This window comes from Glutamicibacter sp. St.4D3, from assembly GCF_059728615.1.
In genome coordinates, this window is sequence record NZ_AP039380.1 from 511,292 (window position 1) to 568,826 (window position 57,535).

Consider the following 57,535-nt stretch of genomic DNA (forward strand, 5'->3'; position numbering starts at 1 on the left):
TAGGAATGGTGCAGGTAGCGCACCGTGGTGTGGCTGAGCGTGTCGTGCTGGCCGGTAATCTGGCCGACCATCAGCTCGACCTGGTTGCGCAGCTGGATGTAGCGGTCCACGTTCTCGCGGCTGGGGCTGGCGACCTGAATGAGGCAGACCTCGCCGGCCTTGAGCTGCTTGTCGGCCAGGATCTCCCCGTAGGCCTTCAAGCGGTGGCGGATCCCCTTGGTGTAGTCCAGGCGGTCCACACCCAGCATCACGGTCTTCGGGTTGCCCAGGCCCTCACGGATCTGGCGGGCGCGTTCCTGGATCTGCGGATCCTTGGACAGCTCGGCCACATCAGCGGTGTCGATGGAGATCGGGTGGGCGGCGGCGCGGCACACGTTCTGAACGCTGTGCGAGGCATCCGGGGTCGCCTCATGGCCCTTGACCGAGTAGTTGGTGTAGCGGCGCAGCCCGCGCACGAAGTTTGCCGCGTCGGTTTCGCGCTGGAAGCCCACCAGGTCGGCTCCGGCCAGGCCCTCCAGGATCTGGCGGCGCCAGGGCAGCTGGGAGAACAAGCTGGCCGGCGGGAACGGGATGTGGTTGAAGAACCCGATGCGCAGATCCGGGCGGGCCTCACGCAGCATCTTGGGCACCAGCTGCAGCTGGTAGTCGTGCACCCACACAGTCGCGCCGCGGGCCGCCACCCGCAGCACCGCGTCGGCAAAGCGGCGATTGACCTTGCGGTAGTTCTCCCACCAGGTGCGGTGGTATTCCGGGGGCACAATCACATCGTGGTACAGCGGCCACAGGGTCGAGTTGGAGAAGCCTTCGTAGTACAGCTGCAGGTCCTCTTCGGAGAGCGGAACCGGCACCATGTGGATTTCGTCCTTGTCGAAATCCTCCAGCACCTCGTCGGTGGCGCCATGCCACCCGACCCAGGCGCCGGTGGAGGCCGCCATGATGGGAGCCAATGCCGTCACCAGCCCACCGGGGGAGCGGCGCCATCCTGGCGAACCGTCCTCATTGGTGATGCGGTCAACCGGCAGACGGTTGGCGACCACCACGAAATCATAGTCCGTATCCGGGATCTGGATCTCAGCGTCCTGGCTCACGATTGACCTCCTGAATGTCGTGATTCGCGCATTCGGTGATTCATCTGCGCACGATGGTTCCACGACGAATTCTACTAACGTCGGGGACCCCATTACCTCATGAGCCTAGTGAATCAATGTGACGAAGGAAACTTGGATGGATATTTGTGTCTCCAGTTGGCGACGGATCCGCGCTGCCGGCTGAGCGGCATATTTGGGAAGCATAAGTGAGTGCTGTGAAGCGCTCTCAAGGGCGCCATTGGCGCGACTTTGCGCCAATGGATTGGCTAGGATTGTCTCGAATTCAGTCTGTCGCAGAGCAAGGACTCAGAGAATATGTCTTCAACAAACCCCCGGCCGTCCAAGTCTGAACGGCAGGCCGGCGCGCGCGAAAAGGCCGCGCAGATCCGAGCTGCCCAGGAAGCGGCGGAGAAGCGCAAGTCGCTGTTCGTCAAGCTGGGCGTCGTCGCCGCAGTGGTCGTGGTGATCGCGCTGGTGGTCGTACTGATCCTGCAGAACCAAAGCGGCAAGGTCGCCGATTCGGGGACGGCTCCGAAGGGCGGCAACGCCGCCGGCGGCATCACCCTGGTTTCGGACACCGAGTTCGCCTCAACTTCCGAAGTCAACGTGGATGTCAACAACGCTGGCGAAGCACAGCAGGGTGCGGAACCCAAGCCACGCGACCTGAAGGTGGGGGCCAAGGGCGAACCGGTGAACATCACCATTTACGCCGATGCGAACTGTATTCACTGCGCGGACTTTGAAAAGACCTACGGCCAGCAGCTGCACCAGTGGCTGGCTGATGGCAAGGTCACCGTGGAATACCGCATGGTCGGTTACCTGGATCGTGGTTCGGCCACGAACTACTCCTCACGTGCGGCCAACGCCATGGCCTGCGTTGCCGATGCCGACCCTTCGGCCTACCTCGGTTTTGTCGAGGGCGTCTTTGACCACTACGAGCAGGGCGAGATGAAGAATGCCCAGCTGGCAGAGTTGGCCAAGTCCAAGGGCGTGGACGTCTCCAAGTGCATCGATGACGGCAACTTCCGCCCGTTCGTGCAGTACACCACCGCAGCCGCCCAGGCTGACGGCATCGCCGGTACCCCGACGATCTTTGTCCAGGACAAGGAATTCGTGCTGGGCCAGGATGACTTCGTGGCCCAGGTCGAAGCGGCCATGAAGGCCAACGCCTAACCTCTTGGGGGTTCGCGGGAGGATCGGGTAGGATCCCGTATTGATCTCGCACCCAAGAAGCCGTGGGGAGTCCGCTATGACGCGGGCTCCCTTCGGCCGTTAAGAGAGCAGCTTTCGGCTGGCGCTGTGAGGGGCGAATTCGCCCGCCGGTGGCAGTTCCGATATTCTTATTCGGTACGCCTCCTTAGCTCAGCTGGCCAGAGCGTCTGTCTTGTAAACTGAAGGTCACCGGTTCGAATCCGGTAGGGGGCTCTCTTCGCCCCGGCGAGCATGCGCGTTCGAGCATGTTCCCGGGGGTTTTGCTTTTCCCTTTCCCAACGCTCAACCTTCCCGCCATTAGGGCTGACTTGAGCGTGCAGGGCTGGCCCTCTGTCGTCCGGTAACCATCGCGTTCGCCGCCCGAGGGACATCGGTACCCTGAGAGAATCCTCAAAAATCTGGAAGATCTGAATCTACGCGGCTATCTTCTCCCTACACCTGCCGTTGTTGTGGCAACCGTTCTTGCGTTGCTGCTCGTAGTCGGTTCCACTCACACGCAGCGTGACTGATGGGGACATTCTGGAAGTTGCGAGTTGTGGAGGTTAGGACAAATGCCAGATCGAGTCGCCCGGTCACGTACCGCACAGCTGGTCTCGGAACTGATCGGAACCCGCCATGGTCGCCAATACCTGCAGCAACACGGTTGGATGCCGGGCATGCCGGTCATTATGACCGGGCCCCGGGAACCACTGGATGATGTGATGGGGTTGGTCTCCGTCCACGAAGGACCGAGCCTGGTCGCAATGATTGACCCAATCAGCGACCAGTTGCGGTTTCTGCATGTTTCATTGCCTACCCCAGTCCTGCAGGTAGTAGGACTGGAAGCCCCTGGAACCATAATCAGTTCCTTCTTTGACCGGGCCAGGCGAAGCGGTTCGGTTACATTTCGGGTGAAGTACTGGCCTTACAGTGCGGTCGCCCACGCCCTGCCGCCCAGGTTCGCCCAGCCACTGGTCGCACCAACCGCCGCAACCACTGGGGCACAGATGGTGGAACCACAACCGTTCGGCGCGAGCTTGTCGGCCCGTTCCTAAGCGTTCGGGAGCCGATGTGAGGAGCTGAGAAACCGACTTTCTGCGGAACCCGGTGCCCCACTTCGACCAAAGACAGCGCTCGTGTACGTCCGGGGCGCTCGCCGGAAGCTGGTTCGAAGACAAAAGTGTGCTGAGAACAACCCGCATGCGGTGGTGCCGCAGGCTCAGCGGGGGAGTTGACTCGGTATTCTGGAAGCCGGCGTAAGCCCGAAACCTTCTTCGAGCAAAGGACGAACGATGGCCGGTGGACTGGTAGCACTCCTCGACGACATCGCGGCTCTGGTCAAGCTGGCCTCCACCTCATTGGACGATGTGGCCTTGGGCGCCGGAAAGGCCAGCAGCAAGGCGCTGGGTGTCGTGGTGGATGATGCCGCGGTCACCCCGCAATATGTGGCCGGAATTTCGCCCAAGCGCGAGCTGCCAATCGTGTGGAAGATTGCGCTGGGCTCAATCCGCAACAAGCTGCTGATCATCCTGCCGCTGGCGCTGCTGCTCTCACAGTTTGCCCCCTGGGCGCTAACCCCCTTGCTGATGCTGGGCGGCACCTACCTTGTCTTCGAAGGGGCGGAGAAGGTGCTGGAATTGTTGCACATCATCCGCCACCACGACCCGGTGTCCGGCGAACAGGTGCGCGATGAAAAGTCGATCATCGGTGCCGCGGTGCGCACGGACTTGATCCTGTCTGCGGAGATCATGGTGATCTCCCTGAACGAGGTCGCCGCCGAGGGCTTTTGGATGCGCACCATGATCCTGATCGCGGTGGCCCTGGGCATGACCATTGTGGTGTACGGGGTGGTCGGGCTGATCGTGAAGATGGATGATGTCGGTCTGCACCTGGCCCAGCGCACCTCCCACTTCCTGCAGTTGATCGGCCGGGCCCTGGTCAAGGCGATGCCGGTGATCATGTCCGTGCTGGGCAAGGTCGGTGTGGTGGCCATGCTCTGGGTTGGCGGACACATCATACTGGTCGGTCTGGACGAGCTGGGCTGGCATGCCCCCTACGCGCTGGTGCACCACCTGGAACTGGCGGCCGCCGGAGCCACCGGCTCCGCTGGTCCGGTTATCGGGTGGCTGGTGAACACCGGGCTCTCCTGCGTCGCCGGCTTGCTGGTGGGCAGTGTCGTGACTGGCATCGTGCTGGGGATCCGCCGGATCCGCCAGGGCCGCAGCGCCCAGCAAGCCTGATCCCGGGCCCCGTGCGGTGACATCCGCAGGGGCGCGGTGAACCTGGTTGTGGATAGGATTGGTCGGATACGGCCGTTGCCGCACTCGCCTTGCGGTCGGGAACGGAACCGGGCCGCCGGATGGGGCAGAACCGGGCTAAAGTGTCGGCGAGCCATGGAAAGATCAAAGCGTGTTGAGCAGTGAACAAGTAAAGGCAGCAGCCGCGGCCCGGCATGGGCGCGGCGCCTACTTCACCCCGGAACCCATAGCACGCTTCATGACCGGCTGGGCACTGGACCAGGGCGCTCGCCGGGTCCTGGAACCTTCCTGCGGAGAAGCACAGTTCCTGACCGTCGCGCATGAACTGCTTGATGACGGGCGCGGGGCCGCCAGCCTGCACGGCATTGAACTGCATGAGCCGTCGGTGCTCGCCGCCGAACGGATCCTGGCCGAGCACGGGGCCAGCGCGCAAATCCGCTGCGCTAACTTCTTTGAGGTCACCGGCCGCCAGGACATGGACGCGGTGATCGGCAACCCGCCCTACGTGCGCTACCAGCTGCACCGCGGGGCCGACCGTGAGCTCTCCCGCCGCGCGGCCCGGGCGGCCGGAGTGGAGCTGAACGAACTGGCCTCGGTGTGGGCCGCATTCGTGGCCCACGCAACCACTTTCCTGCGGCCAGGCGGACGCCTGGCGCTGGTGCTGCCCGCCGAGCTGATGTTTGTGAACTATGCGGCCCCGGTGCGCGCCATGCTGCTCGAACGCTTCAGCACCGTCAGCCTGGTGCTGTTCCAGGAGCGGGTGTTCGCCGACGCCCAGGAGGAAGTGGTGCTGCTGCTGGCCGACGGGTACGGGCAGCCGGGCAGCGGGGCGTTCCGGCTGCACCAGGTGCACAACGCCCTGGGCCTGCAAAGCCTGGAGCCCGGGGTGCTGCATCCGGTGAGTGACCCGGCCGAACGCTGGACCAGTTCGCTGGCCTCCCTGGAAGCGCGCGGCATCTACGACACCGCACTGGCCAACGCCGAATTCGTTCCGCTGCAGACCTGGGGTGAAACCTCCCTGGGGGCCGTGACCGGGAACAACAAGTGGTTTACGCTCAGCGAACCGGACGTGGCCGAGCTGGGGCTGGCCGAGCAGGACCTGATCCGCATTTCCCCACCGGGTTCCCGCCACCTTCGCGGACTGGAACTGGGGCAGGAGGACTGGGAGCGGTTGCGTGAGCACGGTGCAGCCACCTACTTGTTCCGCCCGCAGGGCTCTGCCTCCCCAGCGGGTCAGGAGCTGATTTCCGCCGGGCAGCAGCTGGGCGTCGACTCGGCGTACAAGTGCCGGGTGCGCTCCCCCTGGTGGCGGGTTCCGATCCTGGCGGTGCCGGATTTGTTCATGACCTACATGAACGCCGATACCCCCAGACTGACCACGAACCATGCCCAGGTGCATCACATCAACTCCATCCACGGGGTCTACCTGGGGGCGGATGTGCGTGAGGTGGGCCGGGAACTTTTGCCGCTGGCGTCCCTGAACACGCTGACCATGCTGGGCGCCGAGATTGTGGGCCGCTCCTATGGCGGAGGGATCCTGAAGCTGGAACCCTCGGAGGCCGACCGGCTGCCGGTGCCCAGCCCACACCTGGTCCAGGAACACGCCCCGGCGCTGCGTGCCATTCGGCCGGAGGTTGCCAGGCTGCTGCGGGCCGGACAGAAGCTGCAGGCCAGCGCGCTGGTGGACGAGATCGTGCTGGGCCGGATGCTCGGCCTGGACGCGGCGGCCCGCTGCTGCCTGGAGGACTCCCGCACCCATCTGCTGCAGCGGCGCAAGCTGCGCGGCAAGGCGGTGCGGAAGGCGCAGGCCAACATCGGGCACGCGGTGCAGGCAGGGAAGAGTGCCGAGACCGGAATGAACAACTCCAACGGCAGGGAAACGGGGAACTAGGAACCAGATGGGGCACGAGAAGACGCTGGCCTTTGCCGAATTCGATACGGTGCTCTCCAGCGCCGCCAAAGACTCTCCCTGGTTGCTGAAAGGGGCAGCGCAACAGCAGTTCCAGCCGTCCTACTCGCTGCTTGAACAGTTGCTGAGCATCCCGGTGCGATCCAAGGCCGTCACCCGTTCCGGCCGCTTTGCCCAGGCAGTGGATGCGTGGCTGGCCCACGAGCTGCGGCGTGCCGGGTTCGATCAGGATCTGGTGTGGCCGCGCACCGAGGCGCCGCGGGTGCTTTCCTCCGACATCCTGGACCTGCTGCGCCGGCTGCCCGAACGACTGGCCGAGGAAGTTCACGAGGCGATCCTTGCCGGCAAGGCCGGCAGCACCGATGCCCGGATCCTGGGCCGGGCCTACATGAAGCAGACCGATGTGGTGATGACCCACTGGTCGCGGGGCCCGGAACTGCTGCTGAGCACCAAGGCAATGACTTCATCGTTCGGGAAGAACCTGGCCAACCGCTACGAGGAAGCGTATGGGGACGCCGCCAACCTGCGCGCCCGCTACCCGTTGGCTGCCGTGGGCTTCTACTTCGTGCAGCGCGCCACGATCCTGCGCACCGAACCGGCCGCGTTCCGCCGCACCGTGGATATGATCCGCAAGCTGCGTGATTTCGGGGACGGCTACGGCTATACGGCCACCGGTCTGCTGCTGGTGGACTGGGATGAAGCCGACCCGAACCCTACCGTGCAGGTGGAGCACGACACGGTGCCCGAAGACGTGGCCACCGAACAGTTCATGGCCACCATGATCGACACCGTGCTGCAGGTGACTCCCATCGACCTGCACGAGGTGGCACGGGCCCGGCGGGACGGGATCCCGGAGCCCGTGTCCAGCAAGGACCCGGCTGCGGACCTGCAGGACCCGCTCTTCTAGCCCCGCTGCTAGTAACCAGCCGGGTGCAGGTCGTGGTCGGTCTGTTGGCTACCGCAACGACACGGCGCGCATCCCAGCGCGTGCGGCACGGTAATGGTCGGCAGGACCGGGTGGACCCTGTCTTGTGCCTGGACCGGCACCGGATCCAGTGAAGGTTGACCGGTTCCAAGGGGCAGGGGGAGGGTGTTCGCCCAGTCGCGGGCTGCGGCGGTGGCCTGGTAGATGAACATGCCCTGCCCGTCGAACTCGTACTCGCGCTCCAAGGCCCACAGCTCGGAGCGCTCGTAGAAGGCCCACGACGCCGGATTAGCGGCGTGAATGACGGTGATCGCAGTGCGTCCTGCGTCCAGGGCATGGGCCAGCCGCATCTCGGCGACCCGCTGTCGAATGCCCATCCGCCGGTAGCGCGGATCAACCACCATGCAGCCCAGCTCCACCGCATCCATCAGTTCGGTGGGAGCCACCACGCTGTCGTGGACAATCCCCGCCGCAACCAGTGCGCCTGCATCGCGCACTGTGACCACCAACAGGGCGCGGTCCATTTTCTGATGCCAGCGGGCGTCAACACGTGGGTAGAGGCGGGCCAGCTCCTCGCGCTCGGCGGCGGTTGGAGGCATGGCAGACAGGGCATAGTCCAAGAAGGGGAGCACTGGGATCGGTCCTAAGAAGTCAAGAACGAACGAAAGGAAAAGATTTCCGTCACCCCTGGTGACGGAGGGTTTCGTTGGCCTTTAGGGGACCGTTGCCGGCGGCTTCCGGCAGCTTCCTTGTAGGGCCCAGTTTGGCGGCTCAATGAGCCACAGAAAAATTATGCGGTTCCCAAGCGTCGGGAACAAGCGGGAAAGGGGTCCGGAATGTTAAATCTGTGTTAACCGCTGGCAAGGCGGGCTATCGGCCCTCGAACGCCGCGCCGTGAAGCACGGAAAGGCGCCGAAAGGGACGCCTGTCGGCAGGAGGATCGACCCCGATTTGGTGGCGGCGGAAAATGCCAGTAATATCGTTTAGGTGCCGCGGTGAGAAACTGCGGAAAGCACTTCTGGATCTTTAGCTCAGTTGGTTAGAGCGTTCGCCTCACACGCGAAAGGTCGCTGGTTCGAGTCCAGTAAGATCCACCAAAAACCCCCACAAGAATCTTGTGGGGGTTTTCTCGTATCCAAGCGGGTAAGCGGTTCCTGGCGGCCAGGTCCGCCAAGCAAGCTCCTGCTCGGCAGGCCCGGCCGGGAACGGTTCGCCGCGCTACTGGGCCAGCAGTTCGTGAACCCGCGGCTTGACCACGGTGCCCAACAGCTCAATGCTGTGCATCATCACTTCGTGGGGCAGCGTGCCGTTGGAATACTTCATATCCACCCGGCTCAGACCCAGCATCTGGGCAAAGCGCGCGATTTTTTGGGCCACGGTGTCGGGGCTGCCGGCGAGCATTGCCCCGTCCGGCCCCATGGCTGCCTGCAGACGCATCTTCGAAACCGGCGGCCAACCGCGCTCGGCTCCCAGCCGGTTCATCGCCCGCTGGTAGTGCGGCCACAGCAGTTCCAGGGCTTCCTCGTCGCTGTCGGCCACCAGACCATGGAAGTGCGCGGCGACCGGCTGGTCCGGTTTGCCGAAGGAGTCCAGGGCCTTGTGGTAGAGGCTCACCAAAGGCTCGAAGGCCGCGGGCTGCCCGCCAATGATCGCCAGGAACAGCGGAAGACCGTGTCGGGCGGCGCGGATCACCGATTCGGGGCTGCCTCCGACCCCGACCCAGGTGCGCAGTTCGCTGGACTCCAGCAGCGGATAGACCTGCTGTTCCTCCAACGCGGTACGGGTCTGTCCGCTCCAACTGACCGGTTCGCCGTGGCGCAACCGGGCCAGCAGCTCCAGCTTTTCCTCGAACAGGGTCTCGTAGTCGGTGAGGTTGTAGCCGAACAGCGGGAACGACTCGACGAAGGACCCGCGACCGGCGATGATCTCCGCCCGGCCGCCAGAGAGCCCGTCCAGAGTGGCGAAGCGTTCGTAGACGCGCACCGGGTCATCGCTGGAGAGCACGGTCACCGCACTGCCCAGCCGGATCCGTTCAGTCACCTGCGACAGGGCGCCGAGCACCACTTCCGGGGCGCTGATAGCAAAGTCGTCCCGGTGGTGTTCGCCCACCCCGAAGAAGTCCAGGCCCGAGGCCTCGGCCAGGCGTCCCTCGGCGACTACGTTGCGCAGCACCTGGCCGTGTGGCAGCAATTTGTCCTTCGCATCCACGGTGATGTCACCGAAGGTTTCCACGCCGATTTCCAGCTTCGTTGACCCGGTTGACTGGGTGCTCACCGTAACCACCTTTCCTCGAGACTTTCATGCAAAGACATGCATTCTGGTAACCCTTCGGGGTGGCTGATTCATTCCCCCGAGCCGGTGTTTTGGAAATCACAGATCCCGGGCGGTTTCCTCAGCATGGATCCAGCCTAAGCCCATGCCGCGGTTGTATCGTGAAGTCGTAGCAGGCAACTTCGTTTAAGGGGGTAGATCGGTGGCGCAGCAGGAGCGGGAGAACGAGCCCCGGGAGCAGGTGAATCCGGGGGCGGACCCGGATCCGAAGGTCTCGAGTCTGCCACGCATCAGCGCCAACGAAATCAGGCTTGGATCCCCTCTGGAAGCCAGCGAACCAAGCCAGCCCTACACCTCTTCGTGGCCGCTGCATGATGCCCCACCGGTCCGCGAAGACCCCACCGCCACCATCGCCGCCGCGGAGATCGGCGACCTGGAGGCCCGGACCGGCCAGGTGACCACCGAAGACGGGGTGACCGTGGTGCCCACCCGCGCGAACCCGGTCGCCCGGCGCCTATTGGCCAAGATGTGGGTTTCCGACGCCCCGCCCACCCAGGCGCTGAACATCGTCGAACGGCTCAAGGGCACCCCTTACGCCAACCCGCAGATCAAGGACACCGAGGCTTCGGCCCGCCCGGTCCTGGAATTCGCGCTGGATCTGGCCGAAACGCTTTTCCGCTACGGGGCCGGTGCCCTGGAGGTGGAGACCAGCGTCATCGCGGTCACGGCGGCGCTGGGGCTGAAGCACGTGGATGTGGATGTCACCAACCAGTCGATCCACCTGAACTACAACCCGACCGACGCGGACGGGTTCTCGGTGCTGCGCGTAGTGCGCTCCTCGACCGCGAACTTCGCCGGGCTGTGCCTGGTGCACGAGCTGGTCTCCGACGTGATTTCCGGGGGCATTGAAATCACCCAGGCCGCGACGCGGCTGCAGGTGATCATGCGCAAGCCGCGCCCCTTCCCACGCTGGTTCGTGGCCACCGCGCGCGGCGTGTTCGCCGCCGCGTTCGTGCTGTTCATCGGGGGTTCGGCCCTGGGCGCGCTGATCGCCTTCGGTTCCTCCTCTCTGGTTTCGCAGATCATGAAGTTCGGCAACCGCTGGCGGGTGCCCGAATTCTTCACGGTGGCGGCATCCACCTGTGCGGTGACCGCGGTGGCGCTGATCGGCTTCGCGGTCCACGCACCCATTGACCCGGCACTGGTGGTCGCCGGCGGCATCCTGCTGTTGCTGCCCTCGGTGCGCTTTGTCTCGGCCCTGCAGGACGCGATCAACGGCTTCCCGGTGACCGCGGTGGGCCGACTGTTTTCCGCCGGGCTGATCTATACGGCGATCCTCACCGGCATCTCGGTGGCCCTGGTGATCAGTTTTATGCTCGGCGGCACCGAAGTGGACGTGCACCAGATCCAGCAGATCTCCTATCCGCAGTGGTTCATGATCCTGCTGGTGGCGGTGGCCATCGCCGCCGGCGCGATCTCCGAACAGACCGCCAAGAAGCTCGTGCTGCCCACCGTGGTGATCGCGGTCATCGGCTACCTGGTGCTGCTGGTGTGCAATGCGCTGGGGCTGGGGGAGCGGGCCACCCCGGCCGTGGTGGCCACCGTGATCGGCTTTGCCGCCCGGTTCACCTCGGAGAAGCTGCGCACCCCGCAGCTGGTGATTGCCTCGCCCGGGGTGTACTTCCTGCTGCCGGGCCTGATGATCTTCCGTTCCATGTACGGGATCGTGCTGGAAACCGACGCCATGGACCAGGCGCTGGTGGAGATGTTCAACGCCTTTGCCATCATGCTCTCGATCGCCGGCGGCGTCGTGTTCGGCGACACGCTCTGCCGTCCGCTGATCGCCGGGGCCGGACGGGAACGCAAGCGCATTCGGCGCCGGTAACGCCTTGGCTGACCATGCCGCCGGGCCGACTAGGCCGGCGGCAGCTGCCAATCCACCGGCGGCAGGCCCAGCTGCTGCAGTTCACGGTTCACCGCGCTGAAGGGCCGGGAGCCGAAGAAGCCGCGGGAGGCCGATAGAGGCGAGGGGTGGGCGCTGCGCAACTGAACCATTGCCGGCATCGCCGGAGCCAGTTTTTGGGCGTGCGCACCCCACAGGATCGCGACCACCGCCGGGGTACGGCGGTTCAGCGTGGTAATCACCGCGTTGGTCACCGCATCCCACCCGAGTTTCTGGTGCGATCCGGCCTGCCCGGCACCCACCGACAGCGTCTGGTTCAGCAGCATCACCCCCTGCTCCTGCCAGGCGCTCAGGTCCCCGTGGACCGCCGGCGCCACGCCCAGGTCATCTTCCAGTTCCCGGTAAATGTTCTTCAGGCTGCGCGGCAGCGGGCGAACCTGCCGGTCGGTGGAAAAGCTCAGCCCCACCGGATGGGACGGTGTCGGGTAGGGATCCTGGCCCAGGATCAGCACCTTCACCCGCTGAACGGGTAGCTGCAGGGCACGCAACATTAGCCGGGGTGCGGGCAGAATCTGTTCACCGGTCAGCGAACGCTCCGAGAGCCGGCGGGCCAGGGTGCGCAGCGTGTGGTCCAGCGGCAGCAGCGTTGGCACCCAGCTCGGATCGATGACCCCGGTCTCGGCCATCGCCGCCGCGCCGTGGAAGAACGGGAAATCCTCGGGCGTGAAGCTCGCCGCGGCGGGCTCGGCGGATGCGGCGAACAGGGCCGGTTGGTCGAAGCTCATGGCACCATTCTTCCCTGCCGCGGCCCGTCGTGCGAAGCGTCACCGGGAACCGGCGGAGGAAAACGGCTAGAATTGTCTATGGCGTAGCGCCGGGAATACCCAGATGGAAGAGTGTTCCCAAGTGGTTTCCAACGGTTTGGATCGAGGTGGATGAGCATGGCGGATGAAGGCATCTTGGTGGATTTCGTGATGAATCCAGATAGCGAGCTCGATGAGCGCTCGCAGCAGATCCTGAGCATGGAGCGGCTGTGGTGGAAGTATGCCGGGGCCAAGGAACAGGCCATCACCAAGCAGTTCTCCATCTCGCCGGCGAACTACTACCAGCTGCTGAATCAGCTTATTGAAACGGATGCGGCGCTGGCCTACGATCCGATGCTGGTCAAGCGGTTGCGTAGACTACGAACTACCAAGCGTCGTGTCCGCACCGGCAACGCCAAGTACTGACCAGTTACTGAGCCAGGCGTGCCCGGAGACCGGCAAGACATCGAACAAGGACGAGAATGACCAACTACCCACGTGACGAATTCGATCGCGTACCGGAGTTCAACACCCGCGTTGGGTCGCACCATGCCAATGGCTGGGCACAGGCTGCCGCCTCCAAGGACAAGGGTGGAAAGTTCCGTTGGGTGGCCATTGCCGCTGTGCTGGTGCTGCTGGTCGGCGCCGTCTCCTACTTCTTCTTCGGCCCCAATGGGCAAAACCAGCTGATGGGGTCCACCCCCACGCCCAGCCCCACCGCCTCGGCCAGCGCCGAGCCGAGCTCCGAGAGCCCCAGCCCGAGTGAGTCGCCCACGGCCTCCAGCTCCATTGACGAGGATCTGGTGCTGTACCAGGTACGGGTGGGGATCTACAACGGCGCGGGGGTCGCCGGAATTGCCGGTCAGGCCCAGCAGCTGCTGCTCGATGAGGGCTTCACCGGATCCTTCACGGACAACTGGGTGCGCGATGAAACCGAGTCCGCGGTCTACTACACGACCGAGCAGTACCGGATGACCGCCGAAAAGGCGGCCGAGGTGTTGCAGATCGAGGCCGTCTACCAGACGCAGAACATCCCCAACCCGGTCACCGTGGTGCTGGGGGCGGATGACCCGCTGCCCAGCGAGTAAGACGCACCTACGCTCACAGCCGACTAGCTTGCACTCGAGGGGCTGGAGTGCCAATATTTGTATTAGCACTCTAGTGCTTCGACTGCTAACGCAGGCGGGTGGAGCTGACCTTCACCCTTCGCGGCGGCGGATTCGAGGCGCCGGAGCAAGAAACACCTCAGATAGCGAGAGCCAGTACGCGTCGCGGTCCGATGCCGCCCGCGGAACCCTCGTCCGTCGCGGGCGCTGTCTGGCGGTTGCATTTTCGCAAGCTAGTCCCGAAAGGACCACCAGCCACTATGGCCAAGATGATTGCATTTGACGAGGAAGCACGCCGCGGCCTCGAGCGCGGCCTGAACACTCTGGCCGATGCCGTGAAGGTCACCCTGGGCCCGCGCGGTCGCAACGTTGTTCTGGAAAAGAAGTGGGGCGCTCCCACCATCACCAACGACGGTGTCTCGATTGCCAAGGAAATTGAGCTTGAGGACCCGTACGAGAAGATCGGCGCCGAGCTGGTCAAGGAAGTCGCCAAGAAGACTGACGACGTCGCCGGTGACGGCACCACCACCGCCACCGTGCTCGCCCAGGCCCTGGTGAAGGAAGGCCTGCGCAACGTCGCCGCCGGCGCCGATCCGATCGCGCTGCGCCGCGGCATCGACAAGGCTGTTGAGGCCGTCACCTCCGAGCTGTTCACCGCAGCGAAGAAGGTCGAGTCCAAGGAGCAGATCGCGGCCACCGCTTCGATCTCCGCTGGCGACAACGAAATCGGCGGTCTGATCGCCGAGGCGCTGGACAAGGTCGGCGAGCAGGGTGTCATCACCGTCGAGGAATCGAACACCTTCGGCCTGGAGCTTGAACTGGCAGAGGGCATGCGCTTTGACAAGGGCTACATCTCGGCCTACTTCGTCACCGACGCAGAGCGCCAGGAAACCGTCCTGGAAGACCCCTACATCCTGATCGTCAACTCCAAGATCTCCAACGTCAAGGAAATGGTTGGTCTGCTGGAGAAGGTCATGCAGTCCAACAAGTCGCTGCTGATCATCGCCGAAGACGTCGAGGGCGAAGCCCTGGCCACCCTGATCCTGAACAAGATCCGTGGCCTGTTCAAGTCCGTCGCCGTCAAGGCCCCGGGCTTCGGTGACCGCCGCAAGGCCATGCTCACCGACATCGCCATCCTCACCGGCGGCCAGGTCGTTTCCGAGGAAGTTGGCCTGTCCCTGGACAACGTCGGCCTGGAGGTGCTGGGTACCGCCCGCAAGGTCGTCATCACCAAGGACGAGACCACCATCGTTGAAGGCGGCGGCGAAGCCGACGCCATCGAGGGTCGCAAGAACCAGATCGCTGCCGAGATCAAGAACACCGACTCGGACTACGACCGCGAGAAGCTGCAGGAGCGCCACGCCAAGCTCTCCGGCGGTGTCGCCGTGCTGAAGGCCGGCGCCGCCACCGAGGTGGAGCTCAAGGAGCGCAAGCACCGCATCGAGGACGCAGTGCGCAACGCCAAGGCTGCCGTGGAAGAGGGCATCGTCGCCGGCGGTGGCGTGGCCCTGATCCAGGCCGGTGCCGCTGCCTTCGAGAAGCTGACCCTGGAAGGTGACGAGGCCACCGGTGCGAACATCGTGCGCGTTGCCATCGAGGCCCCGCTGAAGCAGATCGCCGCCAACGCCGGCATGGAGCCGGGCGTTGTGGCCGACAAGGTCAAGGGCCTGTCCGCAGGCCACGGCCTGAACGCCGCCACCGGCGAGTACACCGACCTGCTGGAGGCCGGCGTGAACGATCCGGTGAAGGTGACCCGTTCGGCCCTGCAGAACGCTGCATCGATCGCCGGCCTGTTCCTGACCACCGAGGCCGTCGTGGCAGACAAGCCGGCTCCGGCCGGTGCCGCTGCCCCGGGTGCCGACGAGATGGCAGGCATGGGCGGCATGGGCGGCTTCTAGCCTCCCGCGTTCAACCCAACACTGCGCGAAACCCGCTCCACCGCAACCGGTGGGGCGGGTTTCGCCGTTAACCGCCGCCGCAGCTGGCACGCTGCGGTGCCTTGCCGCGGCTGGGGCCGGCGGGCAGTGTTTCAGCTCCAGCGCGAGAGCTGTTCGATTTCCTGGCTGAGGTTCGCCCGGGCGGACGCTTCCCAGCGCTGCAGGCCCAAGGGGGTGGCGAAGATCTGTTCCTTGTCCAACAACGCCTGCAGGATCTGGGAGCGTCCGGCGGCAAAGTCCTTCTGCGGCAGGTGCGAATATTCCTCGGCGATCGCCGCAGTGTAGCGCTGGTAGGCGGCCGGTGGCCTGGCCAGCACCTCAAGGTCGGCATCGGAAAACATCTGCCCCAGATAGTCCGCGGCCTGCGGGCGGTGTGTGGTGGTCAGCAGCACCAGGCGGCGCACCTCGCCCACCGCGCCCGGGGAGATGAGCCCGTAGAGCCGGGCTTCGGCCAGGCGGGCGGAGTCCTGCTCGTCCTGGGCGGTGCCCCGGTAGACGGCATCGTGGAACCAGGCGGTCAGTTCCAGGATCTGTCGTTCGTCCTGCTCCAGGTCTTCGGGCATCAGCTCATCCAGGGCCTCAAGGACCGACAAGAGGTGAACCCGGTCGTGGTATTTGCGGTGCCCCTGGCTCCAGGCTGCCAACAGCTCCCTGCCCAGTCCTGGCACCTCCAGGGTCCGCACCCAGCGGCGCAGCAGAATTTTGTCGAGCTTCTCGGGACGGTGCCGCCCGGGCACCCGAATCCCGGACGCCACCAGCCGGCGCACCAGTTCCCCACCCGAAACCGGCTGGGCCCCACTGTCCACCAGCTGCCGGTACCGGCGTTCCGGCACGTCATAGTGGTCACGGTCGAAGGCCCGCTGCGGCAGGCCGGTACGCCGGGCGAACTCATGCAGTTCCTGCAGCGAATGATCGGAGACCACATGGGAGAACAAGGTCCCATGGGCGGGCCAGAGCGGTGGGTCAATCAGGATGCTCATTGCCCCAGCCTACCGACCCGCTGTCCACGGGGTCAGGCACACGGCTCAGAAGCGAAACATGGACGCGTTGATGTTCTCCACTTCCTCGTATTGGGTGGAGGCGTGGTGCAGGGCCGTGGCGATGGAGGAGAGCGACTCCTCGATGCGCACATGGGTGGCCCGCCATTCGGCGACAATTGCCTGGAACGACGCGGCGGCGGCGCCCTGCCACGTGCCCTGCAACTGGTCAAGGTTCATCTGCATGGCCGCCACTTCACTGCGCAACCGGTCGATGGTTCCCATGACGGCCTGGGACTTGATTTGCATGTCACCGGTGTCGGTGGAAAACGTGCTCACGATGGTCCTGCCTTTCCAAGGGGTTGTGATGCCCCCACGTTAAGGCTGGGCTGGTCCTGAACCGCGGGTGGTGGACTGATTGTGGATCAGACGGTGCATGAAACGGAACTGGTCCGGGCCGGGGCGTGATGCACCGGCCCGGTCTCTAGTCCTCGTCATCGTCGTCGTAGTGCTCCTCCACCGGAATGTAGGGCAAGTGTACTGCGAGGGTGGCCCCGCCGCCTGGGGTGTCCTCCACCTGCACGTGGCCGCCGTGCTGTGCCACGATGGCCGCTACGATCGCCAGTCCCAACCCCGAGCCGCCGGTTTCACGTTGCCGGGAACTGTCGGCGCGGTAGAAGCGTTCAAAGATCTTCTTCGCGTCTTCTTCCGGAATGCCCGGACCGTGATCGCGGATCTGGATCACCGCATCAATCTGGTCACCAACCTGGGACTTCACGCCGACCGCGATCTCCAGGGGCGAATCTTGCGGAGTGTAGCGCAACGCGTTGGTCAGCAGATTTGCCACGACCTGGCGGATGCGGGCCTCATCCCCGCGCGTGCTGGCCGGGGCCGGTACCGAGGAATGCAGACCCACCAGTTTGACCTCGCGCTCCGGGGCCCGCACCCGGGTGTCTTCCACCGCGTCCTGCCCCAGCACCAGCAGGTCCACGGGTGCCATCTCCAGCGCGCGCTGTTCATCGAGCCGGGCCAACATCAACAGGTCTTCGACCAGTTGGGCCATCCGCTTTGATTCGGCCTCGATCCTGCCCATCGCCGAGTCCAGGGCCTCGGAATCCGCCAATCCGCCGTGACGGTAGAACTCGGAGTAGCCCTGGATGGTCACCAGCGGGGTACGCAGCTCATGCGAGGCATCCTGGATGAAGCGACGCATCTTGCGTTCGGAATGCTCCCTGTCCTTGAATGCCCGCTCAATCTGGGCGAGCATCGCGTTCAGGGAGCGCGATAGGCGCCCGACCTCGGTTTCCGGCGGGTAATCGCGCACACGCTGGGTCAAGTCACCATCGGCAATCATCGCCGCGGTGCGTTCAACGCGCACCAACGGCAGGAAAGCGCGTGTGGTGACCCCGTAGGCGATCATGGACATGATCAGGGTAGCCAACAACCCGGTGGACAGCACCAGAACCGTGCTCTTGGAAACCGTGTCCTGCACCGTGTCCAACGGCAATGCAATAAAGAGGTTCGCATCGGAACTGGGCATCGGAACCACCATGGCCCGCCAGCCGATGCTGGCCGGATAGATCCCCGGGACGGTGACCGGATGCCATGGGGTTTCGGCCAGTTTCGCGGTCTGCTCGGGCGCCAGCAACGGCGAATCCATGCCCGTGGGCGTAACCCGGCTGCGCGGCATGATGTACACGATCTTGCCCGAATCATCCCGGATGTCGGCGTACGCGCGGTTCAGCCCCAGCAAGGTGGTGTCCACCCCGGTTTGCTGTTGCGGGTTGCGGTCCCCGTCCAGGGCATAGCGGTAGGCCTGGTTCAGTCCGTAGGAAAGCGTGGGCCCGGCCGCCAGCAACTGGTCATCTATCTGCTTGGTCAGAGAGATGCGCAGCGACTGGGCCGAGCCCACGGCGGTGGCGATGACCCCGAGGATCATCAGGCCGCACATCAGCATGACCAGTTTGGTGCGCAACGAGGTACGGCGCCACGAGAGTCTCAGAGCCTGCATGTAATGACCTTACAAGTCCGCCGTTGCGAACTGGGTCATTAGCGGCGGTCCGGGGTGCGCATCAGGTAACCGACACCGCGCTTGGTCTGGATCAGTGCCGGCCACTCGGGACGGTCGACCTTGCGGCGCAGGTAGGAGATGTAGGACTCCACAATGGAGGCGTCCCCGTTGAAGTCGTACTCCCACACATGATCCAGGATCTGCGACTTGGACAGCACCCGGTTCGGGTTCATCATCAGGTAACGCAGCAGCTTGAACTCGGTGGGGGACAGATCGATGATTTCCCCGGCGCGGCGCACCTCGTGGGCGTCGTCATCCAGTTCCAGATCGGCGACGGCGATGGTCGCGTTTTCTTCCTCGCCGGTGTGGGTGCGACGCAGGACCGCACGGATGCGGGCCACGACCTCGTCCAGGCTGAAGGGCTTGGTGACATAGTCATCGCCGCCCACGGTCAGTCCGGTGACCTTGTCGGTGGTGTCATCCCGAGCGGTGAGGAACAGAACCGGGAAATGGCGTCCGGCGGCACGCAGCTTGCGGGTGATGGTGAAACCGTCCATATCCGGCAGCATGACGTCCAGGACCGCCAGATCCGGCTCGCCGGCTTCCACGGCGGCCAGCGCTTCGCGGCCGTTGGCGGCGGCGATGACCTCAAACCCGGCAAAACGCAGGGAGGTCGAAAGCAGCTCGCGGATGTTCGGTTCGTCGTCGACGACCAGCAGTTTGGCTTCAGGTGTCTTTGCACTCATGGGTTCCAGTCTGCAATCAGTTTCTGGGAGTTAGCTGGACGAGCTCTGGAAGGGCAAGGGTGCTGCGCCTGTTAACTCCTGCGTCGTTGCCGAATGGAATACGCAATAACCACGGCGCCGAGGATGAAGGCCACCGGAAGCCCGTACAATCCGACGCCCATGACCAGTGGAGGGATGGCGATGTGCTGGAAATACAGGACCAGCACCGCGACGAGCGCAAGTGTCGAAACCGCCGCCAGCGCAATGGTGAAACGGGTTATCCAGGTCATGGCAACAGAAGGGGTACTCACATAGACCAACGATACCGCTTTGTCTCGGCTGGGTTCAGGCGTCAAAAGATGAACCGGTGGGGCAGACAATGACATAATCTATTTAATTCGACTTGAATCGCGCCCGTCGATCGAGCACCCGGTAGAACAATAGGCAGTCCGGTTAGATGCTCCGCGCGGCACGAGGGGAAAACACGGCTCCAGGCCCGGATGGCTGGAGACCCGGTGGCTGAGTAAAAAGAACGAGGTAAATGATCGTGCCCAGTGGCAAGGTTAAGTGGTATGAGAAGTCCAAGGGCTTTGGCTTCATCACGGCCGATGACGGCAAGGAGATCTACGTTAACGCGTCGGCGCTGCCCGAAGGCGTGATGGACCTGCGCCCTGGCACCCGGTTGGAATTTGGTATCGCCGACGGGCGGCGGGGGCCGCAGGCGCTGAGCCTGCGGATCCTGGATGAGGCCCCGTCGGTCGCCCGCGCCAAGCGCAAGAAGCCGGAACAGCAGGCGGTGCTGATCGAGGACCTGATCAAGCTGCTCGACCAGGTTTCCAATACCCTGCGCAAGGGCCGCTATCCTGAACACGCATACGGCAAGAAGGTTGCCACCGTGCTGCGCGCGGTGGCCGACGATCTGGACGCATAACTCATGGCTCGTAAACCCAAACTCGACACGGTGCTCGCCGACGCGGTTGATACCGCCCGCGCTGCCCTGACCGAAATCGCCCCCGCCTCGGAAGTGGGGGACTACCAGGGCGTCGCGGTGGAAGGTGAGCGACTTGTCACCCACAGATTTGTCGCCCATCGAGATGGCTATCGCGGGTGGAACTGGTTCGTGACCCTGGCCAGGGTCCCGCGGGCCAAGGCCAAGGACGCGACCGTGTGCGAAATCGGGATTATTCCCGGTGAGGAAGCCCTGCTTGCCCCGGCATGGGTGCCCTGGGCCGATCGCCTGGCCCAGGAGGAAGTGGAGGCCGCCGAGGCTGCGGCGCGCGAAGAAGCCGAAGGCGCTCACGCTGCTGACGGTGAAGCTGCCCCGGAGCCCGAACACGAGGAACGTGCAAAGAACGACACGGGGCAGGACCGGGCCGAGGCCGAGGAAGTCTCCGGCGCTGAAGAGGCATCCGCCGATGACGAGCCCGCAACTGAGGAACCGGAAGCCGCACAGGAACGGGGCAGGCGCCCAGTCCGCCGGCGACGTACCGCACAGCGGACCGCGGCACGTCGCCGCGCTGCCCAGCGCAATCGGTCGCGCCGTTCGTCCTAATCCGGCGTAGGGCCCCAACCGCCGCAGACACGTGGCTGGGTGAGGTGCGGGAGACAAAAAGATGGAGGAGAAGCACACTGTGCTTCTCCTCCATCTTTTTCTCTTATGAAAAGAGCGGAACCCTAGAGCTGGTCAATCACGTAATCAATGCAGTCCAGCAGCGCCTGCACGTCGGAAGGTTCGATGGCAACAAAGGTCGCGATGCGCAGCTGGTTGCGACCCAGCTTGCGGTACGGTTCAACATCCACGACGCCATTGGAACGCAAGGTCTTGGCGATTGCCGCAGCATCAATGGAATCGTCGAAGTCGATCGTGGCGATGACATTCGAACGGTGCCCCGGGTCTTGGACGTACGGGCTGGTCTCTTTGCGGGCCTCGGCCCATGCGTAGACCTTGCCAGCGCTTTCGGCGGTGCGAGCCGCAGCCCACTGCAGTCCACCGTTGCTGTTCAGCCACTTGATCTGCTCGTCGAACATGACCAGAGTCGCCAACGCCGGGGTGTTGTAGGTCTGGTTCTTCAGCGAGTTATCCAGCGCCGTCTTCAAGTTCAGGAAGTCCGGGATCCAACGGTCCGAGGCAGCAATCTCCTCGATTCGGGCAATGGCTGCGGGGGAGACCATGGCCACCCACAGCCCGCCGTCCGAGGCGAAGTTCTTCTGCGGCGCAAAGTAGTAGACATCTACCTCGTTCAGATCCACATCCAAACCGCCGGCTGCGCTGGTCGCGTCGACCACGACCAGGGCATCGTCATTCGCGCCGGGAACGCGCTTGACGGGTGCGGCCACGCCGGTCGAGGTTTCGTTATGCGCCCAGGCATAGACATCAACATCGGCCTCCGCCGAAGGCTGCGGCAGCGAACCAGGCTCGGCGCTAATGATGGACGAGGCGGAAAGGAACGGGGCCTTGTCGGTCGCCTTGGCGAACTTGGAGCTGAACTCGCCGAAGGACAGATGCTGTGCCTTGTCGCGCACCAGCCCAAACGCGGCCGCATCCCAGAAGGCGGTGGAACCGCCCACGCCCAGCAGGACTTCATAGCCTTCCGGGGCCTTGAACAGTTCCTTTAGTCCTGACTGAACCGAGGCCACCAGGTTCTTGACCGGAGCTTGGCGGTGGGAAGTTCCCAGCAGCCGTGGGCCGGCATCCACCAGGGCCTGAACCTGTTCGGGGCGAACCTTGGACGGGCCGGCGCCAAAGCGGCCGTCGACGGGAAGAAGGGACTGGGGAATGGTGATGCCGGTGCTCATCGCGCTCCTCTTATAGCGATTGATTCGAAAGCGCGTTTTAGGACGTCCAAGCCCGGATGGGGGGAATTTAAGGCTCGCCAAACGCGTTCCACTAATATCTTCGCAAACCGGTCTGCGAAGAGGGAAAATTCGCGTCGTCGGTTACGTAGGCCGCGTAGGGGTCAGTGCACTAGTTGTCTGTTGCACACAGTAGAGTGGGTAACTGACGTCTCGTTTTACCGGCAAAACTTATTTGTTACTTTCAGGAGTGGCTACCGTGTCTGACCTAATCGATACAACTGAGATGTACCTGCGTACCATTCTTGAGCTTCAAGAAGAAGAGATTGTCGCTCTGCGTGCGCGGATTGCCGAACGTCTGGGCCACTCGGGTCCGACCGTCTCACAGACCGTCGCCCGCATGGAGCGCGATGGGCTGGTCGTGGTTTCCGCGGACCGTCACCTGGCTCTGACAGAAAAGGGTCACGAACTGGCCACCAGCGTGATGCGCAAGCACCGTCTGGCCGAACGGCTGCTCTCGGACATGATTGGCCTGGACTGGGAGTACGTCCACGAAGAGGCCTGCCGCTGGGAACACGTCATGAGCGACCGTGTGGAGCAGCGACTGTACGACCTGCTGGGTAAGCCGACCATTTCTCCCTACGGCAATCCGATCCCGGGTTTGGAAGTGCTGGGAGGGCCGAAGGTGTCGGAGATCTCCTATGAGGTAGAAAACCTTGACCAGGCGCTGGAAAACGGCAACGCCGGTCCACTGCCGATCGAACGACTGGCCGAGCCGATCCAGACTGACCCCATCCTGCTGGGCCAGCTGAATGAGGGCGGAATCAAGCCCGGAGCAGTAGTAACGCTGGAACGGGCCGAGGATTACGTGGTGGTTCGCGTCGAGGGAATCGAGGGCGCGCTGGAGCTTCCGGTGGAAGTCAGCAGCCACGTTTTTGTCCGCACGGCCCAAAGATAACGAAATTGTAACTTTAGCGTTTGACCTGTAGTGTGTACTGCTGGTGTCACCTACTTTCTGACACCCGCAGGCACCGCAGTGAACACCGAGTATTGCCCTCACCGGAGCTATGCGAGAAACAAATCCAGGGCAGTAGCGGGGGACCCAGACTTTGGCGTTGTCAACGCCTTGGGGTGAAGTCGTGCCTTCCACGGGTGAACGACCGGATATTTCTCAGGATCCGAACCCGACAGCTAACTTCGCAGGTGTGTCAACGTGAGAGGGAAAGTATTGGCAGAATCCAAGCCAAGCGGTCGCCGTCGGGCCGAGGGTGTTGAGCTTGATCCAACATTCGAAATCTTGAACGACGTTGCGAGCCGTCCGGCTGGTCGTCGGGCCCGCAGATCTGCTGCGTCTGACGTAGCACCGGCAGAACAGCGTGACTATGCAGGTCGCCGCTTTGAAAGCATTCAGCGCTACGGTGTTTCACCGCAGCAGGCCGACCTGGCCAGCAAATTCGCCGAGAACATTGTTCCCCTCTCCGCTGCCAAAACAGCCGAGGCGCCTGTTCCGGCCAGTGATGACCTTATTGAAGAGCTGCGCTCGGTCAAGCGTCCGAAGAGCCGGCTCGGCTTCACTCACAAGGTTGCAGCTGTTGCTGCCGTCTCGGGCCTGACCCTGGCCGCAGTGACCCCCTACCTCGACGGCGCCGATCCGCAGAAGGCCGAAGCCTCGGCCCAGCGTACGGCTACCAGCGCCGTGGTGGACGTCCAGGCTCCGGGCAACAGCGGGCTTGAAGTCGAACGCGCAGCATTGACCTCCGACCGTTCGGAAGAGGTCAAGAAGGAAGAGAAGTTCTCCGAGGTCCTGACCGCCGCAGGCGGGGACATCTCCCGGATCGCGACCCCGGGACTGCTGGATCGCCCGGTGGATTCCAATCGAATCACCTCTCCCTTTGGGCATCGCAAGAACCCCACTGGTCCGGGCTTCATGAGCCACAGTGGCCTAGATTACGGTGTGGCATGTGGCACCCCGGTCAAGGCGACAGCCTCGGGCACCGTTACCGTTTCGGGATGGGCGGGGCATTCGGGTAAGCGCGTGACCCTCTCCCATGGAAATGGTCTGGAGACCGGCTACAGCCACAACTCTTCCCTAAAGGTTGAGGTCGGACAGAAGGTTGAGCGCGGACAGGTGATCGCGCTCAGCGGCACCACCGGTAACTCAACTGGGTGCCATGTCCACTATGAAGTGATCGTTGACGGCAAGTTCCAGAACCCTGCTGGCTGGCTATAACGATCTCCGTCACCATTTCGTGACCAAAATGTGACAATCGAAAAAACATCCTGTAGGCTCGACAGCGTGCCTCGGGACAACCCGGGCAAAATTGCGTGAGAACCGAACACTGCCAACACGCAATAACACGTTATGAACAACTCGTACGGCAGTGGCGGGGGACCCAAACACCGGGTGGTTGGCTTAGGCCAAAAACCCTAGGGGTGAAGTGTGAAGAGAAGGAAACTTCGACTCCACCGAGGTAACTCCACTTCGAACCCGACAGCTTACCTCGTAGGTATCAAGGAGAGGCTTTAATTGTGACTAAGCGTCAATCGCAGGGGCGCCACCGCGCCGTGCCGGCACGCACCAACCCGTTGGAAGCTATTTCGCAGGCAGTGTCCTCGAACGCCGGTTCGGTCGGCCGCCAGGCCGCCGTCGTGGCCGCAGCTTCCGGTCTGATCGTTACCCTGGGTGTACCGGGCCAGGCCACCGCACCACGCGACGTTTCGGCAGCACCGGTTGACATCGTCAACCCGGAGCGCGTCGCCGTCAAGGCTGTTTCGGTTCCCGCCAAGAAGGCTGACAAGTTCGAAATCGAGCGCGCCAGCTTCACCGCAGAGCCGAAGCCGGAGCCGGTTGTCGTCGCCGTGGCCAATGAGGTCGCCCCGGTGAGCAACGACAACGCGCCGACCACTCGCGAGAATGCTCCGACCACTCGGAACAGCGTCTCGACCACTCGCAGCAGCGCGTCGACCAATAGCGATAACGCTCCGATGACCCGCGAGAGCCGTTCGCAGACTCAGCGTTCTGCCGCCTCGGCTCCGGAATCGAGCAAGTCCAAGGCTCCTAAGAAGGAGTCGACCAAGAGCGTTCCTGGTCTGTCCGGCATCGCCGCGACGGCCAGCAAGTACGTGGGCGCCCCGTACGTCTGGGGCGGCAACACCCCGTCCGGTTGGGATTGCTCCGGCTTCGTGAAGTACGTCTACGCACAGCACGGCATCAACATTGCCCGTGGCACCTCGGCCATCCTTGGCTCCGGTCAGTTCAAGCGCACCAGCAGCCCGAAGCCGGGCGACCTGGTGTTCCAGCGCGGCGGCAGCCACGTCGGCATCTACCTGGGTGGCGGCAAGATGATCGGTGCTCAGAACCCCACCACCGACACCAACATTCACCCAGTGACCCAGAACCCGCTTTACGGGTACTACACCCTGGCTCGCTAGGAACTTAGCAAACGGTTAGGCCGCGGTGACGCTGTTGCGTCACCGCGGCCTAACCGTTTAATGCGTCTATCTCTACCCGCGACTTGATCCCCGCCAAGCGGCTTCGCATTGTCGCTCACCGCAGGCAACTGTTCGTTTTGGAAAAGCCCAGAAAGGCTTAGGGGCAGCGGTGAACAGTGTGCGTTCATTGGATTAAGAATGTGCTTGGCCGGCAAAATAGTTGCAATTCATGGTGATCTATCGCATAGGCTAGCGCTTGTGAGGACTGTCCAACAGCGCTTCGTGAGGCATGTGGTAGATGCAGCACGCGGCGCTCCGGGGGAAAGTACATAGATGCGCACGCTGGTATTGAATGCAGGTTATGAGCCGCTGGCCGTGGTTTCATTTCGCAGAGCACTGCTGTTGGTGCTCGCCGACAAGGCTACGATTCTTTCAGCCGACGACAGCCGGCCGGTAATCAGTGCCCACACAAGCCTTCCGCGGCCGTCGGTCATTGTCCTGAACCGCTATATCCGTCGTCCGCACCGAGTAATGAATCATGTCACCCGTCGCGGGGTATTGCGTCGCGATTCCTACAAGTGCGCCTATTGCGGACGTCCCGCCACCACTGTGGACCATGTACTTCCGCGGTGCAAAGGCGGCAAGGACACCTGGGAGAATCTGGTCGCCGCGTGCTTCCCCTGCAATAGCCGCAAGGCCGATATGACGCTCTCGCAGCTCGGCTGGAGGCTGAAGGACACCCCGAAATGCCCGCGCTCAAACGTGTTGTTCATCCGTGGTCTGGAACGGGTTGAGCAGGACTGGGGGCAGTACCTGCAGGCCGTTTGAGCAGGAAGCTTCGTCTCTGCGTCACCGGTTTGCTCTCACCCCGTCAGCCGGGGGAAGCACGCTCAGCGGATTCTAGCTCGCCTGGGTAAGTCGCTCGATAGCCTGGGGGAGTACGTGCTCGCGCAATAGGGGAGCGAGGTCCTTGCGCTGCAGGGCTTCGTGGGGATCAACCCAGATGATCTCCTCCAGCTCAGCCTGCGGCCTGGGGGTATGTTCGAGCCGCCCGGCAAATAGATGTGCGCGCAGCCCGGTGTCAGGCTCATTGGCCGCCAAGCCCTCCCAGATGCCAAGCGGTTCCAGATCTGACAAAGCGTAGCTAATTCCCAATTCTTCTTCAATTTCGCGCACCACTGCCTCATGGGCGCTCTCGCCGGGTTCGAGTTTCCCGCCTGGTTGCATGAACTTACTTGTGCCCCGCTTTCTCACCAGGAGCACTTTATTCTCGCTATTCATCAGACAAGCCGCTGCGACGGTCAAAAAGTTCTTCACTAAACGAGGATATCGCGTGTGAAAACGATCTACAGATGGTAACGTGCATTTATGGATCTTCAACTGTTTTATTTGAACTAACCGCATCGTCCTGAACTCGCACTTTATAGACGTGAACGGCATGTTTGAATTGCGGTTTGAATCGGAAGGATCGATCCATCAACTTTATAGATCAATGGAGCGCAGATGCGACGGGGCACCAACTTAGGCCGTTTGGGAGACTTCAACCAAGCAGTCATTCTTGAATCAATCCGCCGGGCACCAGATGGGATCAGCCGGGTGGAACTGGCCGGGTCAACGGGGCTCTCCCCACAGACTATTTCCAACGTGGTGCGGCGACTACTGGACGACGGGATTGTGCGTGAGGATCGCACCATCGTATCCGGTCCCGGTAAACCGCGCACTGTCCTGGAGCTGGAAGGCAACCGTATGGTTGCCATCGGAATCCACCTGGACCCTAGCGTCCTGACCTTCGTGATGATGAACCTGCGCGGAGAGGTCATCCGGGAACGTCGCATCGATGTGCCCAACCTGGAAGTGGCCAGCGAGACCATCGAACTGATGGCGACTACGGTCAAGGAACTGATCGCCGAGGTGCGCATCCCGAAGAAGCACATCGTCGGTGTTGGCATCGCCGTTCCGGGTCCGGTGAACGTCGAGGATGGGGTCGTGCTCAACCCGCCGTTGCTGGACGGGTGGGCCGATGTGGACATCGTCGCACCATTGCGCAAGATGCTGCGCCTGCAGGTCATCATCGAGAAGGACACCATCGCCTCGGCGGTGGGTGAGCTGTGGCAGTCCAAGGAAGAGAAGACCGAGGACTTCGTCTTCGTGTACTGCGGTCACGGTTTCGGCGCTGGCATTGTCTTCGATTCAGATGTCTACCGAGGCTCCAGCAACAACGCCGGAGAAATCGGGCATTACTCCACCGGACACAAGTCGATGTTCTGCGACGAATGCGGCGCCGATGACTGCCTGGCAGCGGGCACCTCATATGAGTATGTGGCCAAGAAGGCCAAGGAACGCGGGTTGGATCTTCCCTACAGCGACGATATGGGCCCGGAACAGCGTTCCGAGGGCTTGAATCACCTGGTTGAGCTCGCCCAGCAGGGCAATGAGATCGCCAAGGACCTGATCAAGGAATCCATGATTCTGGTTGGCGAAGTGGTTGGACAGCTGGCCAACTCGCTGGATATCCGCCAAATCGTTTGCGGCGGACCGCAGTGGGAGCAGGTCAAGGACTTTGCCGAGGAAGGCATGAGCGAGGCCATCCGCCGCCGCTTTGCGCTGCGCCAGGTGCATGACATTGAAACCCGCACCTCGGTACTGGGCTCGAAGATCGGTGCCATCGGTGGAGCCTGCGCGGTGATGGATGCTTCGCTATCGCCGAAGGCCACCGCCCTGCTGCTGCGCTAAGTCCGACGTTCCGCCCCGCGCCGGCCCTCGCCCTGCACGGTACTGGGGCGCAGTGACCAAAAAGAAATCGCATTCGACCACGGTCGAATGCGATTTCTTTCTTAAGGTGTGCCCCTGGCCGGAATCGAACCGACGGCCTACCCTTTAGGAGAGGGTCGCTCTATCCTACTGAGCTACAGAGGCAGGTGTTTAACACGCACGCACAACACTATCTTAACCGGTTACCCGCTCAGAATTCCCCTGTTCGGACCCGGACGCAGGCTGATGATTGCCTAGCGTTGTGTCGCCTCCGCGTACTTTTGGCGGAAGGTGCGAATGAAGCGTCGAAGTCCCACCACCACGATGGTCAGCGCGCTGATAATGAGCAGAGCCCATCGCAGGATGGTTAGTACTGAAGCAAGCTGGACGGCCGCGCCGTCAAGATCTGAGACAAACAGTGCGTCAATTGCCTGATTGCTCCACAAATCGACCACCACGAACAGCATCGGTGCCGCCCACGCCAGCCAGCGTCGAGAACGCGTGCGCACCCACTGGCCCAGGGTCAGCAGGCTAAAGAAGCCAAAGAGCAATGGGAAGAACAGGCCCACGCTGCGGTGCACATAATTCAACTGGGCCACAGCATCCTCGTTCATCACCGAACGCAGGGTCTGAATCTGCTCTTCGGAAAAACCGAAAACGTACTGATCCGGCATGGGCTGACCACCGGACAGGTCGGCGAGCTGCCCCAAGGCCCACACGTGGTAGTAGAAGAACAACAGTACCGAGGTGACCAAGCCTGCCGAAATCAGGATCATCGCATTGGACTGCGCCTTGGCCTCACTGCGCGGAGCGGCTGGATTCATCGGCGCTACGGGCTGCTGCGCGAACTGTGAGGGTTTGCGGTATTCCTTGGATTTCCTGACCTTTTTTGCCATACCCCCATTATGCCGGGTGCATCACGGCAAGTGTCCCGGGTGCGACGTAGACTGGCATCACCATGGATTTTCTCTTTGACGACTTCACTCCCGAACCGGCAGTAAAGCCCCTGCCGAATGCCGATGAACTGTTGGTTGGAATGAATCCGCAGCAGGCCGAGGCGGTGAAGTATCACGGCGGGCCGCTGCTGATTGTCGCCGGTGCCGGCTCTGGCAAGACCCGTGTGCTGACCCACCGAATTGCCTACCTGTTGGCCACCGGCCGGGCCCGCGCTCACGAGATCCTCGCCATTACCTTCACCAACAAGGCCGCCGCAGAAATGCGCGAGCGTGCCTCCGACCTGATCGGTGAAGAACAGTCAAAGAAAATGTGGATCTCAACCTTCCACTCCTCGTGCGTGCGCATTCTTCGCCGCGAGGCTGCCACCATTGGACTGAAGTCGAGTTTCTCCATCTACGACTCTGCCGACAGCCTGCGACTGATCACCATGATCGCCAAGGGCTTGGAGCTGGATCCCAAACGATTCACCCCCAAGGCCATCGCGCACAAGATCTCCTCGCTGAAGAACGAGTTGATCGACGAGGAGGACTACGCTTCGTCAATCAACACCAATGATCCGTTCTCCCGTGCCGTGGCTGAAGTGTACCGCGGTTACGCTCAACGACTGCGCTCCGCAAACGCGCTGGATTTTGATGACTTGATCGCCCAGGTTGTCTACATGTTCCGTGCCTTCCCGGCGGTGGCGGACAACTACCGGCGCCGGTTCCGCCACGTGCTGATCGACGAATACCAGGACACCAACCATGCCCAGTACGCGCTGGTGCGCGAACTGACTGGCCCCCAGGGGCAGACCCCACCGGGGGAACTGACCGTTGTGGGCGACTCGGATCAGTCGATCTATGCTTTCCGCGGCGCTGACATCCGCAACATCGTGGAGTTTGAAAAGGACTACCCCCAGGCAGCCACGATCAAGCTGGAACAGAACTACCGTTCCACCCAGAACATCCTGTCGGCGGCCAACGAGGTGATTAAGCGCAATCCGGAACGCAACGCCAAACGGCTGTGGACCGCCAGCGGGGACGGTGAACAGATTGTTGGGTATGTAGGCGAGTCCGAGTCCGACGAGGCCCGGTGGATAGCGGAGGAAATCCTGCGGCTGAACGACGAGCAGCAGGTGCGTCCCGGAGACGTGGCCATCTTCTACCGCACCAACGCCCAGTCCCGTGCGCTGGAAGAGCAGCTGATGCGCGTCGACCTGAAATACCGGGTGGTTGGCGGCACGCGCTTCTACGACCGCAAGGAAATCAAGGACGCATTGGCCTACCTGCGGATCCTGGTCAACCCGGACGATGACGTAAACGTGCGGCGGATCCTGAACGAACCCAAACGTGGCATCGGCGATCGGGCCGAAGGCGCGGTGGCGGCCCTGGCCGAGCGGGAGCGAATCACTTTCATGCAGGCGTTGCGCCAGGCCGAGCAGGCACCGGGCCTCGGAACGCGCGGGCAGAAGATGATTGCCGCATTCGTCTCCATGATTGACGACCTGCAGACCGTGGCCGAGGGATCCGGGCCCGCAGAGGCGCTGGAAGCGGTACTGGAACAGACCGGATACCTGGAAACGCTGCGCGCCTCCAACGACCCGCAGGATGAATCACGCGTCGAAAACCTGGCCGAACTGGTTGCCGTGGTGCGCGATTACGTCAATGAAGAGCCGGAGGGCGGGTTGGAAGGCTTCCTGGAACGCGTGGCCCTGGTCGCCGACGCCGACCAGATTCCTGAGGCCCCCAGCGACGCGGAGGGTGCAGCCATGGCCGCGCAGGAAGGCATGGTCACCTTGATGACCCTGCACACGGCTAAGGGGCTGGAGTTCCCGGTCGTGTTCCTCACCGGCATGGAACACGGCGTATTCCCGCACCAGCGCTCAATGACGGATGAAAAGGAACTGGCCGAGGAACGCCGACTGGCCTATGTGGGGCTAACCCGAGCCCGGGAACGGCTTTACCTGACGCGCTCGGAACAGCGCAGCCTCTGGGGACAGTCGCAGTACAACCCGGCCAGCCAGTTCCTGGAGGAGATCCCAGCCTCCCTCATCGACTGGAAGCGCGAGGGATCGGTGGGCGGATTTGGGGGCAGCTGGGGCAGCGGCTCCGGGTCACTGAACTTCGCCACCAGCCGGTACGAGCGCGGCAGCCACTGGGGCGCGGGCACCTCGGCGCCCGCTGCCAATCGGGTGGCGGCACCGGTGTCCAAGCAACGTGTCCAACAGAACAAAGACATCGTGATTCCCAAGGTGGGCCAGCAGGTCAAGCATGCCAGCTTTGGGCAGGGAACGGTGTTGGCGCTGGAAGGGGCCGGGGATAAGACCGTGGCCAAGGTGCAATTCCAAGACTCCGAAAAACGTCTGTTGCTGCGGTATGCGCCCCTGGAACTGGTCGATGGCTAGGGCGCATTCACGCCCGTTGGCCACCGGCTGGGACCGAAAACACGCGACTCCGTTTTCTCTACGGCCGGTAAAACTGTGAACTATCGGAAAGTCGCGCTAGTCTGAGAGATGCGCACGGGCCAAGGCGCCGGAAATCACGCCGACGTGTTGCTCTGCGCTCTCCATTGGGTGCGGTGCATTGCATCGTGCCGTGAGTCAGCTTGAACTTCGAACGAAGGACACATACCCGTGGACCTGTATGAATACCAGGCGCGCGATCTTTTCGAGGCACACGGCGTTCCCGTGCTTGCCGGCATCGTCGCCTACACTCCCGAGGAAGCCAAGGCCGCCGCAGAGAAGATTGGCGGCGTCGTTGTTGTCAAGGCTCAGGTCAAGGTCGGCGGCCGTGGCAAGGCCGGTGGCGTAAAGGTCGCCAAGACCGCCGATGAGGCCTTCGAGCACGCACAGAACATCCTCGGTATGGACATCAAGGGCCACACCGTGAACAAGGTCATGATCGCCCAGGGTGCCGACATCGCCGAAGAGTACTACTTCTCGGTGCTGCTGGACCGTGCCAACCGCAACTACCTGGCCATGTGCTCGGTGGAAGGCGGCATGGAGATCGAGCAGCTGGCCGAAGAGCGCCCGGAAGCCCTGGCCCGCATCGCCGTTGACCCGCTGGTTGGTATTGACGCAGCCAAGGCCGCCGAGATCGTCGAGGCTGCCGGCTTCGCCGAGGAACTGCGCGGCAAGGTCGCCGAGACCTTGCAGAAGCTGTGGGTTGTCTTCAAGGAAGAGGATGCCACCCTGGTCGAGGTCAACCCGCTGGTGAAGACCGGCGCCGGGGACATCGTTGCCCTGGACGGCAAGGTTTCGCTGGATGACAACGCCTCCGAGGTCCGTCACCCGCAGCACGAAGAGCTGGAGGACAAGGCCGTAGCCGATCCGCTGGAGGCCAAGGCCAAGGCCAACGGCCTGAACTACGTCAAGCTGGACGGCGAAGTGGGCATCATCGGCAACGGTGCAGGCCTGGTCATGTCCACCCTGGACGTCGTCGCCTACGCGGGCGAGAACCACGGCAACGTGAAGCCGGCCAACTTCCTGGACATTGGTGGTGGCGCCTCGGCAGAGGTCATGGCCAACGGCCTGGACGTCATCCTGAACGACCCGCAGGTCAAGAGCGTCTTCGTGAACGTCTTCGGTGGCATCACCGCCTGTGACGCAGTGGCCAACGGCATCGTGGGCGCACTGAACACCCTGGGCGACTCGGCCAACAAGCCGCTGGTGGTTCGCCTGGACGGCAACAAGGTGGAGGAAGGCCGCGCCATTCTGGCCGAAGCCAACCACCCACTGGTGACCCTGGCAGCAACCATGGACGAGGGCGCCGACAAGGCCGCCGAGCTGGCCAACAAGTAAGAGGGATTAGCGAACAATGAGCATTTACCTGAACAAGGACTCCAAGGTCATCGTCCAGGGCATCACCGGCGGCGAAGGCACCAAGCACACCGCCCTGATGCTTAAGGCCGGCACCAACATCGTCGGCGGCGTGAACGCCCGCAAGGCCGGAACCACCGTGACCCACGGCGAGAAGGACATCAAGGTCTACGGAACCGTGGCCGAGGCCAAGGCCGAGACCGGCGCTGACGTGTCAATCGTCTTCGTGCCGCCGAAGTTCACCAAGGATGCGGTCGTCGAGGCCATTGAGGCCGAGGTTGGCCTGGTCGTGGTCATCACCGAAGGCGTGCCGGTACAGGACTCGGCCGAGTTCTGGGCGCTGGCCCAGTCCAAGGTCGACGAGAACGGCAAGCAGATCACCCGCATCATCGGCCCCAACTGCCCGGGCATCATCACCCCGGGTGAGGCCCTGGTGGGCATCACCCCGAACAACATCACCGGCTCGGGTCCGATCGGCTTGGTCTCCAAGTCCGGCACCCTGACCTACCAGATGATGTACGAACTGCGTGACCTGGGATTCTCCACCGCCATCGGCATCGGCGGCGACCCGGTCATCGGCACCACCCACATCGACGCCCTGGAGGCCTTCGAAGCTGACCCGGAGACCAAGGCCATCGTGATGATCGGCGAAATCGGCGGCGATGCCGAGGAACGTGCTGCCGAGTTCATCAAGGCCAACGTCACCAAGCCGGTTGTTGGCTACGTGGCTGGCTTCACCGCTCCGGAAGGCAAGACCATGGGCCACGCTGGCGCCATCGTCTCCGGCTCGGCCGGCACCGCCCAGGCCAAGAAGGAGGCCCTGGAGGCCGCTGGTGTGAAGGTCGGCAAGACCCCGAGCGAGACCGCTCGTCTGCTGCGCGAGGTGTACGAGGCGCTGTAAGCTGCCTGGCACCCGCACCGCGGGCCTGAAAACCCCACTGCCTTGAAACCAATTGGTTTCAAGGCAGTGGGGTTTTTGTTGTCTTCAACAGGCGCGGTGTGATGGGCGCCCGCTGCAGGACGCGACAATCCCTCCAAGAAGCGGATGCGGGCAGGCCCCGGCGCTGCCCCTGCGGCCCCCTCTGCGGCCGTACCAGGACGGTCACCGTCCCCGGTGGGAGGCGCCTAGTCGCGCAGCCCGCCAGCCGCGTCGGTGTCCACCCGGAGGAAGGAGGAGCCGACCACCACGAAGGCCCCAGGAATCAGCAGCATCCGGTGCTTCGGGTTGTAAAAGATTTCGGTGAGCGAAGCGGCGACGACCCGGCGCAGCTTCTCCAGCAGGTGAACGTTTTCCAGGACGAGCTGTTCCTGCTCAGTTTCAATGACCACACTGTTGTGCTCGGTGCTGACCCTGGCAGCTAACCAGTCGTCGCTCGGGGCACCTAGCGTCTCCGATTTAATCAGGGACACGGATATGACCGCCTTCGGTTCTTCGTTGTTTTGCCGAACGTCATTGTTGGCAAATGGGCGCGTGGACTGGTGCTCGCCTGTGTGGGGGACGTTTGGCACCGTGCACGCATATCGAATATAGCGGTTCGGACTGACAATAAGCTGATTTGATGACAATGTTTATCACACTGTTATGCCAAACGGTGGACCGAGCGGGCAGGCTGCTATTCCAGCAGGTCGCGGATGTCCTGCGCGGTGAGCGACTTGGCGAACCCGTCGGCCCCGTCCATGACCGTGGAGATCAGCTGCCGCTTGTTTTCCTGCAGCGCCACCACCTTCTCCTCGATGGTGCCCTGGGAAATCAGCCGGTAGACCATCACCCGGTTCTGCTGCCCAATGCGGTGGATCCGGTCAATCGCCTGGGCCTCAACGGCCGGGTTCCACCAGGGATCCAGTAGGAAGCAGTAGTCGGCCTCGGTCAGATTCAACCCGAACCCGCCGGCCTTGAGGGAGATTAGGAACAGCGGGGCGGTGCCGGCCTTGAAATCCTCAATGACCTGCGAGCGGTGTCGGGTGGAGCCGTCCAGGTACTCAAAGGCGATGCCCCGTTCGGTCAGCCGCTGGGCAAAGACCTTCAAAAACGAGGTGAACTGGGAGAACACCAACGCACGGTGTCCCTCGCTGATTACGTCCTCCAGGTTCTCGAACAGGGCATCGAGCTTGGAGGAGGAGATGTCTGCCAGCTGCGGGTCGACCAGTGCCGGATCCAGGGCGAGCATCCGCAGATGGGTTAGCGACTGGAAGATCGTGAACCGGTTGCGGTCCATATCCTGCACCAGATTCAGAATCTTCTGCCGTTCCCGGTTCAGGTGCGTCTCATACACATGCTGGTGCTCGTCGTTCAGCCGCACCAGCACCTGCTGCTCCTGCTTGGCCGGCAGGTCAAGCACCACCGACTCCTTGGTGCGCCGCAGCATGAACGGTTTGATCCTCCGGTGCAGCAGTGCCAGACGGTCCTTGTCGCCCAGCGTCTCAATGGGCCGGGCGAATTGCCGGTTGAACGTACTGGTGCTGCGGAAGAGCGAGGGAGCCACCAGCGCCAGCAGGGCGCCGAGTTCCCCCAGGTTGTTCTCCATCGGTGTGCCGGTCACGGCCAGCTTGAATGGGGCGCGGATTTCGGCCGCAGCGCGGTGCGCCTTGGTGTTGCGGTTCTTCACGAACTGCGCCTCATCCAGGATCAGGCCCGCAAACCGGGGAGCGGCGTACGCTTCGTCGTTCAGGCGCAGCAACGTGTAGGTGGTCAGCAGCACGTCATTCTCCGCGACCAGTTCGGCCAGCCGCCGCTCGGAGGGCAGCTTGCCCTCGATGCTGGTGACCCGCAGCGAAGGCGCGAAGCGGCGGATTTCCATCTCCCAGTTGGAGACCACCGAGCTGGGGGCCACGACCAGGAAGGGAGCCGGGGTGCGCTGGGCTGCTGGCAGCTGCTGGCGTGAGTGCGGGTGCTCCCACAGCTGCCGGGCATGGAGCATCAGTGCGATCGCCTGCAGGGTTTTGCCCAGGCCCATGTCATCGGCCAGAATCCCGCCGAAGCCGCCGCGGTAGAGCCGTGAGAGCCAGCCGAACCCCTCCAGCTGGTAGGGGCGCAGCTCGGCCTGCAGGCCCTCGGGCAATGCTGGAGGCTCCTGCCCGGCAATGTCCAGCAGCGAACGCATCCGGGCGACGAACACATCGGCGCCGTCGATCCCGTCGGCCAGGTCGTTCAGCTCCTCGAACAGGGAAACCTGGAAGACCGAAACCTTCAGATCCGCGTCCTTGGGCTTGTCGTTGAGCATCTGGGCCTCGTCGACCAGGGCCTTGAGCTTGGCGAAGATCGGGTGGTCCAGGGAGAACCAGCTGTTGTCCGGCAACTTGACCTTCATCGCCCCGTTGCTCAGGGCCTCCACGATCGTGGAGAACGGGACCTCATGGGAGCCGACCGTGATCAACAGCCCCAGGTCCAGCCAGTCGTTCTTCTCAGAGTCCACGGCATTGATCTTCAGTTCGGGCAGCTCCGACAGCTTGCGGTAGACCGGGCGGACGCCGGTTTCGTTCAGCCGCACCCGCTGTTCCGCGCGCAACGCCGGAACCGTGTAGGAGACGAAGTCAATCAGCCCGTCGCCCTGGTAGATGCGCGGATCCAGGGCATCGTTCTCCCGCCCGGTGCTTTCAAGCAGCACCCGGTTTAGCAGCGCGCGCAGCAGCTCCTCCTGCGCCTGGTCGGGGACGACCTGGTCATCGGGGATTCCCGGGTAGCGGATGGCGAAGTTGACCTCGGCCAGGTCCTCGGCGGGCCGCGCCGGGGCACCCTGCCCGCTCTTGTCCTGTTCCGGCCGGGTCTTGGTGTAGTGGATGTCCACCGCCAGGTAGGGCGGCTCGAGTTCGGGCAGCACCAGGTCGGGGGAGGCGCTGCGCAGCGGGAAGCGGCGGGCCAGGCGCGGGTAGGCCCGGGTGAAGAACTGCTCCTGCTCCGCGGCCGGGATCCGCAACGGGGTGCGGTTCATGAACCAGCGCCGGTGTTGGGCGGCGATGGGCTGGGCGCTGGGTGCCAGCCAAATCCTCCGGCTGTCCTGCGGCTGCAGGTAAAAGCCGTGGTCCCCGATGGTTCCGGCGGGACTGTCCGGGTCCAACTCATGCTCCTGCCCGTCCAGGGTCAGGGTGCCGCTAAGCAGCAGGGCGTCGTCCTCACGGGCGGCCTGCAGCTCGAATTCCGCGCGTGCGCCGACCTGCACCTCGGTGTCGTTGCGGGTGCCCATCAGTTCGATGCCCAGGTGCTGCGCCTCGTTGAGCATCGGCCAGAGCAGGGGTGAGGAATAGTTGTCCAAGAACAGCCAGTCCTCGTCCTGCTTGAACTGCAGCTGCGTGTTGCTGCGGGCCAGGGCGGCGAAGCGGGTAAACCAGTGGTGCTGTGAGTACAGCAGGTTCCAGCCGAAGGTCTTGTACACGATGGTGGTCCAGCGCAGCTGACCGCGCACCCAGCGGCCGTCCGCGCCGCGCACCATGGGCCGCACCCCGAGGCGGAAACGCTGGTTGCGGTTCAGGAATTGGGTGGTGCCCGAGGGCAGCCACTGCTGTTGGGCCTGGTTCTTGACGTCCAACACCAGGAACTGCAGGCCCATCGGGTTGACCGGGTCCGCGGCCGAGCGGGTCACCCCGATGGGGTTGAGCGGGTCGGCCTGTTCAAACCAGTCATCGATGCTGCGTTGCCAGCCGCGCTCCGGCTGCTCCTGCACCTGCTCCTGCGCCTGCCGCGCGGTGGCCAGTTTGTTCGCCGCCAGCACCAGGGCCGCCTCGTGGCGGCAGGGCCCCTCCACCTCACAGGTGCACTGCGCCTGGCGGATCTGCCATCCCGTGGTGGCCCGTTCCAGCTGCACCCGTGGCTGGAACGTGTCGTTCTCGTCCTTGACCTCACCACGCAGTTCCGCATTATCCGCAGCAAAATGCACGCCACTGACGGCGCCCGGGGTGCCAGCCAGCTGCTGGCCCAGGAAGTATGGCAAGTTTCCCAGGTAGGCAAGCAAAGTCCTGCCATCTACCTGCGGCGGTACGGCGTTGGTCATCCTCTCATCGTTTCACGTTCGGAGCTGGCAGGGAAAGTTGGGGTCATCGAATGTGCACAACACCTCCGCGCCGCCGGATCCCCGCCCGCGTGCGCACCGGCCGGCGGGCGCAACCCGGCCGAATGGGCTAGGCGACGGGGGCGCCGAACAGCAGACCCAGGCAGTAGGTCACCGCGGCGGCGCCCCAGCCGATGGCCAGCTGGCGCAACCCGCGCTTCAGGGGCGAGGCCCCGGAAAGCAGACCCACCACGCCGCCGGTAAACATCAGGGCCGCTCCCACCAGGACGGCGGCCAGGATGATGGAGGGCAGCCCGGACATCCCGAAGATGAACGGGAGGATCGGCACGACCGCGCCGGAGGCGAAGAACAGGAACGAGGAAGCCGCCGCCCCCGGGGCCGAACCCAGTTCCTCGTGCTCGCGGGCCAGCTCCTCACCGCGCAGCTCCGGCTGCAGTGAGAATGAGGGGTTGCAGTCGCAGGTGAACAGCCCCATGCGTTCGGCGGCCCGGTGCTCGGCGTCCTCATCGCTCATGCCGCGCGCCTTGTAGATCAGCACCAGTTCGTTCGCGTCCAGGTCCAGGTCCTGCGCCGCGGAGAGCGTCACCTGGGTGGGCCGGGAAGCGGTGAGCAGTTCACGCTGGGAACGCACCGAGACATATTCGCCCGCCGCCATGGACAGCGCGCCGGCCAGCAGGCCGGCGATGCCGGCGAAGAGGACGAAGGAGGAAGCCACCCCGGTGGCACCGATGCCCAGCACCAACGCGAAGTTGGAGACCAGCCCGTCATTGGCGCCGAACACCGCTGCCCGGAAGTTGCCGGCCAGCCGGGTGCGCCCGGCGGTGGCCAGGGCGCGCACCACTTCCTCGTGCACCAGTTCGTCGGCGGCCATGTGGGCCGGGGCGTCCGCGTCCTTGGCGTAGGGGGAATCTCCCTCCGCGCGCTGGGCCAGGGCCAGCACGAACACCGACCCGAAGTGCCGGGCCAGGAAACGCAGCACGGTGCGGCGCAGCGAGGGGCGGCTGGGTCGGGCCTGGTCGCCGAGCAGTTCGCGCCAGTGCGCCTCATGGCGGGCCTCGGCTTCGGCCAGTCCGAGCAGCACCTGGCGTTCCTGCCCGGTGCGCCGCGAAGCCAGTTCGCGGTAGATCGCACCCTCGGCGATCTCATCGGCCAGGTATTTGCGCCAGCGCCGAACCTGCGCCGGGGTGGGGGAAGAAGGGGGATTGACGGTCATCACGGCAGTGAATCTCCTCAGTCAGGCCTCCTGCCTACAGCAGCTGTGGCAGGGGACGGACCCCGCGGTGCTCCGCGGCGCGTCCGTCATCGGCATCCAGTGTAGTGACCGAGGGGTGGGCGGGGAATTTGGCAAGGCTAAAAGCCACCGGACGCCCGCCGCTGGTGCCGCGCCGGGGCAGGAACACCAGCAGCCGCCGGTGGGCCGGATCGAACCGGGCCGGGCCGGCCGCGCGGGTGAGCAGCCGCAGCAGCCGTTGCGGCTCACTGGTGTGCAGCACCTGCCAGGCGCCATGGAGGGTAAATTGCACTTCTCCGCTGTGCAGGTCGATCAGCGGCAGGACGGGAACGGCGGGCATCGCAGGCACCGGCCTTTCAGGCTAGCTCTTGCCCGGGCACAAGCTGGTGCCGCGGACCGCTTCCTCATCCGAACCACCCATGAACCTGGGGTTGGTGTGCGGCCAGTCGGAGCTTGGCGCCGCATCTCGTGAAGCTACGCTTCGATGCTACACGGAGTCGGCGATCTTCTTCAGCCGTGCGTAATGTTCCTTCCACTGCTCGTCACTGAACTCCGGCAGGTTCCCGTTCTGCGCGGACAGGCCCGTCTGCCCGTCAATCAGTTCGCGCACCAGATCCAGGTGCCCGGCGTGGCGGGAGGTTTCCCCCACCATGTGCAGCATCAGGTGCTCCAGGGTGGTTTCACTGTCCTCACCCCACCAGGGCACCGAGGCCGGGGCGTCCAGCTCCAGTTCCTCGAAGGCGGTGTTGGCCGCGTCGATCGCCTGGCGGTAGAACTGCAGCACGTCGGCGGCGCCGGTGTCCGCCTCCACCACGAAGTCCGCCATCGGGTCTTCGGAGGTGAAGGCCTGCACGGCCCGGGGACTGTCCACCGGGCGTTTGAGACAATAGCTGAAGTAGCCGAATTCCATGACCGCCAGGTGGTTGATGACCCCCAGGACGTTGGTGCCGCTGGGCACCATGGGCCGACGCAGCTGGGCTTCGTCCAGATTCTCGGCCTTCCACAGCGCCGCCTGCCGGGCATGATCCAGGTAGCGGCGCAAACGCTGCTTGCGCGCGGTGACTTCGCTGTCCATGGGCTGCAGTCTAGTGCAGCAGCCGCCGCGGCAACAGGGGGTGTTTACGGGGCAGCGCTCGCCGCAGGCCGGGTCGGCGGCCGGGCGCCGGGGCGCTCACCGGCGCCCGGCTCCTGCCCGGTACCCGGTGTGGTGCGGGTATCGACCGGGACCTCCAGGCTCACCCGGTAGCCCTCGGTGTTGCTGCCGGTGACGGCGGCCAGCTGGCTGGCGCCGGCGTCGTCGCCGAAGACGTTGTCGCTGCGCAGGCTCACCGCGGCCAGGTTCTTGACCGAGGGCTCATAGCCCACGGTGGCGTACACCTGCTCGCACGCCTCTTGGGGCAGGGCCACCTGGGAGGTGGCGATCGCGTTGGCCGCATCGGTGACCGAATGCTCGTCCGGGTAGATTTCAAAGTGGATGTGCGGCCAGCGCCCGGCATAGCAGGCCGGGAAGATGCTGGTGAAGCGCACCATCCCGTCCTGGTCGCTGAGCTGCACGCCACGCAGGTAGTTTTCCTCCTGCACCCCGGTGGAGTACATCGAGTAGCGGCCCTGGCGGTCGCACTGCCAGACGTAGACGGCCACCCCGATCATCGGGGCGTTGTCCTTCGCGCTGTCCAGGATGCGCAGCTGCAGCTGCATCTCGATGCCCTGAGCGGTGCCCGTGGCGCCGTCGAAGCTGGAACGGATATCGCTGCGCACGATCCCGGAACGCTCCAGCACGTCCGGACCGTTGGACCCGTCCGCGGGGTAGGGGCCGGCCGTCTCCTCGGGGATTTCAGCCGCGCCCCGTGAACCGGTTCCGGCGGTGGGGGCGCAGGCGGACAGGGTGAAGGCCAGGGTGCCCAGCCCCATGGCGGTGAGCATCTGGCGCCGGTCGAGCAGGGTCTGCACGTCAAACCCCAGCCCCTGATCCTCCAAGTCTTCGCCCGGGCGGGGCAGGGGGCGGTTGTTGAACCAGCGTCCTGGCGGGGTGGATGTCATGACGGCTCCTTTGTGCATCCGGGGCAGCTTTAAAACCAAGGGCACCACCGGGCCTGTTGCCCGATGGTGCCTTTGAGGATATGCGCCGGTATTGGGTTCCGGCACAGTTGCGGCTATGTGGCCGCTATGACCTTGTGCTTAGCGCACCGCGGAGTCCTGCACGCCCTCCACGCTGCTCTCACCGGCCACCCGCCGGTCCCAGCTGGCCAGCACCTGCGCGTCGGTGCGCCCGGTGGCCAGCGAGACCACGATGTAGGTCAACGCCGAGGCAAGCAGGCCGAAGTAGATCGGTTCGTTCGCGTACACCCCGTCGAACGTGTTCTTCGCCCGGATCTCCAGGTAGATCATCGTGCCCAGGGTGACCGCCGTGCCCGCGGCCATCGACCAGGCCGCGCCCACCCCGTTGCCGCGGCGCCAAATCAGCCCGCCGAGGATGGAGATCAGCAGCCCGCCGACCAGGATGTCATAGGAAATGGTCAGCGCGGCGACCACGTCGTCCACCACGATCGCCAGGATCATGATGACCACGCCCAGCCCGAACACCCACCAGCGGTTGTTGCTGACCTCGTGTTCCGGGTCCTTCTGCTCATCGCGCTGCAGGTCGCGGCCGAACCAGCTGGCCACAAACGGGGCGACGTCGGTGCGCGCCACGGTGGCGGCGGCGATCAGTGCGCCGGAGGCGGTGGACATCATCGCGGCCACCGCGGCGGCCAGCACGATCCCGCCCACGGCCAGCGGCAGCACCTGCAGGGCCACCTCGGCGTAGACCGCGTCCGGGTTCTGCTCGGCCTCGGCCGCGATCCCCGGCAGCGCCACGCGCGCGGCCATGCCGATGATCGCGCCGGCCGCGCCGTAGATGATGCAGTAGATGCCGGCCGACAGCCCGCCCCAGCGGGCCACGTTGTCGCTGCGGGCGGTGAAGACCCGCTGCCAGATGTCCTGGCCGATCAGCAGGCCCAGCCCGTAGACAACGAAGTAGGTGATGATGGTCTGCAGTCCGATGCCGTCCCACTGGAAGAAGGTGGCATCCAGGCGCTGCTGCATGGCCGACCAGCCGCCGCCGGCACCCAGCACGAAGGGCAGCATCAGGAAGAAGACGCCCACGGTCTTGATGAAGAACTGCACCTGGTCGGCCAGGGTGATGGACCACATCCCGCCGATGGAGGAGTAGATCAGCACAATGCCGCCGCCGACCAGGATGGCCAGCCAGCGTTCCCAGCCGTAGAGCACCATGAAGATCGTGGCGTAGGCGCCGGTGGAGGTGGCGCACAGCATCAGCGTGTAGGCCAGCATGACGATGCCCGAGGTGTTGGTTGCGGCCCGGGAGCCGTACCGCAGGGTGAGCATCTGGGAGACGGTGAAGATCTTCAGCCGCTGAATCTTCGGGGCGAAGAACAGTGAGAGGGCCGAGACCCCGATGCCGATGGCCACCACCAGCCACATCCCGGAGATGCCGTGGCGGTAGCCCAGGCCCACGCCGCCCACGGTCGAGGCCCCGCCAAGCACGACGGCGGCCATGGTTCCGGTGTACAGCACCGGTCCCAGCCGTCGGCCGGCCACCAGGTAATCGCTCGTGGAATGGGTGCGGGACTTGCCCCACCAGCCGAAGGCCAGCATGCCCACGAGGTATAAGGCGACAATGCCGCCGTTGATGTAATCCATTGAACTTCCCTGTGATGAAAATGACGCTCCACAAAGAATGACAGCAAAAACAAAAGATGTCTATCGGTAAACGCGAGGTGAGTCACAGAACGTCGCGGATCCGCCGTCGCCGCGTGCGGGAAATATGAGGTCGCCCACTACAGTGGAGGCAGGAACCCAGATGCGCGGAGGAAAAATGAAGGCGTTGCCCGTCGAGCCCACCGGCTCATCGATCAAGATCGGCAGCCGACTGCGCGTGGCCCGGCAGGGCCAGCGCCTGACCATTGACCAGGTCGCGGAAATGGCGGGGCTGACCAAGGGCTTCCTCTCCCGCGTGGAGCGTGATCTGACCAGCCCCTCGGTCGCCACCTTGCTGACCCTGTGCGAGGTGCTGTCCATCGAAGTGGGGGAGCTGTTCACGGTCCCCGAAACGAAGCTGGTCAAATTGGAGGCCGCCCCGCGCATCTCCCTGGGCGGGGAGGGGATCATTGAACAGCTGCTCACCCCGCGCACCGAACGCCGGGTGCAGGTGATCCGCGCCGAGATCGCGCCGCACGGTGCCGGGGAAGCCGAGCTGTATTCCATGGACTGCCAGGTTGAGGTGCTGCACGTGCACTCCGGGCACTTCACGCTGATCCTGAGCGAGGAGCGCATGGAGCTGCAGGCCGGGGACACCGTGACCTTTCCCGGGAGGGAGCCGCACAGCTGGATCAATCCCAGCCCCGAGCCGGCGGTGGTGACCTGGACCCTGGTGCTGTAGTCGCTGCCGGGGAAGAGCGCCGCGCCGGGCTATCCTAGACAAGGCGGGAAAACCGCCGGGCCAGGCAGGAAGACGGACGGGAGTGCGGTGAACGCAACGCAGCCAACGGCAGCCGAGGGCTCCGCACCGGTCATCCCCTGGTGGTTCTCCGCGGTCCTGGGCATCATCATGGGCGTCACCCTGACCCTGATCCGCACCCAGCGCTACTTCTTCATCGTCGGTGCCGGGGTGCTGGCGCTGATGATCTTCGTGGTGGGGATCCTGACCATCCGCCGCCGCCGGCGCCACGCCGAGCTGATGCAAAGCCGCACCAGCCTGGGCTACCTGCTGTGGATGCTGGTGATCATCATCCTGGCCGGTCCGGTGCACACCATCTACCTGGCCGATGAGCCCGCTGAGCTGTGGCTGAAGTCGGTGCTGCTTTCGCTGGGCTTCACGGTGGCCATCCGGCAGGTCGACCGCCACCTGGTCGCCCATTCACGGCAGCGGGGCTAACCCGCCGTTCCCCGCCCCCGATAGTGGAATTGGCGCGACTGCGTCCAGCGCACCGTCAAGTACCGGAGCCTTCTGGCGTGGCCGCATTGGATTCTCGCGGCCCGGCGGGGAGGGTTGCGGCGCCCAGGAACGCCGCGTGCTGCGGCGGCCCGACCTGGGCACTATGACCCACGCCCTGGATGAACTATCCCTAGCCTGTGTCCCGTCGGTTCCCTAATGTGATCTGCATCATTGAATGCGGGAGGGAATCGCTATGACGACATCGGGTGGGGCACCGGCGCAATCCGGGGCCGGACTGAAAAAGGTCCTGGGCAAATGGGACATCCTGGCCATCGGCGTGGGCGCCATGATCGGTTTCGGCTGGGTGGTGCTCACCGGTGACTGGATCACCAGTGCCGGTCCGCTCGGCGCGGCCCTGGCCATGGCGGTTGGCGGTGGCATCATGGCCATCGTCGGGCTGACCTACGCCGAACTGGTGGCCGCCATGCCCAAGGCCGGCGGGGAACACAACTACCTGCTGCGCGCCCTGGGCGCGCGCTGGTCCTTCGCCGGTTCCTGGGGGATTGTGGGCGGCTACATCACCATCGTCGCCTTCGAGGCAGTGGCCCTGCCCAAATCCGTGGCCTACATCTTCCCGCAGATCAACCAGGTCAAACTCTGGGACATTGCCGGTTCGGAGGTGTTCCTGTTCTGGGCGCTGGTGGGGGTGGCCGGGGCGGTGGTGATCACCTGGATCAACATCCGCGGCATCAAGACGGCGGGGATCGTGCAGACCTTCGTGGTGCTTTTCCTCTTCCTCATTGGAGCCATGCTGCTCACCGGGGCCTTCACCGGCGGCCAGGCATCCAACATGGAGCCCTTCTTCCTCAACGGCACCGCCGGGTTCTTCGGGGTGATGATCATTGTCCCGTTCATGTTCGTCGGCTTCGACGTCATCCCGCAGTCCGCGGAGGAATGCAATATCGCCCCGCGCAAGATTGGGCGCTATGTGATCATCTCCGTCATGATCGCCACCGCCTGGTACGTCATGGTCATCATGGCCACCTCCTCGGGAATGAACGCCTCCGCGCTGGCCGGCTCCGACCTGGCCACCGCCGACGCCATGGGTGCCCTGTTCAATTCCGACACCATGGCCAAGGTGTTGATCGCCGGCGGCATCGCCGGCATCCTCACCTCCTGGAACTCCCTGCTGATGGGGGCCTCGCGCCTGCTGTTCGCCATGGCGCACTCGGGCATGCTGCCGCGCTGGTTCGCCTACCTGCACCCGAAGTACCGCACCCCGTCCCATGCGCTGCTGTTCATTGGCGGGCTGTCCGTGCTGGCCCCGTTCTTCGGCTCGGCGATGCTCGGCTGGCTGGTGGACTCCGGCTCCCCGTCCATCGTGGTGGCCTACCTGCTGGTGGGGGTGGCCTTTGTGATCCTGCGCCGGCGCGAACCGCAGATGAACCGTCCGCTGCGGGTGGGTGGACGCGGAAACTTTGGGCAGCTGATCGGCGTGCTATCGGTGCTGTTGTGCGCCTGGCTGATCAGCCTGTACCTGCCGGGCATGCCGGCGGCGATCGGCTGGCAGCCCTGGGTGCTCTTTGGCAGCTGGTGGCTGCTGGGCATGATCTTCATCCTGCGCATCCCGCGCGGCATCACCCCCGGCGAGAACGCCGAAATGGAGCTAATGCAGCTGATGAGCATCCGCCAGCAGGCCAAGCTGGGGGCCAGCGGCCCGGATGCGGTGGCCGCCCGGGCCGCCCGCCCCAACCGCCAGCGCGCCGCCCAGCGCGACGGGCGCTAGCCCGCCGAACCAGGCAGCATGGACCGGCTGCGGCGCAACCCCAGGGGTTGGCCGCAGCCGGTCCATGCGCCGTTAAGCCCCGGGCAGGCCGATGCCAACCGGGGCTTGGGGCTAGGGTTCTTCGCGTCGAATGGCCAGCCACAGGCGGGCGGCGACATCCGGGTCATCCAGGTTCTGCTGCAGCAGCTTGCCGGCCGTGGCGATCCGCAGGCGCAGCGAATTGCGGTGGATCCCCAGCTGCCGGGCCGCCTCCTCCCAAGTGCCGCGGCTGGCCAGGTACGCGCGCACCGCGGGCAGCAGGTCGCTGCGCTGATATTCGCGCAGCGTGCGCACCCAGCCGGCCGCGGTCGCCTCGGTTTCCCCGCCGGCCCCGGTGATCATCCCGGGCGGGGCCTGAGACAGGGCCAGGCGCACCCCGGGCAGGATGCCGGGGATCTCGGCCAGTTCCACCGGTTCGCTGAGCACCGCGCACGCGTGCCGCGGCGGTGCCGGTTCGCCAGGTGTGGGCGCCAGACGGACCGCCGGCTCCCCGGCGCTCGGCACGGACAGCACCAGGTACCAGGTGCCGGCCTCACGCAACGCCAGCCGGTGGGTGGACAGGGCGGGCAGCCGCCAGGCCAGCCGGGGGTCGGGGGCCAGCTGGTCCAGCTGGCGCAACGCATCGTGGGCCTCGGTCTGGGGCAGGGTGGCGGCCAGCAGGCGCACCGGCGCCTGCAGCTGCCGGTCCAGGCCGAGCTGGTCACCGACCAGCACCGCGGCGTGGTGCTCGCCGTGCAACAGCAGCCGGGTGACCGCGGCCCCCAGTTCCCGGCGTGCCTCCTGTTCGGTGGCGCGCTGACGGGCCCGCATGCTCAGCAGCATGGCCACCGTCATCATGACCTGGCGTTCGGCCCGGGTGACGGGCCGGTCGGCGCACACCGCCAGGTAGCCGGTCAGCCGGGGACCGCTGAGGATCGGGTAGACCACCACCGCTTCGCCGGCGATCTCAAAGGTTGCCGCCGAGGGCATGTCCACGCGGGCAAAGCGCCGACACTCCTGGCGCAGCTGCGCCAGATGGACGGCGGCCGAGGCCGGCCAGTGGGCTTCGGGGCCGTCATCCACCCGCAGGTAGGCGGCCCACCCGCCCAGTGCCCGGGCCAGTTCGCGGATGACCGAGCTGTCCGCATCGGCCCGGTTCGCCGCCCGGGCCAGGGCCGTCTGGGTGCCCAGGCTCTCCATCAGGTTGCTGGCGTCGCTGCGCGCGCTCAGCCGCCAGTAGGCGCGGGAAACCTGCTGGAAGGGGACCTCATCGGGCACCACCCCCAGCTGGATGCCCAGCCGCTGGCAGCCGGCCGCCACCCAGGAGGGAACCTCGTCCAGCCACGGCCCCAGCCCCAGGCCCAGGCTGGTGATTCCATGCGCGGCCAGCCGCCCCAGGTACTCGGTGCTGGCCTCGGCGGTGTCGGCGAAGGACATGCCCGTGGTCAGCAGCAGCTCCCCGCCCTCCAGATAGGGGGTGGGGTCGGCCAGCTCGGAAATGTGCACCCCGGTGACCGGGTTGGCCCGAAACGTGGTGCCGCTGGCCGGGTAGAAGCTGCGCCCCAATTCGGTGCCCAATTGCAAAAGCGTGATCACGGTGCAAATTATCCTTTACGAACCGTCGAATTGGATGGAACGGCCAGTGACGCGTGTCACCGCCGGGTCATAGCGTGGTTCCCATGACTGAAACCCTGCCTTCCGCCATGCTGTCCGCGCTCGCTTCGAACCCTGCCGCCGACAGCGCCCACCGCCTGCCCCAAAGCCGCCACCTGGCCACCCAGATTCCCGGCCCGCGTTCCCGGGAACTGCATGCCCAGCGGCTGGCCGAGGTCAGTGACGGCTTTGGGATTACCCTGCCGGTGTTCGTGCAGCGCGCCGACGGCGGGATCATCGAGGACGTGGACGGCAACCGGCTGATCGACTTTGCCTCCGGGATCGCGGTGACCTCCCTGGGCGCGGCCAACCAGCGCGTTGCCCAGCGGGTGGCGCAGCAGCTGGAGAAGTTCACCCACACCTGCTTCATGGTCAGCGAGTACGAGTCCTTCACCCGCGTCTGCGCTTGGCTGAACCGCAACACCCCGGGCGACTTCGCCAAGCGCACCGCATTGTTCTCCACCGGCGCGGAGGCCGTGGAGAACGCGGTGAAGATCGCCCGCGCGGCCACCGGACGGCCGAACATCCTGGTCTTCGACGAGGCCTACCACGGACGCTCACTGCTGACCATGGGGATGACGTCGAAGGTCAACCCCTACAAGCTGAACTTCGGGCCCCTGCCCGAGCACATCGTGCGCGCCGCCTCCGCGAACCCGCTGCGTTCGCAGGGCCGCGACGTCCACGAGCTGCTGGCCCTGGTGGAGCAGCAAATTGTGGAGCACGGGGCACGGAGCTTTGCGGCCATGGTGATTGAGCCGATCCAGGGCGAGGGCGGGTTCATCGTCCCGATGCCCGGTTTCCTGCCCGGGCTGCGGGCCCTGGCGGACAAATACGGGATCGTGCTGGTGCTAGACGAGATTCAGGCCGGGATCGGACGCACCGGCAAGCTGTTCGCCGCCGAACACGAGGACGTGGTCGGGGACCTGGTGCTCACCGCCAAGGCGCTGGCCAACGGCGTGCCGCTCTCCGCGGTGACCGGGCGGGCGGAGCTGATGAACGCGCCGCACGCCGGAGGCCTGGGAGGCACCTACGCCGGGAACCCGCTGGCCTGTGAGGCGGCGCTGGCGGTCTTCGAGCAGTTCGAGGACGGCAGCGTGCTGCGCAACGCCCGGCGGATCGAGGAACTCACCCGCCAGATGCTGGAGCCGCTGGTGGACTCCACCGACAGCGTGGCCCAGGTGCGGGGGCGCGGGGCGATGCTGGCCGTTGAATTCGCGGACCGCGACACCCTGGCCCCGCGCCCGGAACTGGCAGCGGCGGTGTCCCAGGCCTGCCACGCGGCCGGGGTGCTGACGCTGACCTGCGGCACCTACGGCAATGTGCTGCGGCTGCTGCCGCCGCTGGTGATCGGCCAGGAGCTGTTGCGCGATGGGCTGCAGGTGCTGCGCCAGGCGGTCCTGGACCTCGCCTAGGCGCCATCCACGCCATTTTCCGGGGCCGGCCGAAGACCGGGAACGCGGCAGACCGCGTCGGTCTTCCGCCGGCCCGCGGCGTCCGCAGCGGGCCCTCACCCTTGACGGGACGGGCAGGGGAAAATAGCATATTCGACAACGAGAGTTTCCTATTGGAAAACAGAGGTTTTCCCCTTCAGCGTCGAAAGGACCAGCCGTGGAAGAAATCCGTATCGAGGAAAACGGCAAGCTCGGACCCATCAATGCCGCACTGATCCCGCGCTACGCCGGTGCCGGAACCTACGCCCGGCTGCCGCGCCTGGACCAGGTTGAAAAGGCGGACATCAAGATCGTGGGTGTCCCGTTCGACACCGGGGTCTCCTATCGTCCCGGTGCCCGCTTCGGCTCCACCCATGTACGCGAGTCCTCCCGCCTGATCCGCCCCTACAACCCGGCCGTGGACATCTCCCCGTTCGCGCTGAGCCAGGTCGCCGACGCCGGGGATATGGCGGTGAACCCGTTCAACATCAACGAGGCCATCGAAGCCATTGAACACAACGCCCTGGAACTGACCGAGGACGGGGCCTCGCTGGTCACCATCGGTGGGGACCACACCATCGCCCTGCCGCTGCTGCGCGCCGCCTCCCAGCGTGCCGGCGGACCGGTGGCGCTGCTGCACTTCGATGCGCACCTGGACACCTGGGACACCTACTTTGGTGCCGAATACACCCACGGCACCCCGTTCCGCCGTGCGGTGGAAGAGGGCATCCTGGACACCGAGGCCATCAGCCACGTCGGCACCCGCGGCCCGCTGTACGGCAAGAAGGACCTGGAGGATGACAAGCGCTTCGGCTTCGGCATCGTCACCAGCTCGGACGTGTACTACCAGGGGGTGCGTGAAATCGTGGACAAGCTGCGCGACCGCATCGGCAACCGCCCGCTGTACATCTCGGTGGACATCGACGTGCTGGACCCGGCCTACGCCCCGGGCACCGGAACCCCGGAAGCCGGCGGGATCACCAGCCGCGAGCTGCTTGAAATCCTGCGCGGGCTGCGCGGGATGAACATCGTCGGCGCGGACATCGTGGAAGTGGCCCCGGCCTACGACCATGCCGAGATCACCGGCGTGGCCGCCTCCCACGTCACCTACGACCTGATCAGCCTGATCAGCGACCTGCGCCACGGCAAGGGAATGAACTAGCATGTCCAACACCGCGCAACGCAACGGCGGGGACCTGGTCATTGAGACGCTCAGCGCGCTCGGTGCCAGGACCGTGTTCGGAATTCCCGGGCAGCACGCGCTGGGGCTCTTTGACGCGCTCTCCCGCTCGGACCTGCATTTCGTCTCCTCCCGGGTGGAGAACAACTCGGCCTTCGCCGCCGACGGCTACTCCCGGGCCACCGGGGAAGTGGGCGTGCTGTTCCTCTCCACCGGCCCCGGGGCGCTAACCTCCCTGGCCGGGCTGCAGGAAGCCTACGCCACCGGCGTGCCGATGGTGGTGGTGGCAAGCCAGATTCCGGTGGATGGACTGGGCGCCCGGCGCAAGGGCATGCTGCACCAGCTTGATGACCAGAAGGCCTCGGCCGCGAACGTCACCAAGTTCCAGCGCACCGTGCACCACGCCTCCTCGATCCCCTCGGCCATCCAGGACGCCTGGGCCGAGGCGATCACCGTGCCCATGGGCCCGGTCTGGGTGGAGGTGCCGCAGGACGTGCTGCTGGCCCCGGTCATGGTCCCGCCGGTGCGTGATGCGCTGGCCGAGGCCTATGACCACCCGCCACGCATCGAGCTGATCGAGGAGTCGTCCCGCTGGCTGGCCGAAGCCCGGCGCCCGGTGATCGTGGCCGGGGGCGGCGTGCGCCGCTCCGGCGCGCAGCAGGCGCTGGCGCAGGTCGCCGAAACGCTGCAGGCCCCGGTGCTGAGCACCCCCGGCGGCAACGGCGCGTTCGGGTGGGACCACGAACTCTCCCTGCAGTCCTGGGTGGAGGACCGCTACGTCACCGAGGTCCTGGAGGACGCGGACGTGCTGATCGTGGTCGGCTCCTCGCTGGGCGAGGTGACCAGCAACTACTTCACCCTCACCCCGCGCGGGCGGATGATCCAGATTGACGCCGAACCGCGGGTGCTGGAATCCAACACCCCGGCCCTGGGGCTGCGCGCCGATGCGAAGGCCGCGCTGGAGTTCCTGGCCGAGGAACTGCGGCGCACCGGGCACCAGGCCCGCGTGGACTGGCACGGCCAGAGCCCGCAGCAGCTGGTGGCCCAGACCCTGGAAAAGGTGCAGCGGCGCCTGGATTCGCAGGACCTGGACAAGGAACGCCGGTTCATGGCCGACATCCGCCAGGCCGTGCCGGAGCGGATGCAGACCTACTGGGACATGACCATCGCCGCCTACTGGGGCTGGAGCTGCTGGGACGCCCGCCAGGGCCAGTTCCATTCGGCGCAGGGGGCCGGGGGACTGGGCTTTGGCTACCCCGCGGCCATCGGCGGTGCCGTCGGGCTGGAAACCCAGGGGCTGGGCCACGCCGAGGCGCGGGTGCTGGCCGTCTCCGGTGACGGATCGGCCATGTACTCGATCGCCGAACTGGCCACCGCCAAGCAGCACAACGTCCCGGTCACCTGGCTGATCGTGGATGACGGCGGCTACGGCATCCTGCGCGAATACATGGAAGGGGCCTTCGGCAAGGCCACCGCCACCGAGCTGGCGCGCCCCGACTTCGTGGCCCTGGCCGAGTCCTTCGGGATTCCGGCCCGCCAGGTTCCGGTGGAGGAGGTCGGGCAGGCGCTGCGCGAGTCCTTCGCCGCCGAGGGGCCAAACGTCGTGGTGGTGCAGACTCTGCTGAAGATGTTTGCTCCCACGCACCTGGAAGCGTAAGTCATTCCGGCGTGCCGCACAGCACCGGGCACCAGCAATGAACACCAAGGGGGGCCTGCCGTGGGCAGGCCCCCCTTCGTGTTTGGCGGCAGCAGGGCAGTGGGGCCACCGTGCCGAAGCGCCGGCTGATCCTGGCCCCGCACGGCCGGGAACAGCTGCTAGGCTCGGGTCCATGATCCGTTCCTGAGCTACCCGCAGATCCATGGAAGACCCACGAACGGAACAGCCGTGCCCTCAGACCTTCTCAAGATCGATCCCACCCAGGCGGGTCTTGAACTGCCCGCCACCGAAGATGCGCGGATCCAGCCGATCCATCCCCGTCACGCCGCGGACTTGGCGGCCGCCTACCTGGCCGCGTACCCGCCCGAGGTGGCCGCAACAACGCTGCACGACGCCACACGGGAAATGGAACAGACCTTCGCCAACCACTACGGGCGGTTGCTGCCCGAATGCTCCAGCGCTGCCGTACTCGGTGCACGGGCGGTCGGTGCCGTCTTTGTGGTCCAGCGATCCATCTGGGATCCCGGACTTCCCGGTCCATTTATCATCGACCTCTTCGTGGCCCCCGCTGAGCGGGGACGGGGGCTGGGCCGCGCCCTGGTGCTGGGGGCACTGGCGGGCTGCGCCCGCAGCGGGCACCGCACGCTGAGTCTGCGGGTGGGGGAGGGCACCTCGGCTGCGGCCTGGAACCTCTACCGGCAACTGGGGTTCTGCCCGATCCCCTGCACCGGGTAGGTGGGGTCGGGCAAGGGTGCTAGCGGCCGTGGCGTGCGGCGGCGGACCGGTGCTCGGCAATGCGCTGGGCGGCGGTGCGCAGGCTGGGGTAGTCGGCGCCTGGCCCCTGGGCGATGAACCCCGGGGCCAGGTGGTCCGGGCCCGGCTCGCCGCCGTGATGCAGGCCCCGGTAGCTGCCCCCGCTCATGCGCACCAGGTGGGCCCCGGCAGCCACGTCCCAGGCCTTGGTGTCAAAGCCAATGGTGGCGTCGGCCCAACCGGCCGCCACGTGTGCCAGGGCCATCGCCGCGGAAACCTTGCGCCGCACGGTCGCGAAGTCCAGGACCCACTGGCCAAAGAGGTCCAGGGCAATCCTCCCGTCGGCCGCGATCGCCTCGGCCGATGGGTAGTCGGTCATCAGGTTGGCGTGCTGCTGGCCGGGGCGCGGCCGCGGCCGCAGCGGCTGCCCGTTCAGGAACGCGCCCTGGAGGTTGGCGCTGAACTCATCGCCGGTGGCCGGGTCGATCACCACCGCCGCCACCAGCTCATCGTCGATGGCCGCGGCAATGGAGACGCAGAAGAATGCGATGCCGTGCACGAAATTGCTGGTTCCATCCAGCGGGTCCACGATCCACTGGATGGACCCCGAGGGATCGCCGGTGGGCAGATCCTCCACCGTTTCCTCGCCCAGCACCCAGGAGTCGGGGCAGCGGGAGAGCAGCTCACGGGTGAGCAGCAGTTGGCTGCGCCGGTCCAGTTCGGTGACCAGGTCGTGGGTGTTCGTCTTGTGCTCGGCCCCGATTCCGGTGCGGAAGTTCTCCCGCAGCAGCCCGGCGGCCTGGCGCCCGGCTTCCAGGGCATCACCGCGCAGCCGTTCGGCCAGCTGCTGCCGTTGCGTGCATGCCGGGGCCGTCGGCGGCTGTCGGGGGTCGGTTGCCTGGATGGTCGCGGGACGCGGAGCGCGGTGCCTTGATGCCTGGGATTCCACGCCTCCAGCCTAGCGCCCCGATGCGCTGCACCTTGTTGCGCGGGCCGGGGAGCCGGGCACGCGGGATGGAACCGGCCGATGCGCCGACCCGGCTCGGGCGAAGCAAGATAAGCTTCTGGCCATGAGTAGCATGCAACCGATCGTGCCCAAGGTGTCGTTGACCGAACAGGTGACCACCATGATCCGTGCCGCCATCGTCTCCGGAGAGATGAAGCCGGAGGAGCACTACTCGGCGATCGCCATCGCCGAGAAGCTCGGCGTTTCGCGCACCCCGGTTCGCGAGGCCCTGCAGCTGCTGGAGAAGGAAGGCATCGTCACCGTGGCCAAGAACCGCGGGGTACGGGTCAACCAGATCTCCCTGGACGATATCGTCGAGGTCTTCCAGGTGCGCCTGGCCGTGGAACCGCAGGCCGCGGCGCGCGGGGTGCTTAACGCCAGCGACGCCGATATCCGCACCCTCACCGAGCTGCACCAGCGGATGCTGCAGATCGGCGAAACGGGGGACGGGCGGGCCACCCTGGAAGCCGACAAGCAGTTCCACCTCTACCTGTTGGGATTGGCCGGAAACGCCAAGCTGGATGCGATCATCAGCGAGCTGCGCAATCTGGTGCTGGCCCACGGGCAAACCACCATCCCCCAGGCCCGCACCAGCCAGGAACTGGCGGAGGACCGGGATGAACTCATCGAGGCCATCACCCAGCGTGACCCGGCGGCGGCGGCCACCGCGATGCGCAACCACGTCATGCGCACCGCCCAGCTGCTGATCCGCTCGGTCTGTGCCCGCACCCCCGGCCTGGATGCCCAGAAGTTCATTGAACGCCTGGACCAGCTGATGCTCCTGCCGGAGAACTGCCCCAAACCGCAGTAACTTTGGCTCCACCCCTTGTCGCCGACGACCACCTGATCTAGAGTTGCATGCAACATGTAACAACGATGTTGGATGATGAAAAGGTGATCTAGCCGATGACCCAACCACTGCAGGGAATCAAGGTCGTTGACCTCTCCCGGATCCTGGCCGGGCCCTTGTGCACCATGACGCTGGCCGACTTCGGTGCCGAGGTGATCAAGGTCGAAAGCCCGGCAGGCGACGAAACCCGCAGCTGGAAACCGCCGGTCACCGACGCCGGGGTCAGCACCTACTATTCGGCGGTCAACCGCAATAAGCAGGCAGTAGTCGCCGACTTTGCGGATCCGGCCCAACTGCAGGCCCTGCTGGAGCTGATCCGCGACGCGGATGTGCTGGTGGAAAACTTCCGGCCCGGGGTCCTGGCCAAATTCGGCCTGGACTACCACAGCCTCGCCGAACTCAACCCCCGTCTCGTGTACTGCTCCATCTCCGGATTCGGCGACAAGCAGGGGGCTGCGCTCCCCGGCTTCGACCTGCTGGTGCAGGCCGTGGGCGGGCTGATGAGCATCACCGGTGAGCCGCAGGGCACCCCCTCGAAGGTCGGGGTCGCGCTGGTGGACGTGCTGGCCGCCCAGAACGCCACCACCGGAATCCTGCTGGCACTGCGCGAGCGGGACGCCAGCGGGCAGGGTCAGCAGGTGAACATCACCCTGATGGGTTCCCTGCTGTCCGGGCTGACCAACCAATCCAGCAGCACGCTGGCCACCGGGCGGTCCCCGGCCCGGATGGGTAACGCCCACCCCAGCATCGCACCCTACGAAACCTTCCGCACCGCCGACGGGGTGGTGGCCATCGCCGTGGGCAATGACCGCCAGTTCGCGGCCTTGCTGCGCGAACTGGGACTCGAGGCACTGGGGCAGGACCCGCGCTTTGCCGAGAACAGCTCCCGGGTGGCGCACCGCGAAGAGCTCAAGGAATTAATCGAGAATGCCACCGTCACCCGTCCGGCGGCGTACTGGGCCGAAGCGTTGATGGGGGCCGGGGTTCCGGCGGGCAAGGTGAACTCGATCGCCGAGGCCATAGACTTCGCCCGCGACCTCGGGCTGGAACCCACCGCCCTGATCCGCGACCGGCACACCGCGCAGGAAACCCGGCAGATCGCCAGTCCCATCGGGCTCTCCCGCACCGGCGCCCAGTATCACAGCGTGCCCCCGGCCCACGGCCAGCACCAGCAGCTGCTGCTGAACCCCACCGGCAGCTAGCACCACCAACCCAGGCCGGGCGCCCTCACCGGCCGGGCCACTACCCACCCAACCCCTCTTCCGTTTCAAGGAGCACACCATGACCACGACCACCACCGGCACCGCCCTGGACCCTTCGGACCTGATCAACTTCGATGCGCTGCTCAGCTCCGAGGAGCTCGCGCTGCGCCAGCAGGTGCGCCAGTTCGTCGCCGAGAACATCAAGCCGAACATCGCCACCTGGTACGAGAAGGCCGTCTTCCCGCTGGAAATCGTGCCGGAAATGGCCAAGCTCGGCCTGCTGGGCATGCACCTGGAAGGCTACGGCTGCGCCGGGCGCAGCGCCGTGGAATACGGGCTGGCCGGTGCCGAACTGGAGGCCGGGGACTCGGGGCTGCGCACCTTCGTCTCCGTGCAGGGCTCCCTGGCCATGAGCGCCATCTACAAGCACGGCTCCGAGGAGCAGAAGCAGCAGTGGCTGCCGCAGATGGCCGCCGGCGAGGCCATCGGTTGCTTCGGGCTGACCGAGCCCACCGCAGGCTCGGATCCCTCCAGCATGACCACCTTCGCCCGCCGTGACGGGCAGGACTGGGTGCTGAACGGAACCAAGCGCTGGATCGGGCTGGCCAACGTGGCCAAGGTCGCCGTCATCTGGGCGCAGACCGATGAGGGGATCCGCGGTTTCGTGGTTCCCACCGACACGCCCGGGTACTCGGCCACCCCGATCGAGCCGAAGCTGTCGATGCGCGCCTCGATCCAGTGCGAAATCGAGCTGAGCGACGTGCGCCTGCCTGCCGATGCGGTGCTGCCGCACGTCACCGGGCTCAAGGGGCCGTTCTCCTGCCTGAACGAGGCCCGCTACGGCATCATCTGGGGCTCCATGGGCGCCGCCCGGGACGCGTTCGAGGATGCCCTGGCCTACTCGCAGACCCGCATGCAGTTCGACAAGCCGCTGGCCGGCTACCAGATGACCCAGCAGAAGCTGGTGGACATGGCCCTGGAAATCAACAAGGGTTTCCTGCTGGCCCTGCACATTGGCCGGATGAAGGACGCCGGAACCCTGGACCTGCACCAGATCTCGGTGGGCAAGCTGAACAACTGCCGCGAGGCCATTGAAATCTGCCGGGAGGCGCGCACCATCCTGGGCGGCAACGGCATCACCATGGACTACTCGCCGCTGCGCCACGCCAACAACCTGGAATCGGTGCGCACCTACGAGGGCACCGATGAGGTGCACACCCTGATCCTGGGCAACAAGCTCACCGGGGTGCCGGCCTTCCGCTAGGACCGGCATTGCGTCGGGGACGGCAAGCAGCCGCCCCGGCGCGGCGTCCCAAACACGAACCGTCACCAGCACCGCCTCCTCCAGCGGGCAGCATCTAGAAAGTCAGGCATATGAAGGAACAGAACACCGTGGTCGAGCTGCGTCAATTCCTCAATGGCCAGTGGGTTCCCGGCCAGGGGCAGCAGGTCAGCTCCAGTGCTGCGGCCACCCCCGAACGAACCCTCGCCCAGGGGGCGGCGGCCACCGCCGCACAGGTCGGGCAGGCCCTGGACGCGGCGCACGCGGCGTCCGCCGACTGGGCGGCAACCCCCATGGCCACCCGGGCCGGCTACCTGCAGCGGGCCGCAGCCTGGCTGCGTGAGCGCGCCGAACAGCTGGGCGCCGAGCTGTCCAGGGAGGAAGGCAAGACGCTGGCGGAGGGGATTGGTGAAGTCCGCCGGGCCGCGCAGATCCTTGACTACTATGCCGGGCAGGCCGAACGCGATGCCGGCACGGTGTTCCAGTCGCCACGGGCCGGGGAACAAATCCTGGTGACCCACAAGCCGCTGGGTGTGGTGGGGGTCATCACCCCGTTCAACTTCCCGATCGCTATTCCGGCCTGGAAGATCGCCCCGGCGCTGATCTTCGGCAACACCGTGGTGTTCAAGCCCGCCAGCCTGGTGCCGCTGCTGGCAATGCGGCTGGTCGAGGCCCTTCAGGCCGCCGGCCTGCCCGCCGGGGTGCTGAACCTGGT

At 65.1% G+C, this 57,535-nt stretch carries 50 protein-coding genes, 3 tRNA genes and 3 riboswitches (2 of these 56 cut by a window edge); of the genes, 31 read left to right on the forward strand and 22 right to left on the reverse strand.

What is annotated here, in order from left to right:
* A protein-coding gene (locus AC6I21_RS02425; protein WP_246049696.1) for an alpha,alpha-trehalose-phosphate synthase (UDP-forming) crosses the window boundary here: on the reverse strand, positions 1-1,088 show its 5' portion. It extends 361 nt beyond the left edge of the window; only the first 1,088 of its 1,449 coding nucleotides appear in the window; its start codon is at positions 1,086-1,088; its stop codon lies beyond the left edge, outside the window.
* A 315-nt stretch (positions 1,089-1,403) separates the two neighbouring features.
* On the opposite strand from AC6I21_RS02425, the gene AC6I21_RS02430 reads away from it, so the two are divergent.
* The 5 genes from AC6I21_RS02430 to AC6I21_RS02450 all read left to right on the forward strand — a co-directional run bounded on the left by AC6I21_RS02430 (position 1,404) and on the right by AC6I21_RS02450 (position 7,353).
* A complete protein-coding gene (locus tag AC6I21_RS02430; protein ID WP_497763026.1) occupies positions 1,404-2,261 on the forward strand; it encodes a DsbA family protein in 858 nt (285 codons plus the stop codon).
* Between the two features lie 178 nt (positions 2,262-2,439).
* Positions 2,440-2,513: transfer RNA gene (locus AC6I21_RS02435), tRNA-Thr, on the forward strand.
* A 1,058-nt stretch (positions 2,514-3,571) separates the two neighbouring features.
* Complete coding sequence (locus AC6I21_RS02440) at positions 3,572-4,519, forward strand: DUF808 domain-containing protein (protein WP_138925638.1); 948 nt, start codon at positions 3,572-3,574, stop codon at positions 4,517-4,519.
* 169 nt (positions 4,520-4,688) lie between these two features.
* The gene (locus tag AC6I21_RS02445; protein ID WP_497763027.1) at positions 4,689-6,428 is read left to right on the forward strand and encodes an HsdM family class I SAM-dependent methyltransferase; all 1,740 of its coding nucleotides are present in this window, start codon (positions 4,689-4,691) and stop codon (positions 6,426-6,428) included.
* Positions 6,429-6,435: 7 nt separating this feature from the next.
* Positions 6,436-7,353 (forward strand): hypothetical protein, encoded by a 918-nt coding sequence (locus AC6I21_RS02450; protein ID WP_343831571.1) that lies wholly within the window; start codon positions 6,436-6,438, stop codon positions 7,351-7,353.
* An 8-nt stretch (positions 7,354-7,361) separates the two neighbouring features.
* On the opposite strand, the gene AC6I21_RS02455 is transcribed toward AC6I21_RS02450, so the two are convergent.
* Entirely contained in the window at positions 7,362-8,003 is a 642-nt protein-coding gene (locus AC6I21_RS02455; RefSeq protein ID WP_497763028.1) for a GNAT family N-acetyltransferase, read from the reverse strand.
* 388 nt (positions 8,004-8,391) lie between these two features.
* Between AC6I21_RS02455 and AC6I21_RS02460 the strand changes: the two genes are divergently transcribed.
* A tRNA-Val gene (locus AC6I21_RS02460) sits at positions 8,392-8,468 on the forward strand.
* 121 nt (positions 8,469-8,589) lie between these two features.
* On the opposite strand, the gene AC6I21_RS02465 is transcribed toward AC6I21_RS02460, so the two are convergent.
* A complete protein-coding gene (locus AC6I21_RS02465; RefSeq protein ID WP_497763029.1) occupies positions 8,590-9,645 on the reverse strand; it encodes an LLM class flavin-dependent oxidoreductase in 1,056 nt (351 codons plus the stop codon).
* Between the two features lie 199 nt (positions 9,646-9,844).
* Between AC6I21_RS02465 and AC6I21_RS02470 the strand changes: the two genes are divergently transcribed.
* Entirely contained in the window at positions 9,845-11,527 is a 1,683-nt protein-coding gene (locus tag AC6I21_RS02470; protein ID WP_497763030.1) for a threonine/serine exporter family protein, read from the forward strand.
* A 29-nt stretch (positions 11,528-11,556) separates the two neighbouring features.
* On the opposite strand, the gene AC6I21_RS02475 is transcribed toward AC6I21_RS02470, so the two are convergent.
* Positions 11,557-12,330 carry a uracil-DNA glycosylase gene (locus AC6I21_RS02475; RefSeq protein WP_497763031.1) on the reverse strand — a complete coding sequence of 258 codons (774 nt, stop codon included), beginning with the start codon at positions 12,328-12,330 and terminating at the stop codon, positions 11,557-11,559.
* A 156-nt stretch (positions 12,331-12,486) separates the two neighbouring features.
* On the opposite strand from AC6I21_RS02475, the gene AC6I21_RS02480 reads away from it, so the two are divergent.
* From AC6I21_RS02480 to groL, 3 genes are all read left to right on the forward strand, one after another.
* Positions 12,487-12,774, forward strand: coding sequence for a DUF3263 domain-containing protein (locus AC6I21_RS02480; RefSeq protein ID WP_138174850.1), 288 nt, complete (start codon positions 12,487-12,489; stop codon positions 12,772-12,774).
* A gap of 56 nt (positions 12,775-12,830) precedes the next feature.
* Complete coding sequence (locus AC6I21_RS02485) at positions 12,831-13,436, forward strand: LytR C-terminal domain-containing protein (RefSeq protein WP_497763032.1); 606 nt, start codon at positions 12,831-12,833, stop codon at positions 13,434-13,436.
* Between the two features lie 278 nt (positions 13,437-13,714).
* Positions 13,715-15,352 carry a chaperonin GroEL gene (gene groL / locus AC6I21_RS02490; RefSeq protein ID WP_138174846.1) on the forward strand — a complete coding sequence of 546 codons (1,638 nt, stop codon included), beginning with the start codon at positions 13,715-13,717 and terminating at the stop codon, positions 15,350-15,352.
* A gap of 131 nt (positions 15,353-15,483) precedes the next feature.
* On the opposite strand, the gene AC6I21_RS02495 is transcribed toward groL, so the two are convergent.
* From AC6I21_RS02495 to AC6I21_RS02515, 5 genes are all read right to left on the reverse strand, one after another.
* Entirely contained in the window at positions 15,484-16,371 is an 888-nt protein-coding gene (locus AC6I21_RS02495) for a DUF4031 domain-containing protein (protein ID WP_497763033.1), read from the reverse strand.
* Between the two features lie 45 nt (positions 16,372-16,416).
* On the reverse strand, positions 16,417-16,707 hold the full coding sequence (locus AC6I21_RS02500) for a WXG100 family type VII secretion target (protein ID WP_138174842.1): 291 nt from the start codon (positions 16,705-16,707) through the stop codon (positions 16,417-16,419).
* 145 nt (positions 16,708-16,852) lie between these two features.
* On the reverse strand, positions 16,853-18,379 hold the full coding sequence (locus AC6I21_RS02505) for a sensor histidine kinase (protein ID WP_497763034.1): 1,527 nt from the start codon (positions 18,377-18,379) through the stop codon (positions 16,853-16,855).
* Between the two features lie 38 nt (positions 18,380-18,417).
* Positions 18,418-19,125 (reverse strand): response regulator transcription factor, encoded by a 708-nt coding sequence (locus AC6I21_RS02510; protein WP_138174838.1) that lies wholly within the window; start codon positions 19,123-19,125, stop codon positions 18,418-18,420.
* 71 nt (positions 19,126-19,196) lie between these two features.
* Positions 19,197-19,484, reverse strand: coding sequence for a hypothetical protein (locus AC6I21_RS02515; protein WP_138925645.1), 288 nt, complete (start codon positions 19,482-19,484; stop codon positions 19,197-19,199).
* A 167-nt stretch (positions 19,485-19,651) separates the two neighbouring features.
* Here AC6I21_RS02515 and AC6I21_RS02520 point away from each other — a divergent pair, with 167 nt between their 5' ends.
* Complete coding sequence (locus tag AC6I21_RS02520; protein WP_054820557.1) at positions 19,652-20,035, forward strand: cold-shock protein; 384 nt, start codon at positions 19,652-19,654, stop codon at positions 20,033-20,035.
* 3 nt (positions 20,036-20,038) lie between these two features.
* Positions 20,039-20,656, forward strand: coding sequence for a DUF3027 domain-containing protein (locus tag AC6I21_RS02525; RefSeq protein ID WP_138174834.1), 618 nt, complete (start codon positions 20,039-20,041; stop codon positions 20,654-20,656).
* Positions 20,657-20,778: 122 nt separating this feature from the next.
* Here AC6I21_RS02525 and serC read toward each other — a convergent pair whose 3' ends face one another.
* Complete coding sequence (gene serC, locus AC6I21_RS02530) at positions 20,779-21,900, reverse strand: phosphoserine transaminase (protein ID WP_343831550.1); 1,122 nt, start codon at positions 21,898-21,900, stop codon at positions 20,779-20,781.
* Positions 21,901-22,156: 256 nt separating this feature from the next.
* Here serC and AC6I21_RS02535 point away from each other — a divergent pair, with 256 nt between their 5' ends.
* The 4 genes from AC6I21_RS02535 to AC6I21_RS02550 all read left to right on the forward strand — a co-directional run bounded on the left by AC6I21_RS02535 (position 22,157) and on the right by AC6I21_RS02550 (position 26,157).
* Complete coding sequence (locus AC6I21_RS02535) at positions 22,157-22,855, forward strand: iron-dependent transcriptional repressor DtxR (protein ID WP_138174830.1); 699 nt, start codon at positions 22,157-22,159, stop codon at positions 22,853-22,855.
* Between the two features lie 106 nt (positions 22,856-22,961).
* A riboswitch (cyclic di-AMP (ydaO/yuaA leader) is annotated at positions 22,962-23,118 on the forward strand.
* Positions 23,119-23,125: 7 nt separating this feature from the next.
* Complete coding sequence (locus AC6I21_RS02540) at positions 23,126-24,127, forward strand: M23 family metallopeptidase (RefSeq protein WP_246049699.1); 1,002 nt, start codon at positions 23,126-23,128, stop codon at positions 24,125-24,127.
* A gap of 128 nt (positions 24,128-24,255) precedes the next feature.
* A riboswitch (cyclic di-AMP (ydaO/yuaA leader) is annotated at positions 24,256-24,422 on the forward strand.
* 4 nt (positions 24,423-24,426) lie between these two features.
* The gene (locus tag AC6I21_RS02545) at positions 24,427-25,329 is read left to right on the forward strand and encodes a C40 family peptidase (protein WP_497763035.1); all 903 of its coding nucleotides are present in this window, start codon (positions 24,427-24,429) and stop codon (positions 25,327-25,329) included.
* Positions 25,330-25,662: 333 nt separating this feature from the next.
* On the forward strand, positions 25,663-26,157 hold the full coding sequence (locus tag AC6I21_RS02550) for an HNH endonuclease (protein WP_138174824.1): 495 nt from the start codon (positions 25,663-25,665) through the stop codon (positions 26,155-26,157).
* A gap of 72 nt (positions 26,158-26,229) precedes the next feature.
* Here AC6I21_RS02550 and AC6I21_RS02555 read toward each other — a convergent pair whose 3' ends face one another.
* Positions 26,230-26,646, reverse strand: coding sequence for an NUDIX hydrolase (locus AC6I21_RS02555; protein ID WP_138925650.1), 417 nt, complete (start codon positions 26,644-26,646; stop codon positions 26,230-26,232).
* A 186-nt stretch (positions 26,647-26,832) separates the two neighbouring features.
* Between AC6I21_RS02555 and AC6I21_RS02560 the strand changes: the two genes are divergently transcribed.
* Complete coding sequence (locus AC6I21_RS02560) at positions 26,833-28,062, forward strand: ROK family transcriptional regulator (RefSeq protein WP_138174820.1); 1,230 nt, start codon at positions 26,833-26,835, stop codon at positions 28,060-28,062.
* Positions 28,063-28,171: 109 nt separating this feature from the next.
* Here the strand turns inward: AC6I21_RS02560 and AC6I21_RS02565 are convergent.
* Positions 28,172-28,245: transfer RNA gene (locus AC6I21_RS02565), tRNA-Arg, on the reverse strand.
* 89 nt (positions 28,246-28,334) lie between these two features.
* The gene (locus AC6I21_RS02570; protein ID WP_138174818.1) at positions 28,335-28,976 is read right to left on the reverse strand and encodes a hypothetical protein; all 642 of its coding nucleotides are present in this window, start codon (positions 28,974-28,976) and stop codon (positions 28,335-28,337) included.
* Positions 28,977-29,038: 62 nt separating this feature from the next.
* Between AC6I21_RS02570 and pcrA the strand changes: the two genes are divergently transcribed.
* The 3 genes from pcrA (at position 29,039) to sucD (ending at position 33,734) form a co-directional block, all read left to right on the forward strand.
* Positions 29,039-31,420 carry a DNA helicase PcrA gene (gene pcrA / locus AC6I21_RS02575; protein WP_360029257.1) on the forward strand — a complete coding sequence of 794 codons (2,382 nt, stop codon included), beginning with the start codon at positions 29,039-29,041 and terminating at the stop codon, positions 31,418-31,420.
* 228 nt (positions 31,421-31,648) lie between these two features.
* Positions 31,649-32,815 carry an ADP-forming succinate--CoA ligase subunit beta gene (gene sucC / locus AC6I21_RS02580; RefSeq protein WP_138174814.1) on the forward strand — a complete coding sequence of 389 codons (1,167 nt, stop codon included), beginning with the start codon at positions 31,649-31,651 and terminating at the stop codon, positions 32,813-32,815.
* A 16-nt stretch (positions 32,816-32,831) separates the two neighbouring features.
* The gene (sucD, locus tag AC6I21_RS02585) at positions 32,832-33,734 is read left to right on the forward strand and encodes a succinate--CoA ligase subunit alpha (protein ID WP_138925653.1); all 903 of its coding nucleotides are present in this window, start codon (positions 32,832-32,834) and stop codon (positions 33,732-33,734) included.
* A gap of 224 nt (positions 33,735-33,958) precedes the next feature.
* Here the strand turns inward: sucD and AC6I21_RS02590 are convergent, their stop codons facing one another.
* From AC6I21_RS02590 to AC6I21_RS02620, 7 genes are all read right to left on the reverse strand, one after another.
* Positions 33,959-34,243, reverse strand: coding sequence for a hypothetical protein (locus AC6I21_RS02590; protein WP_138174810.1), 285 nt, complete (start codon positions 34,241-34,243; stop codon positions 33,959-33,961).
* A 203-nt stretch (positions 34,244-34,446) separates the two neighbouring features.
* The gene (locus AC6I21_RS02595) at positions 34,447-37,818 is read right to left on the reverse strand and encodes an SNF2-related protein (RefSeq protein ID WP_497763036.1); all 3,372 of its coding nucleotides are present in this window, start codon (positions 37,816-37,818) and stop codon (positions 34,447-34,449) included.
* Between the two features lie 127 nt (positions 37,819-37,945).
* On the reverse strand, positions 37,946-39,049 hold the full coding sequence (locus AC6I21_RS02600; RefSeq protein WP_138174806.1) for a VIT1/CCC1 transporter family protein: 1,104 nt from the start codon (positions 39,047-39,049) through the stop codon (positions 37,946-37,948).
* Between the two features lie 34 nt (positions 39,050-39,083).
* Positions 39,084-39,407 (reverse strand): hypothetical protein, encoded by a 324-nt coding sequence (locus AC6I21_RS02605; RefSeq protein WP_497763037.1) that lies wholly within the window; start codon positions 39,405-39,407, stop codon positions 39,084-39,086.
* Between the two features lie 19 nt (positions 39,408-39,426).
* Positions 39,427-39,541, reverse strand: a riboswitch (SAM riboswitch).
* 13 nt (positions 39,542-39,554) lie between these two features.
* Complete coding sequence (locus tag AC6I21_RS02610; protein WP_138925656.1) at positions 39,555-40,142, reverse strand: DinB family protein; 588 nt, start codon at positions 40,140-40,142, stop codon at positions 39,555-39,557.
* A 44-nt stretch (positions 40,143-40,186) separates the two neighbouring features.
* Entirely contained in the window at positions 40,187-41,107 is a 921-nt protein-coding gene (locus tag AC6I21_RS02615; protein WP_497763038.1) for an intradiol ring-cleavage dioxygenase, read from the reverse strand.
* Between the two features lie 138 nt (positions 41,108-41,245).
* On the reverse strand, positions 41,246-42,769 hold the full coding sequence (locus tag AC6I21_RS02620; RefSeq protein WP_497763039.1) for a sodium:solute symporter family protein: 1,524 nt from the start codon (positions 42,767-42,769) through the stop codon (positions 41,246-41,248).
* Positions 42,770-42,944: 175 nt separating this feature from the next.
* Here AC6I21_RS02620 and AC6I21_RS02625 point away from each other — a divergent pair, with 175 nt between their 5' ends.
* The 3 genes from AC6I21_RS02625 to AC6I21_RS02635 all read left to right on the forward strand — a co-directional run bounded on the left by AC6I21_RS02625 (position 42,945) and on the right by AC6I21_RS02635 (position 45,789).
* Complete coding sequence (locus AC6I21_RS02625; protein ID WP_138174796.1) at positions 42,945-43,508, forward strand: helix-turn-helix domain-containing protein; 564 nt, start codon at positions 42,945-42,947, stop codon at positions 43,506-43,508.
* An 87-nt stretch (positions 43,509-43,595) separates the two neighbouring features.
* The gene (locus AC6I21_RS02630) at positions 43,596-44,003 is read left to right on the forward strand and encodes a hypothetical protein (protein WP_497763040.1); all 408 of its coding nucleotides are present in this window, start codon (positions 43,596-43,598) and stop codon (positions 44,001-44,003) included.
* A 253-nt stretch (positions 44,004-44,256) separates the two neighbouring features.
* Complete coding sequence (locus AC6I21_RS02635; protein WP_360029250.1) at positions 44,257-45,789, forward strand: APC family permease; 1,533 nt, start codon at positions 44,257-44,259, stop codon at positions 45,787-45,789.
* A 111-nt stretch (positions 45,790-45,900) separates the two neighbouring features.
* On the opposite strand, the gene AC6I21_RS02640 is transcribed toward AC6I21_RS02635, so the two are convergent.
* Positions 45,901-47,403 carry a PucR family transcriptional regulator gene (locus AC6I21_RS02640; protein ID WP_497763041.1) on the reverse strand — a complete coding sequence of 501 codons (1,503 nt, stop codon included), beginning with the start codon at positions 47,401-47,403 and terminating at the stop codon, positions 45,901-45,903.
* An 83-nt stretch (positions 47,404-47,486) separates the two neighbouring features.
* Between AC6I21_RS02640 and AC6I21_RS02645 the strand changes: the two genes are divergently transcribed.
* The 4 genes from AC6I21_RS02645 to AC6I21_RS02660 all read left to right on the forward strand — a co-directional run bounded on the left by AC6I21_RS02645 (position 47,487) and on the right by AC6I21_RS02660 (position 52,462).
* A complete protein-coding gene (locus tag AC6I21_RS02645; RefSeq protein ID WP_497763042.1) occupies positions 47,487-48,872 on the forward strand; it encodes an aminotransferase class III-fold pyridoxal phosphate-dependent enzyme in 1,386 nt (461 codons plus the stop codon).
* A 196-nt stretch (positions 48,873-49,068) separates the two neighbouring features.
* Positions 49,069-50,052 carry an agmatinase gene (gene speB, locus AC6I21_RS02650; RefSeq protein WP_497763043.1) on the forward strand — a complete coding sequence of 328 codons (984 nt, stop codon included), beginning with the start codon at positions 49,069-49,071 and terminating at the stop codon, positions 50,050-50,052.
* A gap of 1 nt (position 50,053) precedes the next feature.
* Entirely contained in the window at positions 50,054-51,727 is a 1,674-nt protein-coding gene (locus AC6I21_RS02655) for a thiamine pyrophosphate-binding protein (RefSeq protein ID WP_497763044.1), read from the forward strand.
* 228 nt (positions 51,728-51,955) lie between these two features.
* Positions 51,956-52,462, forward strand: coding sequence for a GNAT family N-acetyltransferase (locus AC6I21_RS02660; protein WP_497763045.1), 507 nt, complete (start codon positions 51,956-51,958; stop codon positions 52,460-52,462).
* Positions 52,463-52,481: 19 nt separating this feature from the next.
* Here AC6I21_RS02660 and AC6I21_RS02665 read toward each other — a convergent pair whose 3' ends face one another.
* Positions 52,482-53,429, reverse strand: coding sequence for an inositol monophosphatase family protein (locus AC6I21_RS02665; RefSeq protein WP_497763046.1), 948 nt, complete (start codon positions 53,427-53,429; stop codon positions 52,482-52,484).
* Between the two features lie 121 nt (positions 53,430-53,550).
* Here AC6I21_RS02665 and AC6I21_RS02670 point away from each other — a divergent pair, with 121 nt between their 5' ends.
* The 4 genes from AC6I21_RS02670 to AC6I21_RS02685 form a co-directional block, all read left to right on the forward strand.
* Positions 53,551-54,297 carry a GntR family transcriptional regulator gene (locus AC6I21_RS02670; RefSeq protein WP_497763047.1) on the forward strand — a complete coding sequence of 249 codons (747 nt, stop codon included), beginning with the start codon at positions 53,551-53,553 and terminating at the stop codon, positions 54,295-54,297.
* Between the two features lie 95 nt (positions 54,298-54,392).
* Positions 54,393-55,538 (forward strand): CaiB/BaiF CoA transferase family protein, encoded by a 1,146-nt coding sequence (locus AC6I21_RS02675; RefSeq protein ID WP_138174778.1) that lies wholly within the window; start codon positions 54,393-54,395, stop codon positions 55,536-55,538.
* 79 nt (positions 55,539-55,617) lie between these two features.
* On the forward strand, positions 55,618-56,802 hold the full coding sequence (locus AC6I21_RS02680) for an acyl-CoA dehydrogenase family protein (protein ID WP_138174776.1): 1,185 nt from the start codon (positions 55,618-55,620) through the stop codon (positions 56,800-56,802).
* A gap of 110 nt (positions 56,803-56,912) precedes the next feature.
* Positions 56,913-57,535, forward strand: partial view of an aldehyde dehydrogenase family protein gene (locus AC6I21_RS02685; RefSeq protein WP_497763048.1) — the beginning only. It continues 835 nt past the right edge of the window; the window shows 623 of its 1,458 coding nt (coding positions 1-623); it begins with the start codon at positions 56,913-56,915; its stop codon lies off the right edge, out of view.

Coding starts and splice junctions, on each gene's coding strand:
- AC6I21_RS02635 (WP_360029250.1), top strand. CDS start 44,257: ATGACGACATCGGGTGGGGCACCGGCGCAATCCGGGGCCGGACTGAAA.
- AC6I21_RS02680 (WP_138174776.1), top strand. CDS start 55,618: ATGACCACGACCACCACCGGCACCGCCCTGGACCCTTCGGACCTGATC.
- AC6I21_RS02495 (WP_497763033.1), bottom strand. CDS start 16,371: ATGAGCATCCTGATTGACCCACCGCTCTGGCCCGCCCATGGGACCTTG.
- AC6I21_RS02440 (WP_138925638.1), top strand. CDS start 3,572: ATGGCCGGTGGACTGGTAGCACTCCTCGACGACATCGCGGCTCTGGTC.
- pcrA (WP_360029257.1), top strand. CDS start 29,039: ATGGATTTTCTCTTTGACGACTTCACTCCCGAACCGGCAGTAAAGCCC.
- AC6I21_RS02625 (WP_138174796.1), top strand. CDS start 42,945: ATGAAGGCGTTGCCCGTCGAGCCCACCGGCTCATCGATCAAGATCGGC.
- AC6I21_RS02610 (WP_138925656.1), bottom strand. CDS start 40,142: ATGGACAGCGAAGTCACCGCGCGCAAGCAGCGTTTGCGCCGCTACCTG.
- AC6I21_RS02595 (WP_497763036.1), bottom strand. CDS start 37,818: ATGACCAACGCCGTACCGCCGCAGGTAGATGGCAGGACTTTGCTTGCC.
- AC6I21_RS02475 (WP_497763031.1), bottom strand. CDS start 12,330: ATGAGCTTCGACCAACCGGCCCTGTTCGCCGCATCCGCCGAGCCCGCC.
- serC (WP_343831550.1), bottom strand. CDS start 21,900: ATGAGCACCGGCATCACCATTCCCCAGTCCCTTCTTCCCGTCGACGGC.
- AC6I21_RS02670 (WP_497763047.1), top strand. CDS start 53,551: ATGAGTAGCATGCAACCGATCGTGCCCAAGGTGTCGTTGACCGAACAG.
- groL (WP_138174846.1), top strand. CDS start 13,715: ATGGCCAAGATGATTGCATTTGACGAGGAAGCACGCCGCGGCCTCGAG.
- AC6I21_RS02430 (WP_497763026.1), top strand. CDS start 1,404: ATGTCTTCAACAAACCCCCGGCCGTCCAAGTCTGAACGGCAGGCCGGC.
- AC6I21_RS02570 (WP_138174818.1), bottom strand. CDS start 28,976: ATGGCAAAAAAGGTCAGGAAATCCAAGGAATACCGCAAACCCTCACAG.
- AC6I21_RS02480 (WP_138174850.1), top strand. CDS start 12,487: ATGGCGGATGAAGGCATCTTGGTGGATTTCGTGATGAATCCAGATAGC.
- AC6I21_RS02605 (WP_497763037.1), bottom strand. CDS start 39,407: ATGCCCGCCGTTCCCGTCCTGCCGCTGATCGACCTGCACAGCGGAGAA.
- sucD (WP_138925653.1), top strand. CDS start 32,832: ATGAGCATTTACCTGAACAAGGACTCCAAGGTCATCGTCCAGGGCATC.
- AC6I21_RS02525 (WP_138174834.1), top strand. CDS start 20,039: ATGGCTCGTAAACCCAAACTCGACACGGTGCTCGCCGACGCGGTTGAT.
- AC6I21_RS02620 (WP_497763039.1), bottom strand. CDS start 42,769: ATGGATTACATCAACGGCGGCATTGTCGCCTTATACCTCGTGGGCATG.
- AC6I21_RS02615 (WP_497763038.1), bottom strand. CDS start 41,107: ATGACATCCACCCCGCCAGGACGCTGGTTCAACAACCGCCCCCTGCCC.
- AC6I21_RS02485 (WP_497763032.1), top strand. CDS start 12,831: ATGACCAACTACCCACGTGACGAATTCGATCGCGTACCGGAGTTCAAC.
- AC6I21_RS02560 (WP_138174820.1), top strand. CDS start 26,833: ATGCGACGGGGCACCAACTTAGGCCGTTTGGGAGACTTCAACCAAGCA.
- AC6I21_RS02600 (WP_138174806.1), bottom strand. CDS start 39,049: ATGACCGTCAATCCCCCTTCTTCCCCCACCCCGGCGCAGGTTCGGCGC.
- AC6I21_RS02655 (WP_497763044.1), top strand. CDS start 50,054: ATGTCCAACACCGCGCAACGCAACGGCGGGGACCTGGTCATTGAGACG.
- AC6I21_RS02450 (WP_343831571.1), top strand. CDS start 6,436: ATGGGGCACGAGAAGACGCTGGCCTTTGCCGAATTCGATACGGTGCTC.
- AC6I21_RS02510 (WP_138174838.1), bottom strand. CDS start 19,125: ATGAGTGCAAAGACACCTGAAGCCAAACTGCTGGTCGTCGACGACGAA.
- AC6I21_RS02675 (WP_138174778.1), top strand. CDS start 54,393: ATGACCCAACCACTGCAGGGAATCAAGGTCGTTGACCTCTCCCGGATC.
- AC6I21_RS02550 (WP_138174824.1), top strand. CDS start 25,663: ATGCGCACGCTGGTATTGAATGCAGGTTATGAGCCGCTGGCCGTGGTT.
- AC6I21_RS02505 (WP_497763034.1), bottom strand. CDS start 18,379: ATGCAGGCTCTGAGACTCTCGTGGCGCCGTACCTCGTTGCGCACCAAA.
- AC6I21_RS02645 (WP_497763042.1), top strand. CDS start 47,487: ATGACTGAAACCCTGCCTTCCGCCATGCTGTCCGCGCTCGCTTCGAAC.